Raw genomic sequence first — 51,561 nt, forward strand, 5'->3', positions numbered from 1 at the left:
GAGATTCAGCCTCCACGGATACCGGTGCGATTCAAGAACGACAACAAGCTGCAGACGATGTTTGCGCTGGCCAATTTGTGGATGGTGCGGCGAGCTTTGCCGCAGTTTCAGGCATGAGTGCGTCTGCGATGCGACCCAGCAGGACCAAATGCCGCAAATGCGGCATTTGGAAGAGCCGCATTTGCGCGAAATAGGCTTTACAACAAGCCACATTGATCGTTGCTTTGTTGATTTTTAGGCTTTTGCAGAGTTTCCCTAGGTTTATTCACTCATGTTGCAATCCTACCGCTCAACTTCGGGCATTTGTGCAACAAAGCCCCTCTCATGCAAAATTGCCAATCGCGCTCTTTTTGAGAGAGACTGATGCCGTGCATTCAGTTACTCAGGTTTTGGTTCTATTTGGTATTCTTTTTCCATGCCATATTTTCCTGATTCGCCCCAGCGTCGGTTGTTTGTCATCGGCAGTTTCGTCGAAGCCCATTGCTGGAGCGTGCCCCGGCTGCCGGGACGTGATGAGAGCCAACATGTTACGTGCGCGAATGCGCGGGTAAGGGGCTGGCCGTGGCGTTGGGGGCGCATCGGTTGGGCGCTCCGGTTGACTTGCTCATGGCCGTGGGTAACGACGCGACGGGTGATGCCTTGCTGAAACGACTGACCTGCGAAGGACTGGGCACCGTCCATGTCCCCCGTCTGGGGGCGCATTCCGGCCAGGGTTGTGGGTTGATTGGTGCGCAGGGCAAGACCATTGTCACCGTTCACCCCGGCGCCAATGCCATGTTGGGTGCGCGCGAACTGCGTCTTGCCGCACCCTGCATTAGGCGGGCCACTGCGGTCTATGCGCAGTGCGAAGCTCCCCTGTCGCTAGTAGCCGACCTGCTGCGCATGGCTCAAGTGAGCGGCGCCGCTACAGTGCTCAACCCCTCGCCCTGGCCGGATGGCGACTGCGACGAACTGCTGATGACGGCTAGCATCCTCGTGTTCAACCGCAGCGAGGCTGCAGCGCTGCTGCGCGGCGAAACTATGGTTCAGGCGTTGCGCGCAGCCAATGCTTGTGGCGCGTTGACTGCCAGCCGCAACGGCATTCTGGACGCGCTGCCACACTGCACTGACTTGGATGCGCTGCTGCAATATGGATATTCGACCTGCAATGGCGTGTCAGGGGTGCGATGGGTTGAAAGTAAAACAAGGTTAAGCCATCGCGAATGGATGGTGTTTAACTAAATTTTCAATAATTTTGGGTGATTTTTTAGATTTTTTTGGATTTCAACTTAGAATCCAAAAATCTTTTTGGCATTTTATTGGCATCTAAAAAATTTGGAGTAACCCATGCGCCATCCTGCTTTCAGTGTTTCCTTTGGCTGTGCTGCCCGACGCAGGTTTGCTGCGTTAGCCGTTCTATTTTTTTTCGGTATTTGTCTCCCCTGGGCTGCCCAGGCGCAGGCCACGGCGGCAGACGCTTATCAGGCCGCTCCTATGCCCGGCGGACCTTTCCTCATGGATGAGGCTCGTTGGCTGGATTTTGCTCCACTGGATCTGGCGCAGGTGCAAAGCACGGCGGGGCAGGATTTCGAGTTTGCCGTTACATCTGCCTCTGGTGTGCAGGCGACGTTGTCGCTCAATCTGTTACGCCCTGCGATGCTAGTAGCTCTGCCGGATACAGCAGGAACGCTGCGCACCAGCGCTTTGCCGGTCAACCCGGCTGTCGCGCCTGATTTCCACCGCGGTTCGGCGCTGGGCGAAGTGCTGTATGCCCCCTATGTGAGTACACGCCAGCCTGCCCTAGTTAGCGAGCACGGTACGGCAACTCTCAACCTGAGCGAGCTCGCGCTGCGCAATGCGGCGGGGCATCAACTTCAGTTTCACCTTGTGGCCGCCGATGCAGGCGAGACCGTGCCGCTGTCTTCCACAGAGAGCGAGGGACTGAGCTTCGTGACCAACGGTGAAGCTTGGGATGCATCCGCAGCCGTGCAGATAACACCCGTTTGGGGAAACCAGCCGGCCACGGTGCAGCACAGCATGATGGGTGATACGGTGGGGCTTTCCAGTCGACTCGTTTCTTTTGCAGACCCTAACTTGCCGCTGGCTGAAGCTGACTACCGAGCCAGTGCATGGGTGTTCCCTACGCTCAATCCGACCGAAGTGCACGCATCCCTGTACACGCAGAGCGGTAACAATCAGGCGGTCGCGTTCGCGGTGATCCCGTTGATCCCCGAGGCCTACGTGCAGTGTGCTCCCTGGATACTCGAAGCAGGCGCAAGCGCAACTTGCACCATCAGCGTTACCAACCCGCCGCAGTCGGCCTACACCTTGTCGCTAGTGCTCAATGGTGACGCTGACCGCTTTACCGGATGCACCAGCGTGAGTTTTGCACCTCTGCAGGAAAGCGCCACTTGCACCCTCACCCCCACCCCGGGCCCAGATGCTGGCGTGCAGGTGCAAGTGGGGGTAGATGCCGGCGCACCCGGCTGGTTGACGCCAGGCCCTCTGACCCAAGTCGCCACGCGGGCTTTCAGCGGCAGTACCGCCAGCGTTAAGCCCGTACCCGCCGATGCGCCTTGGGCGCTGGGTCTACTGGTCATAGCGCTGGGTCTGCTGGGTGGGCGACGTGCGTTGCACTCGGATCGTAAAAGATAGTTGCTTGCGCTAGCTAGTCAAGCGCAGGTGGCTGATTGGATGCTTATCGAGTCAGATTGATCCGATAGGCATAGGCATTGCCCCGAAAGGTGCCTTCCACGTATTCGATCAGGCGACCATCTGCGTCTTGGCTTTTGCGCTTGATGAGCAGGCAGGGCATGGGGACATTGAAGCCGAATGGCTCCATCTCCTGCGGGCTGCTCATGACAGCCTCGATGCTTTGCTCGGCTCCGACCATCTGGATGCCGCAACGCTCGCGAAGCCAGGCGTAGATGGAGCCTTCGCCATTCCAGTCTTCAAGCTGGGGAGCAAAGGTGAGGTCGTACCACGCCAGTTCGTGCGACATGGGTACGTCGTTGCCCAGGCGCAGGCGGCGTACGTGCAGCAGCGGTGCATGCGAGGGGCGGGTGAAAATACTGGCAATGGTGCGCTCATGCACTACCTGAAGTCCCTGCAGTTGGGTAGAGGGGTCCATACCTTGCTCCTACATTTCCTCGGTGAAGCCTTTGAGACGTGACATAACTGGGCTGACGTGCGGTGTGCGTTTGACCATGGTGCCACCACGCCCATGGCCACTGGTGATCATGTCTGCCTCGCGCAGCACGTCGTAGGCGCGCTTGACGGTGGTGCGACTGACCTTGAGCGCGTCGACGAGGTCGCTGCCTTCGCTGAGGGCTCCACTGGTGATCAGTGGTCTGCAACTGGTTCTGCAACTGCACGTAGAACGGCTCGCGCTGCTCGTCCGAAAGTTGCATGTCTTGGATATTCGTCGGTAGCAAGAGAGGGGTCGGCATGTCGATCTCCCCCGCTAGAGCATTTCGTCGACTAAGCCTGCTAGAGGCAAGCATTCGACGCGAGCCAATAGGATATGGCCGCTGTGTAACCACCAACCCTTGAACTGATCCACCGTATAGGTAAGGTCTGAGGCGACTTCGGTGAGGTGCGGGGTGTTCATCTGCGCTAGTCTGCTCATGCAGACAATTTTCGTGCTCGGGCACGCAACGGACAGGAAATTAACCACATATAGTTAAGCATGGTAATGGTGCCAGTTTTGTAAACCCAGGTTGGGCGCGCATGCTGATCGGGCTGCGTGTGTATCATCGATAACTATAACGATGATTGTTGACATCCTGACTAATGTTGCCCCTGTTTTGTGGAATTCTTAGCCCCCTGTTTACGCAACCTTTTTTCGCTGTGCCTCGTACCAGCAGCGTTTCTCGTATTGGATCGGACTAAGGTAACTCAAGCTTTAATGCAATCAGCGGTAATTGTTGAAGGCTATCCAGTTCATGATGACTTGCCTTGCTTGCTCCCGAGTAGCGAAGTGCTGCCTGTGTACACAAGCTGTCGTGAGTTGTCCCCACAGCTGCCTTTGCGGCTCATAGACGAACTTACCCCACTTGGCTAACGCGGCTTGGAATTCATGGGCAGTATTGGCTGCCTCTGTCGCTGTGGAAGGTAACTCCTGGTTCGCCTTCGCCACCAAGCCATTGCCAGCGCATTTTTAACTAAGCGGGTTTGCATGTGGGACTTCTGGCGCCAGCCGGCTTTTTTGCATAAATCCAACTTAGCGTGAAGTTCCCCTGACCTCAAACGCAGCTATCCCACAGCCACCGTGTTAGGGCGGCCAAGTTCGGTGAACCGATTGAGAATAGATGCACGCACATTCAACTCCGTGACCTGTCTCTCAAACATGCGTGCCATCACCTTCTCTCCAAGCCTCTTGAAGTAATGCATCTTTGTCACCACCAACGATGTCGGCGACTCTCCAGTTGTGCCAGAGATGCACGAACAGATTCCCATTGATGAGCCAATAGCATCCCTGACAGGCGATGGAGCCTACGACACAAAGACCGTTAATGAGGCCTGCCATAAGCGGGGCATCATGCCAATCATCCCACCACGTAAGCGGGCTCAGATACGCAAAGGAGCCGCCTTTTCAGCACGCAATGACTCCATCGCAGCATGCCGTCGTTTCGGACGTGATACCTGGAAAGAGTGGAGCGGCTACCACCGCAGATCCTTGGTGGAAGCGAAGATGAATTGCTTTTAAAAGCTCGGAGAAAAAGTCAAGGCCAAGACCTTTGAGAGACAGGTCGTGGAGCTCAATGTGCGAGCGGCCATCTTGAATCGATTCACCCAATTGGGCTGCCCCAGAACGGTCGCCGTGGGATAACTGCGTCTGGGCTTTGGGCAAGCTCGACCATCGGTTTATTTATGCAACAAAGCCTTGATGCTCAATACCCAAATCTTTGCATAGCATGTCAAACTCATGATGGCCTGTGGCTTGGCGCTCACGCGTAGCAAACAGCTAGTCTGTGAATTCTTTGCCATTGTCGGTCAGCAGCTTGCTAATTTTCATTGGGAGGACGTCAGTCAAATACAGGGGCAACATCAGTTCTCAGAAACGATGCAAGACACCAGCGCCCAGTTGCCGGCTATGGCTTTGGGTTTGGAAGGTGTACAGGTCACCATCAAAGTAGCTTGCTAAAGCGTAGAAACTTGTCCGTTTGGACAGGTCGTAGGTGTAGCCAAGGCTGAATACATTGACGGATTCTCCGTTGGCGAAGGCCTTTTTGCTAGGGTCAACATATTGGAATGTGCCGAAGATCTTTTGTTTATTGAGGGTGTATTGGGCACCTAATAGCCAAGCATCGACTTTGCCATCAAAGTAACCGCTGGCCCCCAAGCTGTTGGAGCCAGTGGGAGCCCCTTCTGCTTGTTTGACCCAACCATTTTTCTGTGTAGTCCAGGCAGCATAAATGCGTACTGGTTTGAAGTGCAGGTTGCCCCCAATTTGAATGGCAGAGGGCTCGCGGTTTTGGGCGTTGGTGTCACTGTTTGCGGGCAATACGCGGTCATAAGTGGCGGCAATGCTAATCAAATCGCTACGGTAGCGTGCCGCCAGGCTATAGGCGCGGGTGTTGTTGCTGCTCGATGCTTGCTCATCGCCTTTGGCATTGAAGGAGTAACTGGCCCCAAAGTTGAATGATTGCCCTTGAGGTGAAATGTATTTCACAACCCGGTCTTGACGTACGGCATTCGCGGCACGAAACCCTGACTTACCAATGCCTGCTTGCGAGAAGGAGTTGCCAAATGGGCTTGTGGTGGTGTTGCCAAAATAGTCTGAAGTGGTGTTGGGCTGGCGGCCTAAGCGCACTTCCCCCCATGAGCCGGCTAATGCCACCCATGCGCTGCGGCCGAATGCACGGCCGTTGTTGAGGGCGCTGCCATTGGTGATGTTGATGCCGCTTTCAAATTCAAACTTTGCTTTGAGGTTGGGGGAAATGGTTTCAGTGCCACGCAAGCCCCAGCGAGAAGCGGCTTGCCCACCACTGACGAGACCTGTGGTTTTGGTACTGTTGCCGGCGGATTTGATATCGGTGCTGAAGAGGCCTGCATCCAGTACGCCATAAAGCGCGACATCGGACTGGGCTGCGGCGGGCATGCTACTCAAAGCAGCGGCGATGCTGGCTAAGACGGTTAAGGATGCAGAGGAAATGGGTTTTTTATAAAACATACGATCTTTCGTAGGAGTGAGAAAAATGGGGCGCAGGTTGGGCCTGCGCAGCGATTGCACTGCGATGAAATAGCGCAGAGAGCGTGATGAGGTCAGCTGCTTAAATGGCCTAAGCCATGTAAGCGGTGAAGGTCATGGCTTAAGAAAAAGCCACGGTGCTGATGCCGTTTGCGAGATGCCTTTGTTGAAGGGCGAGGCCATCAACATCGGTGCTGCAAAACAGGGGTGTGTTGCAGGTTCATGGGGCAGCGTGCCCTGCCGCTGTGGCATGTCGGTGGTGTTGCCCAGGTGCGGGGCGGCTCAGACCGAGGTGGCCGCGCAGGGTATTGGCTTCATAGGCGGAGCGGAAAAGCCCACGGCGGCGTAACTCGGGGATCACCAGCTCCACAAAATCTGCAAAATCACCGGGCAATGCGGGGGGCAAGATGTTGAACCCATCAGCGGCCTGGCTTTGGTGCCACTCTTCAATATGGTCAGCCACTTCGGCAGGGGTGCCAACGACACTGGCATGCCCACGGCCAGCAGCAATGCGTTCGTACAGCTGGCGAATGCTGAGGCCTTCGCGGCGTGCCATGTCGATGACTAGGTGTTGTCTGCCTTGGCCTGCATTGGTCAAGGGCAACTCAGGCAATGGGCCGTCAATGGGGTAGGAGTGCAAGTCCACGCCACCGGCCATTGCGGAGAGTAAAGAGAGCCCGACTTCCGGCGAGAGATGGGCATTCAGTGCTGCGGCCTTGTCTTCGGCTTGCGCCCGGCTGGGTGCTACGGTGAATGAGAGGCCGGGCATGATGATGAGGCTGTGCGGATCGCGGCCTAGTGCTGCTGCACGGTTTTTCAGGTCGGCATAAAAGGCCTGGGCATTGGCCAATGTGGAGTGGGCGGTAAAGACCACCTCAGAGTGGCGTGCAGCGAGGTGGCGACCGTCGTCGGAGGCGCCTGCTTGCACGAGTACCGGATAGCCCTGTGGCGAGCGCTCTACATTCAAGGGGCCACGCACTTGAAAGTGCTCTCCATCATGGTGAAGGGGATGCACTTTCTGGGGATCAAAGTAGATGCCAGTGTCTCTGTTGCGCAGAACGGCATCGTCATCCCAGCTGTCCCAGAGTCCTTTGAGTACTTCGACAAACTCGCCTGCACGGGCGTATCGCTCGGCGTGGCGAGGATGGTCTTTCAAGCCGAAGTTGGCGGCTTCGGCTTCGTTGTTGGAAGTGACGAGATTCCAACCTACGCGCCCTTGGCTGATGTGGTCAATCGTGGCAAGCCGCCGTGCCAGATGAAAGGGGTGGTTGTATGTGGTCGTCGCGGTGGCCACTAAGCCAATGTGGCTGGTGATGGCCGCCAGCGCAGGCAATACAGACAAGGGCTCTAGCAGGGTCGAGCGTGTGGCGATGCGACTGTCGGCGTCGGCATCCGCGCCAAAGCGCACAGCCAGGCTATCGGCAAAAAAGACCAAGTCAAAGCAAGCACGTTCTGCCAACTGGGTGAGTTGGGCATAGTGCGCAAAGTTGCTGGTCGCGTTGATGTTGGAGCGTGGATCTAACCAGGCGGCAATATGGTGGCCAGACCGGTAGAGAAAAAGTCCCAGCTTAATGGGAGGGCGTACGGTGCTCATGGTGTGGGATGAAGAGTGGCAAGGTTGCTGAATAGGGCGCGAATGCTGGCGCTGGTTTCCAGCGTCGCAATGCGTTGGCGCAGCGCTTGCGTTGCGGCTGGCGAGAGTGCATCAGGTCCGTATCCAAACGCGCTGTCCGCTTTTGCGTCGAGCCAGGCCGGTGCAATAGGGTTGTCGATGGTGCCTGGTTGGGCTGTTGTGTGGGCGCTGTAGGTGTTGCCTGCTGCATCGCGTATATGGACGGTTGCCGGAGCGAAACGGGTGAGCGCATCAGGCAATACAGTGATGACGAGGCGTTGTGCCAAGGCGGTGGTGTCAGGATCGAGAACAGCCTTCGGCTGGAGGTGATGCACACTGAATACGCCAAAGCGCAGTGCGGTGGCAACGGCATACCGCACGTTGAATTGCGCCAAGACTTCGGTATTGCCTTGGGGGACGAATGGTGCTCCAGTCATGCGGTTCATGTAGGGGGTGATGACGATCTCGCCACTGTGAATGTGTGTGAGAGGCAGTGCATGCTGTTGGTACAGCGCAATGGCCGCTTGAATGGCCGCGTGTGAGCAGGCGCAGGTGGGGTACAGCTTGAAACGGGTGTCTGGCAACAAGTAGGTTTCGCCAAGATCATGAAATGCGCGAGACGGGTCGGCTTGGTCGTACAGGGCGAACAAACCAAAATGGCCATCGAACGGATGCGCCGGGCCGGTGAAGCCTTGTTGGGCTAAGCGGGCGGCTGAAATCCCTGCTTGGGCGGCAAAAGCGGCTTGCAAACGCTTGGTCAGGGTTTTTTCTTCACTTGCTTGTTGGGTGCCTGCCGCTAGGGACAAGGCGATACCGAGTGCATTGCTGGTTTGCTCAGGGGTGAGCTGTAATAGGCGGGCAGCCGCTGCCGCTGCACCAAATACCCCATAAATGGAGGTGCGAAACCAACCCGAGGAGGTTTGTGTGGCCCGCCCGAGACGCAAGAGAACTTCCGTCGCAGCGATATGCGCGGTGAGGACTTCTGCGCCGGAGGCGCCGACGCTTTGGCCAATCGCTAAAACGACGGGAGCAATGACGATGTCAGCATGGACGCCGCCAGTTTCGTGCACGGTGTCAAAGTCCAGCGCGGCTGCCCGTGCTGAGTTGTGAAATGCGGCCTCTGCCGCAGGCGCTTGCAGCGCCGTTCCCCAGAGGGATGCATGACCAGGCTGAGGGGCGTGCGCATGCACCCCATCCGTTGGGATGGGGGAAGATTGAATCACACGCTGTAATGCCGGCACGCCTTCGCTGTGGCCTGCCGCCCAGGCGACTGCCAAGACATCCAACAAGCTGGTGCGCGCGTATTGGCGCACGTGGTGGGGGATCTCTGCCAGTTCCAATTGCTGCAACCACTGTGCAATTTGCGTGGTGCTGCGGTCGCTGGAAAGGGGGATTCGGGGCTCAACGATCCGCATGATGGCTTGGGGCTTGAATCAGTGACGGGGCGGATGCAACGGGATCGCTGCTGTTCGCCTGGGCAGGCGTCTGGGCATTTTTTGCGGCGAATAAGCCCCATTGGGGTTTTGAGAAAACCGAATGCAGCAATGGTTCAAAGTACGTCAATGGCAAACTTTTGCGTGCCGGATCGAACGCGGCGCCATCGTATTTCTCCACGAATTCGGCGGTTTTGGCATACCACGGGTGATCAAGAAATTTGTCCCGTGCGTTCTTGTCGCGCCCGCGAAACTCCCAAAAGTAATACCCTTGAAAAATGCCGTGGTGCTGCACCATCCAGTGGTTTTCCGGTGAGACAAAGGGCTTCAAGATGGAAGCTGCGACATCGGCATGGTTGTAGCAACCCAAGGTATCGCCGATGTCGTGCAACAGCGCGCAGATGACATATTCGTCATCGCGCCCATCTTCTACAGCAAGGGTGGCTGTTTGCAATGAATGCTCTAGCCGGTCAATGGGAAAGCCTTCTGTATCGCCAAATCCAGCCAGTAGCTTGAGGTGTTGAAGAAGGCGGTCAGGCAACTGCTCCCGGTACGGTGCGCGGTGTTGCTGAATGATGTCCCAGTCGTGCTGGGTACTGTCTTTCATGTGGCGGAACTGGGCGACAGACATGCGAACAATCCAATCGAGAAGAAACAAAGCGAGTGGTGGTCGGGCAGGGCCGCCACGCTGCATACGGTGTGTGGGTGTTTAAAGGGCGAAATCGGGGTGGTCGCGTGCGACTTTGCGGCGCAGTGCCGCCCATTCGTGCTTGGCGCCTGGGGACCAATGTTGGTCGGTGTAGATGCGTTTGGAGCGTTCGATTTGTTTTTCGACGACGGCTGCCGCAACGGTATGCAGCTGTCCACCGGCTTGTGCGGCCAATTGAATCTGGCAGGCGCGCTCTAACCGGTGCAAGAGGGCAAACGCTTCGCCAATCGTGCGGCCTGCCGTGAGGGTGCCGTGGTTGCGCATGAACAGCACACTGCCATCCCCTAAGGAGTCGACTAGCCGGGCGCGCTCATCCGTATCCAGACCTGCGCCGCCATAGTCGTAGTAGCGCACGCGGTGCAAGATATTGAGCGCGTTTTGAGAGATCGGCAGCAATCCTTCTTGCTGCGCTGACACCCCTGTTCCCGCGACTGAGTGCAGGTGCATGATGGCGTGGATGTCAGGACGGCTTGACAGCACTGCCCCATGAATTTCATCTGCGGCGGGGTTGAACAGGAAGTTCAAACTGCCGCCATGAATGAGTTGACCGTTGAGGTCGATCTTCAGTAGTGAACTGGCGGTGACTTCTTCAAATAACAGCCCATAGGGGTTGATGAGGTAGTGGTGAGGGTTCTGCGGCAGACGCAGCGAGAAATGCGTGCCGAGCATGTCCTGCCAGCCGTTTTGTGCGGCCAGCCGGTAGGCGGCTGCTAAGTCCAGTCGGGCTTCCCATTCCCCAGGTTCGTATGGGGGTGGAGAGGAGGGGGCAGAGGTGGTGGTGGTCATGGTGATCAAAAAGCGTTGGAATAGCAGCGCTATCCCGCGCACAGAAAGCGCGGCCTCCGCAAATGCCGCAGCATCTGCAGGGGCAGTCCCTTCTATGCGGGATGTGCGCCAGTTCCGGCGAGAAAGAGTGCGTTGCGTAAAAAGCCGTGAGGGGCAGAGAGGACCAAGTGCTGGATTACGGCGCAATCCAAACGTTTTTCAATGAAGACAACACGCCATCCGGTGCGGTGCTCAGGCCGTGTACCGTGTCTCGGTAGAAGGAGAAGAACGGGGCCTCCAGCAGGGGTAGAACAGGCAGGTCTTCCACCAAAATAGACTGCAATTGAAGAAATTGCTCTTGGCGCTTCTTCGGATCGTTTTCTTCTTGGTACGCCTCAATCAGCGCATCGGCTTGTGGGCTGGCGTAGCCGGAAGCATTCACGTAAGAAATGCCGGGTTTAGCGGCTTTGGACCACACCACACGGGTGAGGCCGAGCTGGGGGTCTTGGAAAATGGAATACCCCAAAATTTGCAGATCAAAGTCGTAGTTACCAAACACTTTGCTCAGATACGAGGCCTGATCGACTTGGATGATTTTGACGTCGATCCCCACTTTGGAGAGGGACTGACGGATGTATTCCGCTGCCAGTGGATAACGGTCATTGGTGGGGGGTACATCAATGTTGATGGCAAAGCGTGTGCCGTTGGCGCCGCGGGGAAATCCGGCTTCATCCAGCAACGCATTGGCACGGTCAATGTCTAAGTCATAGCGCGGGACATTGGCGTTATGAAATGCTGGAACGCTGGCGGGAATGGGGCTGTAGGCCGGTGTTGCCAAGCCATACCACACCGTGTCGGCCAAGGCTTGGCGGCTGAAGGCCAATGCAATGGCTTGGCGCACGCGTTTGTCACTCAGTTGGGGGCGGCGCAGGTTGTATTCCAAGAAATACACTTGGGAGTGGAAGGAGTAGCCACGGGTCTCAAATTTCAAGTGGGGGTCTTTGCGCAGCCGTTCGACGTCTGAGAACGGAACACCGCTGTAGGGCAAATACTGCACTTCACCGGTTTCCAAGGCGGCAGAACGGGCAGCTGCATCCGCGATGGAGCGGAAGATCACGCGGTCAAGATACGGTTTGCCTTTGTCCCAGTAATCCTCGTTGCGCACCAAGGTGATGGATTGGCCTTTGTCCCATTGTTGGAATTTGAAGGGACCCGTCCCAATCGGTGTGTTGTTTTTGGGACTTTTGCGAATGTCTTCTTCCCCTGCATAGACATGCGCTGGCAACACTTGCGATTCAGCTGAATTCAATGCGCTGAGAATGGCTGGGTTGGGCTTGTCGAGCACGAACACAACGGTGTGGGCATCAGGGGTCAACACGTCTTGCACCGCTGCAAATGTGATGCGCCCACGCGCATGCAGTTTCTTCCACAACTCCAGTACGCTGAATTTCACATCGTTGGATGTGAAGGCTTGACCATCGTGCCAGCGCACGTTTTGGCGCAGCTTGAAGGTGATGGTTTTCCCATCTTCCGACACCGACCATGCTTGCGCTAAACCCGGTTGCGGTTTGAAGTCGGCATCGTAGGTCAGCAAACCTTCAAAAATATTGGAGGAGACGACTGCATTCGCATATTGGTTATCAAACGCGGTATTGAGCTGGCGCGGCTCAGGTTGTAGTGCGGCAATTAAGGTGCCGCCCGATTGGGGTTGAGTCGGGTTGTTATTGGTGGCGGCCGTTGTGCCCGCAGCAGTTCCTGTAAGCCCTAAAGCGAGTAGGCTGTTTAAGGCGATTTTTTTCCAAGTTGTAATTGACTTCATGGCTTTTAAATCCAGTATCAGATAGACGATGCTGGAGTTTAAAAGGCTTGATATTGAGTGCGGAACGATTAAATTCAGATAAGGAAAATTGATTTTTTCTTTATGATTATTAATTGCTAGCTTCTGCCAATTCTCTCAAGTATTTCTTGTGTGCTTATTTGTGGTGCTACGGCCTTAATAAAGGCCACGCCATAATCGCGCAGGTAGACGCCTTCGCGCACAGCCAGCGTGGCTGTGTTGGGGGCAATCAATTGGGTTTGGGTAAAGCAGTGCAGGCCATCGTCTTTGATGGGGTCATAGGCGTGCTCTGCCACCAAGCCAATTCCAATACCCAATTGCACATAGGTTTTGATGGTGTCTGCATCAATGGCCGTCATGATGACCTGTGGCGTTAGTCCTTCTTTGTAGAACGCTTCATCCACACGGTGTCTACCGGTGAAACCTTGTTCATACGTGATGATCGGATATTGGGCCAAATCCGCCAGGGTGGGGTGCTCCAGCTGGGTTAAGGGGTGTCCAAGAGGCGTGATGACGCGGTGCAGCCATGTGTAGGCAGAAAAGTGCACAAAATCGGTTTGCCTGTGCAGCGCCTCAGAAGCAAAACCAATGTCTGCACGGCCCTCACGCAGCGCTTCCACAATCTGCCGGGGCGAGCCTTGTTGTAAGGCCAAGGTCACGTTGGGAAAGCGTTTGCGAAATTCCAGCACGACCTTGGGCAGGGCATAGCGCGCTTGTGTGTGGGTGGTTGCAATGGTCAAGGTGCCACTGTCCCGCGCGGTGTAGTTGTTGGAGGCGGTGGTGATGTTTTGCGCTTCACGCAGAGTGCGTTCCACATACCGCGCCACTTGATGGCCAATGTCGGTCAAACCGATGAGCCGTTTGCCATGCCGTTCAAAAATTTCAACGCCCAGCTCTTCCTCTAATTCGCGAATGTGTCGAGACACGCCTGGCTGAGACGTGTAGAGCGTGTTGGCCACCTCTGTCAGGTTGAAGTTGCAGCGAATGGTTTCGCGTACAGAACGTAATTGCTGAAAGTTCATGATTCAGTGGTCGGGGAGAAGAAGCCAAGGGATCTGGCTGTATAGGCCATCAGGGGAGCATGATGGTATCAACGGGTTTTTTCCTGTGAAATACGAATTTCTCATGAGCATATAAAGAATTCTTTTGTTTTATTGCATATGCAAATAATTCAATATTATTTTATAAAAATAATGACTCATAATTCAATTTATCTTATTTGATTTTTGTTTATAAGTTATATGAATTTTTTAATAAGAAACTAATACTTTGATTTTTTATTTTAGAAATTAATATTCGCCACTCTTAAACATTGTTGCGCGTTCGTCAACGAATGCATGGCGAGGCTATTTGGAGTGGTTATGGATTTAGATTTGCAGGATGCGGTTGTCATCGTTACTGGTGGCAGCAAAGGTCTGGGCAAGGCATGTGCAAAGGCGTTCTTGCAAGAGGGGGCCAAAGTGGCCTTGGTGGCGCGCGGTCAAGCAGGGTTGGATGTGGCAGTACACGAGCTGCAAACATGGGGGAGTGGGCGTGTGTCAGCGATTGCGGCTGATTTGAGTCAACCGCATGTCGCGCAGCAAGTGGTGCAGCAGGTCACGCAGCAATGGGGGCGTGTGGAGGTGCTGGTCAATAGTGCGGGTGCGGCCAAGCGGACCCCGGTGGAGGCTTTGGATTGGGCCAGTTGGAATGCCGGTTTGCAGGCCAAATTCACCCCCTACGTCAATATGCTGGATGCCGTTTTGCCAGGGATGGTCGCTGCGGCCCAATCGGGTCAAGCGGGACGTTTAGGGGCTGTGGTGAATGTGGTTGGCGTGGGGGGGAAAATTCCCAGTGCGTCTCACCTGCCCGGGGGCGCGGCTAATGCCGGCCTGTTGCTGGCGACGGTGGGGCTGGGGCGCCACTATGCCCAATACGGTATTCGTATTAACGCGGTCAACCCTGGGCATATAGCTACAGACCGTTTACCCCAAGCCATTGCGCAAGAGGCGTCACGACAAAGCATCTCCCATGCAGAGGCGCAAGCGGCTTTGCAGGCACAAACACCGATGCAACGGTTCGGCACGCCCGAAGAGGTTGCGCATGCGGTGGTTTTTTTGGCCAGTGCCAGAGCGAGCTACACCACCGGCAGTTTTTTGTCGGTTGATGGTGGCTACAAGGCTGTGGTTTAAGGGGGGCGTGTATGACGATTCATCCGACGGTCTCTTATCTCTTAAAGCGCCTGGCACAAGCGGTACCCACTTGCCTTTTGATTGTGCTGTTGTCGTTTGTGTTGCTGCAGGTGGCCCCTGGCGATATGGCCGATGTGGTGGCTGCTGAGTCGGGCGCCAGTACGCAGGAGTACATGGACGAGTTGCGTCAGTTGTACGGTTTGGATGTACCTGCGCATCAGCAATTTTTCAATTACCTGCGCAATCTTGCGCGTTTGGATTTGGGCTACTCACACCGTGAGAACGAGCCGATTGCGCAACTGATCTTGGATCGGGTGCCTGCCACATTGACATTGGCACTGTTTAGCACGGCATTTGCTGCGGTGTTTGGCGTGTTGTTGGGGGTCCTGGCGGCGAAGTACCGTGGCACTTGGTTGGACACGGCGATCTCGACCATTTCCAGTATTGGATTTGCCACGCCCATGTTTTGGGTGGGGCTGATGCTGATTGTGGTGTTCTCCATCCACTTGCGCTGGTTTTCAGTCGGGGGCATGTCTACCGTGGGGCGTGAGTACGCCGGCTGGTTCGACTACGCCCGCGATGTGGCGCGCCATGTGGTTTTGCCGGGCTTGTCGCTAGGCTTTTTCTACATGTCCATTTACGTGCGCACCACGCGTTCGGCCATGTTGGAAGTGTATGGACACGATTTTGTGCGCACAGCCCGCGCCAAAGGGGTGGGCGAGAGACGTATTTTGTTTCGTCATATTTTGCGCAATGCCTTGCTGCCGATTGTCACGCTCACAGGCGTTGAGATTGGCGGAATTCTTGGCGGCACGGTTGTGATTGAGACCGTATTCAGTTGGCCTGGCATTGGGCGTTTGGCTTATGACGCCGTGCTGGCGCGAGATTTAAACCTGTTGTTGGGAATTTTCCTGTGCAGCTCCGCCTTGGTGGTGATTACCAATTTGGTGGTGGATCTGATTTATGTCCTGATCGATCCGCGCATTGAGGTGGCCAAATGAACCGCTTTCAATTGATTCTCCGGCGCGTGGCCGGTTCGCATGCCTTGCTCGTGGGGGTGACCTTGTTTGGGGTGATTGTGGCGTGTGCAGTTCTGGCGGGGTTTGTCTATCCCGATGATCCGCGCAACATGGTTGGGCGCGCCAATGTATGGCCAGGCAGCGACCCTAGGTTTCCACTCGGCACAGATATGTTGGGGCGTGATTTAACCGCTGCGACGATGCATGCTGCGCGTATCTCTTTGCTGGTGGGTGTCTTGTCCACATTGATCTCTGCCGTGCTGGGCATTTTGATCGGGGCGACTGCGGGCTACTTTGGCGGCTGGGTGGATGACCTGCTCATGCGCTTCACGGAGATTTTCCTCACGATGCCGCGCCTGTTGCTCACCATCGCCATGGTCGTGGTGTTGGGGCCTTCCACCGGTAGTGTGGTGCTGGCCTTGGGGTTGACTTCATGGCCCACGATGGCCCGGCTCGTGCGCGCTGAAGCGTTGCGGGTGCGCCAGCTCGACTTTGTTCATGCCGCGACGACGTTTGGCATGGGGCACCTGCGCATCATCTTGCGCTACGTCTTACCGCACACGATGTCGCCGGCAGTGATTGCCTGCTCCGTCTTGATTGCACAAGCCATCCTGGCCGAAGCCTCCTTGTCGTTCTTGGGCTTGGGCGATCCCAGCGTGATGTCCTGGGGTGGCATGGTCGGCGCAGGGCGTTCGGTCTTGCGCACGGCTTGGTATATGACCTTGATTCCAGGCCTGGCCATTGTTGCCAGTGTGATGGCTTTCATGCTGTTGGGCAATGGCCTCAACGATGTGTTGAACCCCAAAAGTGAGGTGCGGTGATGGCGCTATTGGATGTATCGAATCTTCGGGTGCGCTTTCGCGCTGGACGTGGCTTTGTCACTGCAGTCGATGGTGTGTCATTTCAACTGCAAGAGCGTGAGACCTTGGCGATCGTGGGTGAGTCAGGGTGCGGCAAGTCCGTGGCGGCAATGGCGCTGACACGCTTGTTGCCTGCCAGTACCACACAGGTCGAGGGGCAGGTCCACTTGCAGTCTCGGGAGTTGTTGGGTTTGCCTGAACGCCAGATGCGTCACGTCCGTGGGCGCCAAATTGCGACCGTGTTTCAAGACCCTAGTGCATCGTTCAATCCCGTCTTGACGGTGGGCGAGCAAATCGTGGAGGCCATCCGCATGCATGAATCGGTCAGCCATCGGGTGGCTTGGCAGCGTGCAACGGAGTTGTTGGAGTTGGTCAGCATTCCCGAGCCCGGACACCGCATGGCTGAGTATCCGCACCGGTTTTCTGGCGGAATGCGCCAACGTGCCGCTATTGCAATGGCCTTGGCCGCGCAGCCCAAAATCTTGATTGCAGATGAACCGACCACGGCATTGGATGTGACCATTCAAGCGCAAATCCTCGCGTTGCTCAAGCGCTTGCAGCGCGAGTTGGGCATGGGGCTTCTTCTGATTACACACGACTTGGGCGTGGTGGCTGAAACTGCCGATCGCGTCATGATCATGTACGCCGGGCGCAAGGTGGAAGAGCAGCCGGTGCGGCATCTGTTTGACCAGCCCCAGCACCCCTATACCCGTAAGCTCATGGGGGCGCGGCCCCGTATGGACTTGGATTGGCCTAGACCGCGGCCGCTGTTGCCAGAAATCCCCGGCATGGTGCCGCCATTGCATGCAATCGCGGCCCAAGGCTGTACGTTTGCCACACGTTGCCACTTGGCGACGGACCATTGCCGGGCCCAAAGCCCCCCGTTGACTTTTGTACCTTCTGATGCGCGCGGCGCTGGTGCTTTGGTGGCGTGCTGGGATGCCATGCAGCCTGCTGCAGCAGTTGCGCATGAGAAAGCGCCACACCACTATTTGCAGGAGTTGGCCGCATGAGCAAACTCCTTGAAGTGCGCGATTTGCGTGTGCGTTATCGCACCCGGCGTGGCTTGCTGCATGCTGTGGATGGGGTGAATCTGGACTTGGCTGTGGGGGAGACTCTCGGGCTGGTGGGGGAGTCGGGCTGTGGAAAATCGTCCTTGGCCAAAGCCATTATGCGATTGGTCGAGCCTGAGGCGGGGCACATTCGTTTGAATGGCCATGACATTACCCACCTCAAACCTGCTCGGCTGCGGCCATATCGCAAGCAGTTCCAGATGGTGTTTCAAAACCCGTCTGATTCGCTTGATGGCCGTCAACGGGTTGGCGATTTGATTGCCGAGCCGTTGGCTTTGCATCGCGTGGGCCATCGCTCTGAGCGCAAGCAGGCGGTATTGGCACTGATGGAGCAAGTGGGGCTGCACGCCAGTGCGTACGACCGCTTCCCTCATGAATTTTCTGGTGGCCAGCGCCAACGCATTGCGATTGCCCGTGCACTGGCGCTGGAGCCTGCGTTGATTGTTTGCGATGAACCCGTGTCCGCATTGGATGTGTCATTGCAAGCGCAGATTTTGAATCTGCTTTCGCGCTTGCAGCAAGAGCGGGGCGTGTCCTATCTGTTTGTCAGCCATGACCTTTCGGTGGTCAAGTATCTGGCCGATCGAATTGCCGTGATGTACCTGGGGCAGATTGTGGAATACGCCATCGCTGCAGCGCTGTGGAATGCACCGGCCCACCCTTACACACAGGCCTTGATTGCGGCTGTCCCTCAAACCGATCCGCACAACCACCGGATTGAAAACAAACCCATTTTGTCAGGCGAATTGCCTGACCCCTATGCACCGCCAGAAGGCTGTCGCTTTCATGGCCGTTGCCCGAAAGCGCAAGCCGTGTGCAGCACGCAAGCGCCCAAGCTTGAGCGCATTGCGCCAGGGCACCAAGTGGCTTGCCATTTCCCCACGGCTGTAGAACAACCGCAGCCTGTTTTCTTGAACCTAGAACGTCCATTGACGACGCATTGAGAACCTCAAAATGAACTTTAACTTCACACCTGAGCAGCAACGCATCTATGACCTTGTGGGGGAGCTGGGACGCAGTGTGTTTGCCCCCCGTGCGGCGCAAACAGCCCAAGAAGCCCGTACCCCGGTAGAGAACCTCAAAGCGTTGCAAGACGCCAAGGTCACCCCCGCAACCGTGAGTGTGGAACGAGGGGGCCTGGGCGGCGGTGCCGCAGGCACGGACCCATTGATTTCATTGCTGGCCGTGGAGCAAACGGCACGCTATTGCCTGTCGACTGCGCAATGCCTGCACATTCACTTCAATGCCACGCACCGAATGGAGATTCTGGCGAACGAGGACCAGCTCGAACGCATCATCAAACCCGTGGTGGAGGAAGCCGCCTTGCTCAACTCCACAGGCAGTGAACCAGGGCGCACGGCACGCGGCTTGTACAACCTACAAACCTCGGCCCGTCGTGTGGATGGGGGCTATGTTCTCAATGGGGTGAAGAACTACGCCACCATCGCCGATGTGGTGAGCTTCAATATTCTGTACGCCATTATTGAAGGCCAAGAAGGGAACCCCGAGGGGCATTTGGGGGTGGCCATTCCACAAGGGGCCGAAGGGCTGGAGATTGTGGAAGGTTCGTGGGACCCATTGGGAATGCGTGGCGCCTTCAGCCCGCACGTCAAACTGACGGAATGCTTTGTGCCCGATCACAACGTGGTGGGCGCACCAGGCACGGTGCCAAAAGGCAAGTGGCAGGCCAAATCGCATTTGAGCTTTGCCGCGCAGTATGTAGGTGCATCGGAAGGGATTTTTGAGTTCTTGGTCGATTATTTGCCCAAGCGTGGCACCGCTGGGGACAGCTATGCCCAGCTGCGTTTAGGCCAAATCCGCATTGCGATTGATGCTGCCCGTTTGATGCTCTACAAAGGTGCATGGTTGTGGCGCAATGCCCCAGTCGAAGTGGCTGAGCGTTTTGCCATGAATGCCAAATACCAAGCTTTAGAGGTGGCCGAGCAAGTGGCAACCAAAGGGGCGCAAATTGCTGGCTCCACCGCTTTTGCGACGGACACCCCGATCTCCCGCATCGTGCGCGATTTGCGTGTGCAAACCCTGCATGAAAACATCGACAAGACCGCTGCAACGATTGGCAAGTTCCACCTGGGACAAGCCTACGATGTGACTGCTCGTCTTTGATGGTTTAACCCCTCGCACAGGTGAACAACATGGTTGTGAATGAGCCACTGAACAGGGATTGGCCGTTTGCCACACTGCAAGATGCGGTGCGGCAAGCGCATGCACGTTTGCCTGCGACTACGTGGGCGCATTTGAGTGGAGGGGCAGAAACAGAGAGCACTTTGCGTCGCAACCGCCAAGCGCTGGATGCGTTGGGATTGGTGCCCCGTGTACTGCAGGACATGACAGATGTGGATGTGTCGGGTCGTTGGATGGGGCATGCCACTGCATTGCCGGTTTTTTTAGCCGGTATTGGGTCATTGCGGCGCTTGCACCCGGAAGGCGTGACTGCCATGGCTTTGGCAGCAGCACAGCACGGTGTGGCATTTGGGGTCAGCTCAAGCGAGCCTGAGGAGCTTGAGACGGTCGCTGCGGCTGCGCCTGACGCGGTGCGCTATTACCAGCTGTATGTTGATGGTGACGATACATGGCTTGACGAGGTGTTGGGGCGCGTAGTTGCTAACGGGTATACGGGGTTGGCGGTGACGGTGGACTCCGCCGTATATGGCCATCGGGAGCGTGAGATTGTGTTGCGCGGCAGTGACTCGCGCCGACGTGATGCCACCACCCGTCCGCACCGGGCAGGGCTGACTTGGCAGCGCATTGAATGGTTGCGTGCGCGTTGTAACTTGCCCTTGATTCTTAAGGGCATTGGGTCCCCGCATGACGCACAGCATGCCTGCGCACTAGGGGTGGATGCGGTCTACCTTTCTAACCACGGAGGGCGACAGCTCGACCATGCGTTGGGGACGGCTGAGTTGTTGCCAGAGATTGTGGAGGTTGTGGGTGGGCGCGCTGAGGTTCTGGTCGATGGGGGCTTTTATCGCGGCACCGATGTACTGAAAGCGCTGGCGCTGGGCGCGAGTGCCGTGGGGCTCGGTCGCTTGTATGCCTGGGGCTTGGCGGCAGCGGGCGCTGCTGGAGTCGCACGCGTTTTGGCGCTGTTGGAGCGGGAGATTCACATCTCACTGTCCTTGCTGGGGTGTCGAACTTTTAGCGATTTGACCCCTGACCATGTGCGGCGCCTAGCGCCACTGCAAGGGCTGCCAGTTGGTTTTGGCCATGTCCCCAGCGGATGGAACAGTGCCTTTCCTTTACTGGCCGATGCGAGCCGCAGCGGCCATGGCTTTCCCCATTTCGAGCTCTAAATTGAAACCATAGGACACGTTATGACATTGAATTATTTGTACCGTTTGGCGGCTGCGTTGGCGCTGGCTGCATTCAGCCATGCGGTGGTGGCACAGGAGCCGCAACGTGGCGGCACGCTGTATGTGGCCTTGCATCCTGAACCGACGGTTCTCAATGTCAGCTACCACGCCCAATATGCCAACTCGACGGTGTCGTCGAACGTCTTCGAATCGCTGTTTGTGTATGGCGATGACCAGCAGCCCAAACCGGTATTGGCCGAATCGTGGGAGCTGGCTCCAGACGGTTTGAGTTTGACCTTCCATTTGCGCAAAGATGTGAAGTGGCACGATGGCCAGCCTTTCACATCCGAGGATGTGAAATACAGCGCTTTGAACATTTGGAAGAAACTGCATTCACGTGGGCGTGTGACGTTTGCGCCTTTGCTGGATGTTGAAACGCCCGATGCACATACCGCCATCTTTCGGTTGGAGCGTCCAGCATTGGTGATTTTGAGCGCGTTGAATGCGGCGGAATCGCAAATTTTCCCCGCGCATTTGTATGCCGGAACGGATGTGCGCACCAACCCCTACAACAGCAAACCCGTGGGCACAGGGCCCTTTCGGTTCAAGAAGTGGGAGAAGGGCCAATACATTGAGCTCGAACGCAACCCCGATTATTGGGAGACTGGCAAGCCGTATCTGGATCGGGTGATTTTCCGCACGATTCCGGATGCCGCTGCGCGTGAGGCGGCATTGGAGACGGGGGAGGTGCATGTCGTGCCATTCTCGGGAATCCCCTTCTCGGATGTGGAGCGCATCAAGCAGAACAAGTCGCTTCGCGTCACCACCAATGGTTACGCCTACAACGCGCAGATTTACTATTTTGAAATCAACACCCGAAAAGGGCCATTGGCCCATTTGAAAGTACGGCAGGCCTTTGCCCATGCGTTTGATAAGCAAGCCTTGGTCGATACGGTTTTTTACGGGCTGAGCCAAACGGCCGACAGCATCATCCCGCAAGACGCCACGCGCTATTACCTCAAGGATGGACTGCCACGTTACGACTTTGACCCAGCGAAAGCCGAGCGGTTGCTGGACGAGGCTGGCTTCCCACGCAAAGAGAATGGGGTGCGCTTCAGTCTCACCATCAACCTTTCGCCATCGTCTGATCGCTTTCCTTTTGCGGCTGAGTTGTTGCGCCAGAATTTGAAGCGGGTTGGTGTGGATCTGCAGCCCATCACATCGGATGTCGCCACTTATTTGCGCACCGTGTATACCGACTACCAATTCGATAGCCTGTTCCAGCCCTACGCGACGATGTTGGACCCAGAGATGGGGCTGACCCGCCTGTTTTGGACGCCCGCCGCCCAGCCTGGTGTGCCGTATTCCGGTGCCTCTGGCTATTCCGACCCCGCCACCGATAGGTTGGTTGAGCAATACCAAAAAGAAGTCGATCCAGACAAGCGAGCAGGCTATTTCCATGATTTGCAGCGCAATGTGTTGTCGCAATTGCCGGTGATTCCTTTGATGGAGGCGCCCTTCTTTACGGTCTACAACACCCGCTTGCACGGTTTGGATGAGCGGCCTGATGGATCACGCTCTGCTTACACCAATGCTTGGTTAGCGCCGTGATGGCATAGGCAATTACCGCCGCCCAACGCATTCTCTCGACTATCTATTTTTCTTGCTTCACGCCCCTTGGTGGGCTGAGGTTTCCCTGTTCACGCCCATTCAACCATGACCATGAAGAACTCTTCTCTACGCCAATGGATTCCTGCCATCGCGTTGGCACTTGTTGCCAACGCAGGCCTTGCTGCAGAACCGCAAAAAGGCGGCACTCTTTTTGTCGCCCTGAACCCTGAGCCCACCGTGCTCAATATCAGCTACCACAATCAATACGCGAATGCGGTTGTCTCCTCCAACATTTACGAAGGTTTGGTGGTGTATGACGAAAACCAGCAGCCGCAACCTGCACTGGCCACCGCGTGGGAGGTGGCGCCTGATGGCCTGAGCATCACTTTTCGGTTACGCCAAGGCGTGAAGTGGCATGACGGCACGTCCTTTACTTCTGCCGATGTGAAGTTCAGTGCGTTGGAGATTTGGAAGAAGCTGCACCCGCGTGGCCGTGTGACTTTTGCGCCGCTCAAAGACGTAGAAACGCCTGATGCGCACACCGTCGTTTTTCGACTAGAACATCCGGCTTTGGTGATCCTGAGTGCGTTGAATACGGCAGAAGCCCAGGTGCTGCCAGCGCACCTGTATGAAGGCACCGATGTGCGCACCAACCCGTACAACAACAAGCCGGTGGGGACGGGGCCATTTCGCTTCAAGAAGTGGGAAAAAGGCCAGTTTGTGGAGTTGGAGCGCAATCCCGATTATTGGGATGCCGGTAAGCCGCATTTGGATCGCCTGATCTTCCGCACGATTCCTGATGCAGCGGCGCGGGGTGCCGCATTGGAAACGGGTGAGGTGCAAGTAGTGCCGTTTGCGGGGGTGCCATTCTCCGATGTGCAACGCTTGCGGGACAACAAAGAGCTGGCATTCACGAAGAAGGGGTACGAGTACAACTCTCAAATCTACTATTTGGAATTCAACATCCGCAATGCACCGCTGAGCAATGTGAAGGTGCGCCAAGCACTGGCCCATGCGATCAATAAGCAAGGCTTGGCTGAGACGATTTTCTATGGCGTCACGGAGGCGGCAGACAGCCCCATTCCAAAGTCGTTGACGCGTTTTTACGCGCAAGACATTCCACGGTATGACTACGACTTGAAAAAGGCCGAAGCCCTGCTTGATGAGGCGGGTTACCCACGCCAGGCCAATGGCAAGCGCTTTGCCATCAGCATCAATTTATCGCCATCGTCTGAGCGCTTTCCTTTTGCGGGCGAGTCGTTACGGCAAGACTTCAGCCGTATCGGGGTGGAACTAAACCCCATTGCACTGGATGTGGCCTCGTACCTCAAAGCGGTCTATACGGATTACAAGTTTGACAGCCTGATTCAGGGCTACTCCACGCTGATGGATCCGCAAATGGGCTTGACGCGTTTGTTCTGGTCCAAAGCGGCCAAGCCTGGGGTCTCGTATGCGAATGCCACTGGCTACGCCAATGCAGAAACCGACCAAATCATTGAGGCGTACCAGCGTGAGGCGGACCCTGCAAAACGGGTGGAGCAATTCCATGCGTTGCAACGCCAGATCTTGACTGACTTGCCGGCGATTCCGTTGGTCGATGCGCCGTTCTTCACCATCTACAACAAGAAGCTGCATGGGCTTGATGAGCGCCCTGATGCGTCGCGCTCCAGCTATGCCGACGCTTGGTTGGCGAAGTAAGACGATGGCCCACGACTGACCCCACACAACATACCAATCACAAAGGAAACGACACCATGTCTGATACAGCAGGCGCACAATTTTCCCCTCAGGAATGGGAAACCCGCACCGAATTGGCAGCGGCCTACCGCTTGGTAGACAACTTAGGCTGGACCGACTTGCTCGCCAGCCACCTTTCGGCAGTGGTGCCTGGGGATGAAGACCACTTCCTCATCAATCGTTATGGGTTAGCGTTTGATGAGATCACCGCCTCAAACCTGGTACGTGTGGCGTTGGATGGCTCGACGATTGACCCCAAAAACCGCATCATTGGGACGGGAGCGTTTGCTATTCATAGTGCGGTGCATGCAGCGCACCCGCATCTCAAAGCGGCCTTCCATTTGCACACCCGTGAAACGGTGGCCATTGCCAGTCAAAAAGGCGGTTTGCTGCCACTGACGCAAATGGCGTTGTCGGTCTTCCCCTTTGTTCGTTATCACGAGTTCACTGGCTTTTCTGACGTGGAAGAGCGCGAAGAAATTGTGCAAAGCCTTGGGGATGGGCGCGTGCTCATTATGCGCAACCACGGCGTGTTGGTGGCAGGGGAAACGGTGGGTGAGGCCTTTGGTTTTGCATGGCGCATTCAACGGGCATGCGTGATGCAGTTGGCTGCGCAAATTGGCACCCACAGTGCGGAGCTCAACACGCTTTCCGATGAGGTGCGTGACCGCGCGATTTCGCAGGTTGCAAAAATCGTCTCTAAAGATGGTTGGAACCGCATTGGCAAGCACGACTGGGCCGCTTTGGTGCGCCGCATTGACCGTGCCGCACCGGAATACCGCACATGAGCGAGGCGCCTCTGTCGACCCGACGCCAAATGCGTTTAGGCGCATTTGTGCAGGAACTCGGTCACCACATCGCGGCATGGCGGCGCGACGATGCCACCCACCACGGCTATGACCTGCAGCACTACGTAGAAATTGCGCGCATTGCCGAGCGTGGTCGCTTCGATATGCTGTTTTTTGGCGATAGTCTCGGGTTTCAATACCCAGAAGATGAAGCCTTGGGCCGCACCTCGCGCGTGCTGCGCCCCGACCCTTTAACCGTGCTGGCTGCCTTGGTGCCGGTAACGCAGCACATTGGTTTGGTCGCTACCGCCTCAACCAGCTTTATCCCGCCTTACCTGTTGGCAAGGCAGTTTGCTACGTTGGATCACCTCAGTGGGGGCCGTGCGGGCTGGAATATCGTGACCTCCACCTCTGATACGGAGGCGTGGAACATGGGCTTGGCTGGTTTGCCAGAGCATGATGAACGCTACCGCATTGCAGAAGAGTTCATGCAAGTGGCCAAAGGCCTGTGGGACAGCTGGGAAGACGATGCATTTGTGGCTGACAAGGCCACTGGCCGTTATTTTGACCCTGCAAAGCTGCATGTGCTGGGCCACGAAGGCCATTATTTCCGCTCGCGTGGGCCACTCAATGCACCCCGACCTGTGCAAGGCTATCCCGTGTTGATTCAAGCGGGCTCCTCTTCCGCAGGTGGGCAGTTTGCTGCGCGCCACGCAGAGGTGATTTTTGCAGCCCAACAATCCATAGAGCATGCGCGTCAATTTCTGGCGGAAACCCGCGTGCGGGTGGCTGCAGTCGGGCGTGATCCTGCACAAGTGCTGGTGATGCCTGGGGTCATGCCCGTGGTTGGCCAAAGCCGCGCTCACGCACAAGAGCGGGTGGAGCAACAGCAGGCTCTGATTCAGGACGACATTGGCTGGGCTTTGCTCAAGCGGCACATTGGTGGGTTTGATTTGTCGCATCTGCCTGCCGATGCGCCTGTGCCAGAGTTACCGCCCACACAAGGCAATTTGAGCCGTCAGCGCTTGTTGCTGGAAGCCGCACGGGCTGAAGGCTTGACGGTGGGGCAGTTGTTCCGCCGCGTGGCTGGCACGCGGGGCCATTGGTTGGTGGCGGGGACGGCACAGGACGTGGCTGATGAATTGCAAGCGCACTTTGAGGCTGAGGCCGCTGATGGCTTCAACATCATGGCGCCGTGGCTGCCAGGCAGTTTGAGCGATTTTGTGGAAGGGGTCGTACCGGTGCTGCAGCAGCGCGGCTTATTCAGAACGCAATACACCCACACCAGTTTACGAGGACACCTGGGCTTGTCGCGGCCAGCACACCCATCGCCTCGTCCCTTCTCCCAACGCAGCGCACAAGCGGCTGCATGACTGATGAAATGATTGATATGTCCGAAGACAACTCCTTTGATGACACGACGGGTGCCGCGTTGGTGTCCGCCCAAGACTTGCACGCCTGGTTGCAAGATGGTGCGGAGCTGGCGCTGGTCGATGTGAGTGAGGCGGGGCAGTATGGCGAAGGCCATTTGTTGTTGGCCGCCAATATTCCCTTTAGTGAGCTGGAGCCTCAGATCATTCAACGTGTGCCACGGCGCTCCACCAGAGTGGTATTGGTTGGTGCCGTGGCAGTTGTGCACCGGGCTGCCCAGCGCCTGCGCAGTTTGGGCTACACCCATTTGCATGTATTGGATGGGGGCCTTGCAGCTTGGGCTGCAGCGGGCTACCCCGTCTTCAAAGGGATTTATGTGCCCAGCAAAGCATTTGCTGAGTGCGTAGAACTTACCCGGCATACACCCACGCTGGAGCCGCAGGCACTGCAGCAATTGCTGCAGCAAGGCGACGATGTGGTGGTGTTAGACAGCCGCACCGCTAAAGAATACGCACGCTTTCATGTGCCGGGTGCCATCAGTTGCCCAGGCTCAGAACTCTTGTACCGTTTGGCCACCTTGGTGCCCTCGCGCAATACCCACGTGGTCATCAGCTGTGCAGGGCGCACGCGCGGCATCATGGGGGGGCAGACGTTGATTGACGCGCAAGTGCCTTATCGCGTTTCTGTCTTATCAGGGGGTACGCAAGGATGGAAGCTGGCAGGATTTGGGGTTGAGCAATCTGCCGCAGAACCACTGCCTCAGCCTGAGGCAGTGGAGGCTGAGACGGCCTTGAGCCGCGCGCAGGTGTTGACACAGTCGCTTGCCATTCCTGTGGTGGGCCGCCACGATTTGGCGCAATGGCAGGCCGATGACCACCGTACCACCTTTCTGGTGGATGTGCGTGACCCGCAAGAGGCCAAAGCCCGCCCTGTACCCGGCGCCATTGCTGTTGCCGGTGTGCAGTTGTTGCAAACCACAGATACCCACGTGAGTGTGCATGGCGCGCGCATTGTGCTGGCCGATGACCAAGGCGTGCGTGCCCATACCACAGCGTATTGGTTGCACCAACAAGGCTGGAGTGTTGCAGTGCTGGCTGCCGGAGATACGTTTGTGGCGTCACCGGCGCCCTTGGCGACTGACAAGGACAGCGTGCAGGCGCAGCGGCAAGCGCTGTTGCGTGGCACACCCGTGCTCACGCTGGAGGAGGTCGCACAGGCGATACGTGCAGGCGCGGCCGTTGTTTCGGTGCAGCCCAGCGAGGTATTTGTGCAAGGGGCTGTAGCAGGGGCCGTGTGGTCACACCGGGCCGCTATTGCGGAGGGTGCGGTGGATGCGGTGGAGCCGAAAGACAACGGCGTGCGTTTGGTCATTGCCTCTGATGCGGTGGTCGGCGCGTTGGCGGCGCAAGAGTGGCAAGCGCGCGTTGCATCAGCCCAGCCTGTGGCTGTTGGGGTATTGAATCTAGGCGATTGGGAGACTTTGGCGCAATGGGGTTTGGTGGTGGATCCCAACGCACCGACCTTGCAGCCAGAGCAACGGGTGGACTTTTTGTATTGGTTGCATGATCGCCATACTGGAAATGCGCAGGCATCGCGCCAGTACCTGCAATGGGAAGCGCAATTGCCTGCACAAATCGGGCATTGGCCCGATGCGCACTTCCGTATTGCGCAGGTTCAGGGGGGATGAGATGCCTCATGTTCTGAGCCAACCGCAGAGGTTATGGGAGGCATCACGATGCAAGTGATTGCCCCCCGCACGGTACCGAAGATGCCGGGCTTCGATGCCCTGATTGACACCATGGTTGCGCTGCAATGCGATGACCTGCCTGCCGGTGCAGTTACTAGCGCCAAATACTCTCTGCTCGATACCTTGGCTGTGGCATTGGCGGGCAGAGCGGCTGCCGGAATGCACGGTGTGCGCGCTTTGGCGTTGGAGGAGGGCGGTGCGGCTCAGGCCAGTCTATGGGGCGAAGGCACCGCAGTCCCTGTATCGAATGCGGCGTTTTATAACGCGGCCATTGCTTCTGCGCTCGACTTCGATTCGCTCAGTCCCCACGTTGGGCATATGGATGCGACGATTATTCCCGCTGCCTTGGCGGCAGCGCAATGGCGCAATTGCAGTGGTGCAGAGTTTCTTGCCGCGTTTGTTGCGGGGGCGGAGCTAGGTTACCGGTTGGGGCGCGCCACATTGAATACCCGTGGGTGGTATCGCGTGTCACTTTACGGTGTGTTTGGGGCGACAGTGGCTGCAGGCAAGCTGGCCGGGTTGACGTCGGAGCAACTCAAGTCCGCACTGGGTCTGGCATTGCTGCAAGCGGCAGGCACGCTGCAAAACCATACAGAGCGAACCTTAGGAAAGCGGTTGATGGCTGCATTCGCCGCTAAAGCAGGGGTACAAGCTGTGCGGTTGGCAATGCAAGGCATTACCGGGCCGGCCCAATCGCTGGACGGCAAGTACGGCCTGTTTGCCATGTACGAGGAGGCGGACTTGAGCCATGTGGCCGCTGACTATGGGCAGGTCTTTCTCAATCAAGACACCACATATAAAAAATTCCCCACCTGTGGCTGCACGCATGCGGCTTTGGAGGCAGCGCTGACCGTCGTGCACCGGCACGACATTGCGGTTGACCAAGTGGCTGCGATCGATGTCGTGCTCACCCCCTATATGCACCAGCTGGTGGGCTACCCCTTTGAGGCCGGTGGTGATGTGGAGGTGATTGGGCAGTTTTGTGCGCAATATGCCGTCGCCAGTGCGCTTGTCCATCGCCGCTATACCCCGGCGGAATTGACGCGCGATGTAGTGCTTTCAGAGCGCGTTGCCGAGATTGTCGCCAAAACACAGGTGCGGGTCGATCCCACCTTGACCAGCATGCATGCACCGGCTGAGGTGCGGGTTGTCTTGCATACAGGCCAGCAGTACGCCGTGCGTATTGAGCAGTTACCCGATTTGGCTGCCGGGGAGAGTGGCTACCTTGCCTTAAAGGACAAGGCCAGAGGCTGCATGAGTGCGGGACCTCAAGCACTGTCACACAGTGCCCAAGAGGCGTTGATTGACCGCATTGAGACGATTGAGACGAGGCCAGAAATGGCAGATTTTTTAATGCATTTGTGGTGACAACTTGAGGCCTTGATGGCGTCGAGGTCGCATTCATTTTGAAAGGTGGATTTGATGTTTGGGATGAACAATACAGAGAAGGCCAGTCGCCCGCGCCCGGCTATGGCGCGTGCAGTAAAAGGGGGCGGTGTGCGGGCTGCGTGGTGTGCGGCTTTGGCAGTGGGCCTCTTTGCTTGCAGCCATGCGTTTGCACAAACGGTTGCGCAAACAGCGGTTGAAAAACCGGTGTATGGCGGCACGCTGTATGCCGCTATCAGCCCGGACCCGGCGCAGTTGAACTCCGCCTTTCACAACCAGTATGCCAACGCAGCAGTCTCTACCAATGTGCTGGAAGGCTTAGTCAGTTATGACCAGAACTTGCAGCCTATTGCTTCTTTGGCGACGGCGTGGACTGTTTCTGACGATGGCCTCACGCTGACCTTCAAATTGCGTGAGGGGGTGACGTGGCACGATGGCGAGCCCTTTACGGCAGCCGATGTGAAGTTCAATGTTTTGGAGATTTGGAAGAAGCTGCATCCCCGCGGGCGTACAACGTTTGCGGCAGTGCAAGAGGTGCGAACGCCAGATGCCCATACGGTGGTGCTTCAACTCAGCAGGCCTAGTCCGGCCATCTTGAGTGCATTGCACGCGGGGGAGTCGCAAGTGCTGCCCAAGCATTTGTATGAGGGCACGGACATTCGCAACAATCCCTATAACGCCAAGCCCGTTGGCACAGGCCCTTTTGTCTTCAAACAATGGGTGAAAGGGGAGTTTGTCGAGCTGGTGAAAAACCCGAATTACTGGGACAGTGGCAAGCCGTACCTGGATCGGTTGATTTTTCGCAGCCTACCCGATCCCGCTTCACGCGCAGCGGCGCTGGAGACAGGAGAGATTCAGTACTTGCCTTATTCGGGCGTGCCGTTCTCTGATGTAGAACGCTTGCGCAAAAACAAAGAGATTGCATTGGATGAGCGTGGCTATTCAGGCAATTCGCAGATCTATTATTTGAAGTTGAATGTGCGCAATCCGATATTGGCTGATTTGCGTGTGCGCCAAGCCATTTCTTTTGCGATTGATAGAAAAGGGCTGCTCGATTCCGTCTGGCATGGCATTGGCAGCGTAGCGGATGGCCCGATCCCCCCCGTTTTGGCGAAGTTCTACACCGCAGACAAACCCACGTACCCACTGGACTTGGCCAAAGCCGAGCAGTTGTTGGATGCGGCAGGCTACCCTAGAGGCAGTGATGGGAGTCGCTTCTCCGTCGATATTGATCTCTCTCCCAGTGCCGATTCATTTGGTTTGGCTGGCGAATACATTCGCCAGAATTTGGCGCGTGTCGGCATCAAAGCCACCACGCACAACTATGCCCAAGCGGTGTACATCAAGAAAATCTGGACGGACTACAACTTCGACATCATCTTGAATGGCTTCTCTACGCTGATGGACCCGTCAATGGGCCTGTCTGCTCTGTATTGGTCGAAGTCCGCCTCGCCTGGCGTGCCGTATATCACTGCGTCTGGCTATGTGAATCCAGAGCTGGACGCCATCATTGAGAACTTTCAGAAGGAACACAACGAGCCCAAACGCATTGCCTATTTCCATGAGTTTCAGCGCATTGCGATGCGTGATTTGCCGATGATTCCGATCGTGAACTCACCGTACTTCACGTTGTACAGCACCAAAGTGCATGGGTTGGATTTCAACCCTAATGGGGCCCGCTCGTCGCTGGGGAATGTGTGGCTGTCGCCATAAATGACGGGGTGCGCATGTGCGCAAGGCCGCTCTTCCTCTTCCTTTAAAGAAAGCATGACTGATGACTGAACAATCGCAAACACTGCCGACTCTTTCGCGTATTCGACTGGCACCGAATGGCCCTGTTTTTGACCTCCCCATCTTGGTCGCGCTAGAGCATGGCCTCTTTGCGCGCGAAGGTTTAGATGTGCAGTTCGTTGAACACTACGACCCGAGCATCTCCTCTGCACAGGTGTTTGAACGACAGAAAGAATCCTTGTTTGAGCAAGGCAAAGCCGATGCGTACAACCTGTGCGAATGGGCTGGTTTGGACCGGTCTGAACACAGCCAACGTGGTAGCAAAGTGCAGGCCTTGCGGCCAGCAGTGGCTGCGCAGGCGATTCTGTCGTTTGACCGTGCATTGCAAGAACCGCGTGATTTGGCTGGCGTTCCCGTTGGGGTCAATAACCGCACCGGCTCGCACTACACCGCGTTGCAATTATTGGGCGGTGCACTTGCAAAAGAAGAGGTTAATTTGGTGCATGCAGGTTCACCGCTTGGGCGTTATGAAGCGTTGAAATCGGGCCAGTTGCGTGCAGCTGCGCTGATGGAGCCTTACATCAGCTTGGCCTTGAAGGAAGGTGCGCACATCATTGCGGTGAACTTCTATCGCGGTGCCGAGGTGATTTCACCCGATTTATCCGAGGCAGCAAGGCAAGCGTATCTGCGCGTACTGAATGAGGCGGCAGACCTGATTACGGCTGATTTCTCCAAGTACAAGCATTACATTGTGGCACCCGTGAAAGAGTGGCTGTCTGCGGACGAGCTGCACAATCATTTTGTGCACTATGCCCATGCCAAACCGCTGGAGGCTGAGCGGTTTGATGGAACCTACGCTTTCATGCGCAACTGGAGCTTGACGGCTGGCGCGCATACGTACAAGGATTTGGTCGCACAGTGAATGAAGACCCACTCACAAAAGCAAGGAAAAGGCGTAGTGTGATATGAGAATTTTGGTTTTTGGCGCCGGTGCGATTGGTTGCCATTTAACTGCCCGACTCATTAAAGCGGGAGCGGACGTGCATTTGATTGCACGGGGGCAGCAATTGGATGCCATTACAGATCGTGGCCTGCGTTTGATCGGGCCACAAGAAGACTTCACCGTGCCGGTGCGTGCGTACCCGAGTACGGCAGGGCTTGGCCAGTTCGATCTTGTGATTACCGCAGTCAAGGCATACAGCTTGCCTCATATCGTCAACGACTTACTGCCAGTGTTGGGGGCGCATACACAAGTGGCCAGCGCAGTGAATGGGGTGCCGTGGTGGTACTTCGCTGGGCAGAAAGGGGTCTTCGGCAATCAACCGGTGAAGAGGGTCGATCCTGGTGGGGGCCTTTTCCACCGTGTGGGTGCAGACAGGGCTTTGGGGTGCGTGGTCTTGTCGGCCAATGAGCTGGTGGCACCTGGCGTCGTGCAAAACCGCTCCAGTAGCAATTCATTTGTGTTGGGGCCCGCGCTAGAAGGCTTGGCGGTGCCTGCACAGGCTTCCCAATTGGCCCATTGGTTGCCCTCTGTCACTGTCAGTGAGCATATTCGAGCAGCGGTTTGGCATAAGCTGTTGCTGAATATGGGCTCCTCACTATTGGGGTGCTTGACGCATTCGACGGGCAGTCAGGTGGCACAGTCCCCGGCTTTACTCGGCGTTTTTGAGGCAGTCATGTCAGAAGGGTCTCGTGTCGCGGCTGCGGTGGGGGTTCAAGTTCCCCCAGACCTTGAGAGCCGATTGGCCCGCATGCGCAGCAATCACCATCGATGCTCAATGCTGCAAGACCTTGAGGCTGGTCGCCCATTGGAATTGGACAGCCAACTCTTAGCAGTACAGGACATTGCGAGAGCATATGGTGTGTCTACCACCACGATCGATACCTTAGTGGCGCTTTTGCAGTTCAAAGCTGCTGCGGAAACAAACTAACGTCCCTTTTGCGCGGGCATGCGAACTGTGCTTCATCTTTGGGCATGGTCTATCAGCAGGCTTGCCTGGCTATTGGGGGCCGCAGGCCGAAATGTGATGTGGCAAAACATTTGCAAAAACCTCTTGAATCTGTTTTGAGTGACGAGAGGCTTTGTTTCACAAATGCTCGCAGCTAAGCGATGGAATTGCAGCGTGAGTGAATCGACTTGGGGCAAGAAAGCCTACCGTACCGCGAACAGGAAAGAATACAACGCATCGCATAAGATCCGAGGGAGTCTGAATCACCCCGGGTTTTGAGGAGGCTCAACACTCTGAGAGGATTGAGCCATGAAGAAATCAAACAAGTTTTCACCCGAGGTGCGTGAGCGCGCAGTGAGGATGGTGCAAGAACATCGCGGGGAATACCCGTCGTTGTGGACGGCTATCGAGTCCATTACTCCCAAGATTGGCTGTGTGCTGCAGCACCTTAAATGAATGGGTCAAGCGTTCCGAGGTCAATACGGGTGTGCGCGAAGGCATCACATCCAGTGAACTCCAGCGGATGAAGGAACTTGAGCGTGAGGTCAAGGAACTGCGCCGCGCCAATGAGATATTGAAGCTGGCCAGTGCGTTTTTCGCCCAGGCGGAGCAGGGCCGCCGATTGAAGTCATGAGGGACTTCATCAACCAGCATCGCGATGCCTATGGGGTCGAGCCGCTCTGCAAAGTCCTGCAGATCGCCCCTTCGGCATATCGCAGGCATGCGGCGCTGCAACGCGAACCCCACAAACGCTGTGCTCGGGCTGTGCGTGATGATGTGCTGTGCCCGGAGATTAAACGGGTCTGGCAAGCAAATATGCAGGTCTACGGTGCAGACAAGGTGTGGCGGCAGTTCGCTCGTGAGGACGTGACAGTGGCTCGTTGCACAGTCGAGCGGCTGATGCGCAAGCTGGGGCTGCTTGGGGCCATACGCGGCAAGGTAGTACAGCACAACTGTCAGTGACGGCAAAGCGCCATGTCCGCTGGACCGAGTCAACCGCCAGTTCCGAGCCGAACGACCGAACCAGTTGTGGGTCAGCGACTTCACCTACGTTTCAACCTGGCAAGGCCGGTTGTACGTGGCCTTTGTTATTGACGTGTTTGCCAGGCGCATCGTGGGCTGGCGGGTGAGTAGCTCAATGCGCACAGACTTCGTGCTCGATGCCTTGGAGCAAGCTCTGTACGCAAGGCAGCCTAAACGCGATGGAAGTCTGATATGCCACAGCGACCGTGGGTCGCAATACGTCAGCATTCGGTATTCTGAGCGACTAGCTGAAGCGGGCATTGAGTCTTCCGTGGGCAGCAAAGGAGACAGCTACGACAACGCCCTGGCCGAAACCATTAACGGTCTCTACAAGGCCGAGTTAATCCATCGCCGTGCGCCATGGAAAATAAAGGACGCTGTGGAGCTTGCAACGCTCGAATGGGTGTCATGGTTTAATCACCATCGCCTGTTTGAACCCATCGGGTACATTCCGCCAGCAGAAGCTGAGGAAAACTACTACCGCCAACTCGCTAACCAGGCCGCTGCTGTGGTGACCTGACTTAAACCAACATGCCTCCTCGAAACCCGGGGCGATTCAATTCCATGAGGCTCAATAATGTCTTGGAAATTCTGGTCGATTCATACAAATCAACACGCGTAGGCTTAGTGCGGTAGCGAACACCGCGCAACTCGTCTTCAATCACTGCGAACTTCTCTGGGCTTATGTCGCTGTCGTATTTCTTTCTCATCACCCATGAATTCTCGCCTCAAAACAGCATGAGCATACGCTTACAAAGATCGTAAACACGTTCTTAGGAGGGGCTCCAAGGTCTGGCGATAAGGTCTACTAAGCAGCTCGCCAACAACTAGCAAAACTGCGGTAGAGCCAGGTCAAGGCAATTGAAATGCCAACCAACCAGTACGACCATCGCATGCTCACATCAGGTTGCTTGAGATGGTTTAGCAGCGTTCAAGCATGGCTTTATGCCAGCTGGAGGCCCCAAACACTTCACCAGAATTTCCACCAACTAGCGCGTTTTGCGGAATTGGTACCCTCAGTACCCTCTGGGAACGAGGCTTGAATCACGCGGCGTGTATCGTCGCGCAAATCCGTCATGCCCAACTGGTCGTAGGAACGCTCAAGAATTTGCAAGGCTTCTGCCAGAGCCGGGGCCTCTTTGTAGTCCTGAATGGCAATTTGCGCGCGATTGATAGCGGCCACGTAGGCTCCGCGCGAATAGTAATAGCGCGCCACATGCACTTCGTATGCAGCAAGCGCATTGACAATGTAGATCATGCGCTGGTGTGCATCCGCTGCATACCGTGATTCAGGAAACCGCTCCACCAATTCTTTGAATGACTCAAACGATTCCTTGGCTGCACGCTGGTCTCGCTCAGACAAGTCTTGGCGTTGCAGCCACGAGAAGAGCCCTAGGTTGTCATTGAAATTAATGATGCCTTTGAGGTACAGCGCGTAATCAACGGCGGAACTGGCTGGATGCAGCATGATGAAGCGATCCAGCGTGGCAATGGCTTTGGCCGGTTCACCATCTTTATATTGTGCATAGGCTTTTTCCAGCTGCGCTTGTTGGGCAAGTGGGGTGCCTGCTGCACGGCCTTCAAGACGCTCAAAAAGTGGCACAGCCTTCTCATAGTTGGCCGAACTGGCTTCACTACGGGCTTCGTTATAGAGCTGATCAGGTGTCCAGTTGGCGGTGCGGTCTTCTTGCGTACTAGAGCAAGCAGCCAGAAAAGCTGCGGAGGCCATGACAGCCCAGAGGTGGCGTTTTGAAGAGTTCATGCGTGCACTATTGAAGGCGCTGAGCCTATCCAGTAAAACAACTGAGAGGCATTGTAATGGGGCGCGGTGCAACTGGATGCAGACACAGCATTTTGTAGGCAGGGGAATGCGTAGGTTTTTGTCAATTTGCACACCCTCTTACTTACAGGGAATGGGCAGGGCGCCTAGAATCGCCCCCTATGTTTGTACATTTGCGCCTGCACACTGAATTTTCCGTTGTTGACGGAACCACCCGCATCGGGGATGTGGTCTCTAAAGCTGCCAAAGACGGTCAGCCCGCCTTAGCTGTGACCGATTTGAACAACATGTTCGGGGCCCTCAAGCTCTATACAAAAGCACGGGGCAAAGGGGTTAAACCAATCTTGGGCGCGGAAGTCAGTGTGGCGGGCGCAGCAGGGGAAGCCAGCTCTCGCATACTGCTTTTGGTGCAAAACTGGGAGGGCTACCTTAGCCTGAATGCCTTGCTTGCTCTGGCTTGGACTGATAACAGCCGCGAATGGGGTGAAGCCAAAGTGAGCCTTGCGCAACTGGAGCAGTACAACGAAGGCTTAATCGCGCTTTCAGGCGCCCATCAAGGCGCTATTGGGCAAAGCTTGCTGCGCGGGGATTTTCCTCAGGCGTTTGAGCGGGCAATGGAATTGGCTCGCATTTTTCCGCAGCGTTTTTATATTGAAGTGCAACGAGCGGGGCGCAAAGAGGACGAGGCGCATGTCGCACAAGCGGTACAGCTGGCCAGCAAAGCAGGGTTACCGATCGTTGCGACGCACCCTGTGCAGTTTTTAACGCCAGATGATTTTGATTCGCACGAAGCACGCGTGTGTATTTCTGAAGGGGAAATTCTCGCTGACCAGAAGCGGCCGCGCCGTTTTACACGCGAGCAGTACTTCAAAAGCACGGCGCAAATGCAGGCTTTGTTTGCCGACATACCTGCTGCTTTGGACAATACCGTTGAGATTGCCAAACGCTGCAACATCAGTTTAGTGCTGGGCAAACCGCAATTGCCGAACTTTCCTATCCCAGACGGGCTGACCATCGAAGAGTATTTCCGCAAGGTGTCGTTCGAAGGGCTGGAAGACCGGTTGCACTTGCTGTTTCCTGATGAAAGTAAGCGCGATGCGGAGCGCCCGCGCTATGTGGAGCGTTTGGAGTTTGAGCTTTCCACGATTTTGAAGATGGGCTTTCCAGGCTACTTCCTGATCGTGTCGGACTTTATTCAGTGGGCCAAAGAAAATGGTTGTCCAGTAGGGCCAGGCCGTGGTTCTGGCGCTGGCTCATTGGTGGCATATGTATTGTTGATTACGGATTTGGACCCGCTGCAGTACAACTTGCTGTTTGAGCGTTTTTTGAATCCTGAGCGGGTCTCCATGCCCGACTTTGATATTGATTTTTGCCAATCCAACCGCGATCGGGTGATTGAGTACGTCAAACAAAAGTATGGCCGCGACGCGGTCAGCCAGATTGCCACTTTCGGATCGATGGCTGCGCGCGCTGCGATTCGTGACGTTGGCCGCGTGATGGACATGGGTTACGGATTTTGCGACGGCATCAGTAAATTGATTCCGAACAAGCCGGGCAAACCAGTCACCATCCAGTATCCGCCGCCAGACCTGTCTGAAGCAGACAAAGAAAAATACGCCATTGCGGCCGAACCCTTGCTCGCAGCGCGGATTGAAAATGAAGAAGAAGTCAAAGCGCTGGTGGAAATGGCGCAAAAACTCGAAGGCTTGACCCGCAACATCGGTATGCACGCTGGGGGCGTTTTGATTGCGCCTGGCAAGCTGACAGATTTTTGCCCTTTGTACCAACAACCCGGTAGTGAGTCTGCCGTTAGCCAATTCGACAAAGACGATGTGGAAGCTATCGGCCTAGTGAAATTCGACTTCTTGGGTTTGGCCACATTGACGATTCTGGAGTTGGCCCGGCAATTCATTGTGGCGCGCCACCCGGGGCAAAAACACTTCGCATTTGAAAAACTGCCGCTCGACGACTGGCCCACATACAAACTGTTCCAAGACGGTAAAACTGAGGCTGTGTTCCAGTTTGAAAGTCGCGGCATGCAAGGCATGTTGAAAGAGGCCAAACCCAGTCGCCTAGAAGACTTGATCGCCTTGAACGCGCTGTACCGCCCTGGGCCTATGGATCTGATCCCTTCCTTCGTGAACCGCAAGCACGGCAAAGAAGATGTGGAGTATCCTCACCCATTGGTGGAGCCTGTTTTGTCTGAAACCTACGGCATCATGGTGTACCAAGAGCAGGTGATGCAGACCGCGCAGATTCTCGGCGGCTATTCACTCGGTGGCGCTGACTTGCTGCGGCGGGCCATGGGAAAGAAAAAAGCCGAGGAGATGGCCAAACACCGCCTGATCTTCCGCGAGGGGGCAGCTAAAAACAATATTGAAGAAGCCAAAGCAGACGAAATTTTTGATCTGATGGAGAAGTTCGCGGGCTATGGCTTCAACAAGTCCCATGCGGCCGCATACTCTTTGCTGGCCTACCACACCGCGTGGTTGAAGGTGCATTACACGGCGGAGTTTTTCTGCGCCAACATGACCATCGAAATGGATGACACTGACAAGCTCAAGGTGCTCCTGGAAGATGCGCAGAAATTCGGCATTCGGTTTGACCCGCCTGACGTCAACCACGGCGCCTACCGCTTTGAGCCTATTGGTGACAAACAAATTCGCTATGGACTTGGTGCGGTCAAAGGCACAGGGCAAGCTGCCATTGAGGCCATTGTTGCGGCACGTGAGGGCAAAGGCGAGGGTGATAAAGGCAAGGAAGTTGGCCCGTTCAAGAGTTTGTTTGATTTTTGTTTGCGTGTGGATAAGCACAAAATCAACAAACGCACGGTGGATGCCTTGATCAGGGCAGGGGCGTTTGACACTATTGACCCCAATCGGGCGGCATTGTCTGCCACTTTGGATACCGCATTTGAATGGGCCGCAACCCAACTGGCCAACGCAAACCAGGGCGGTTTGTTTGACATGCTCGGTGACGATGCTGTTGGTGCCAGTACACAAGAGCCGGAGATGGCAGCGGTAATGCCGTGGGGCATTCGCGAACAATTGCTCAATGAAAAAGCGGCACTGGGTTTCTTCCTGTCAGGTCATTTGTTCGATGAGTACGAAGCTGAAGTGCGCCAGTTTGCGAAAGTCCCCATTGCTGATTTGGAAGATACTCGCGATACACAGCGCGTGACAGGCATTATCAGTGGTGTGCGCTCTGTCAATGGCCAGCGTGGCAAGATCCATATCTTCACGCTTGATGACAAGAGTGGCAGTATTGAGGCGACCTTGGATGATGCCATGATGACCGCTTGCGCTGACCGCATCAAAGACGATGAACTGGTCGTGCTGAATGTGCGTTACCAGCCTGGGCGCAATGGTTTTGAGCCGCGTCTGAATGTGCAAGAAGTACTGAATCTGCCCGCAGCGCGCTGCGCGTTTGGCCGTTGGCTGATGCTGGACTGGAGCGCTTTGGATGCCTCGCACAATGCCCAGCACAGCTTGCAGCAACTCCAGCAGTGGCTAGACGGCAATCGCCCTCCAGCGCCCCCTGAGCCTGCTGACAATGCGTACGAAGACGAGGGGGCGCCGATAAAAAAAACGGGCGTCCGTTTACGCATACGAATGAGTTGCCAAGCCGCCCCAGGGAGCGCCTCTGTCGACATGCTCATGCCCCAAAACCAAGCCATTTTCCCCAGCGATGAGGCACTGCACGCACTGCGCGTTGTGAATGGCGGTGGTGGCGTCAAAATGGTGTATTCCTGAGTAGTTTCACTGCATTTTTATTTATTTAAGTACGGCGGTAACCAATAGACAGGCCAAGTGCCCTCAACAGCTGCGAAAAAACATAATCACGATGACTTCTAAATCTCCGACTCACAACGAAACCGCCGAAACATCAACCATGGGCGAGCAGGGCGCTTGCGCACATGAGCTTGAAATGATTCATGCCACGCGCCATTGGGTAGATACCGCTGTGATTGGCCTAAATTTGTGCCCCTTTGCAAAAGCCGTTCAAAGTAAAGGGCTGGTGCATTACGCCATCAGCCAAGCACGAGATACCCGCAGCCTGCTGAAAGACTTGGCCAAAGAGCTCATGACTTTGGCCGATTTGCCGGCACAAGAGCGCGACACAACCTTGCTGATCGTGCCTTACATGCTTGATGATTTTCTCGATTTCAATGATTTTTTAGATGATGCAGATGCATTATTGGAGCGCTTGAATCTGTCAGGTCAATTGCAAGTGGCAGACTTTCATCCACGCTACCAATTTGCCGGCACTGACATAGATGATGTAAGTAACTATACAAACCGCGCCCCATATCCAACCTTGCATTTGCTGCGTGAAGAGAGTATCGATCAAGCCGTCCAAGCCTTCCCTGATGCGAGTGATATCTTTGAGCGCAATATCGACAAACTTCAGGCGTTGGGCATCAAAGGTCTACGGGAGCTAGGATTGGCCTATGAGGAGCGTAAGTAATGGCCAAATTACGTAAGCAAGGCGCACACGCTGCATCTATACAGTCTCAGCAGGAGGCTGGAAAACATGCAGCACACAGCGCATTGGCTGATTTAGGCCTAGCAGAAGATGTTTCCACTGAGTTATTGCAAGCCTTGCACATCTTGACAAGAGAAGGGCGTATCAATCAGGACTCGCGCCGCAAGCTCAAGCAAGTGCTGCATTTGGTGCGCTTTATTGAACCATTAATTGAAGATTTGGCCCGCGACGGGCATGCCCCAACATTGGTTGACCACGGTGCAGGCAAGTCCTATTTGGGATTCATCTTGTATGACTTGGTCTTGCGCCCCTTAGGGCGCGGACGCGTTGTGGGGGTGGAATTTCGGCAAGAATTGGTGGCGCAGTCTCAAGCCCTTGCGCAGCGGCAGGGTTTTGATCGGATGGACTTTCTGCCTTTTGCCGTTGCTGACACCTTGAATCACCCTTTGCTGCCTGAACAGATTGACATTGTCACGGCATTGCATGCCTGTGACACAGCCACCGACGATGCCATTGCATTTGGCTTGGCAAAAAATGCACAAGCCATGGTTCTGGTGCCTTGTTGCCAAGCAGAGCTGGCATCACATATGCGTTCAAACAAAGCGCTCCAATTGGCCAAAACACCATTGGCAGAACTTTGGCGCCATCCTTTGCATACGCGTGAAATGGGCAGTCACACCACCAATGTCTTGCGGTGCTTGTACCTTGAAGCCTGTGGTTACCAAGTTACGGTCACGGAACTGATTGGTTGGGAGCACAGCATGAAGAATGAACTCATCATTGCGCGAAAAACAGGGCAAAAGAAACGAAGTGCTCGTGATCGCATGCTTGAAATCGCATCGCAACTGGGCTTGCAAGATCTCTTGCCAGTCCGATTTAAAGAAATTTTATAATTCTCATTCACGTTTTGTCTCTATTGAGGCTTTGGTTGGTTTCCTCTTTACGTACTAGAAACTATGGCTCGACTGCCTCGCTTATTGATTCCACATCTGCCACACCACGTTATTCTTCGCAGTATCAATAAACAGTCGATTTTTCTTGATGCGCAGGACTACGCCTATTTTTTAGATACGGTGGCGCAGCAGCTCAAGGGACAGCCGATTAGTTTGCATGCCTATGTTCTTTTAGATCATCGCATTCATCTTCTTTTAACCCCAGAGAATGACGTGGTGCTCAGTAAGCTCATGCAAGGCATAGGTAGGCACTATGTACGGTACTTTAATCAGCGCTATCAACGCTTCGGGACTTTGTGGGAAGGGCGTTTTCGTGCAGGCCCTATGCAGCCCGCACCATACGTTTTAGCAGCCATGACATTGTTTGATTGGCTTCCTGTCACAGAAGCCTATTCAACACAACCTAAAGACTACGCCTGGTCAAGTCATCGCCACTGGAGCGGTTTTGAGCATCAAAAAATGCTCACACCACATCCGTTGTATTGGAGCCTGGCTGACACGCCATTCGGCCGCGAGGCAGCGTACCAAACGCTTGTAGGAGCAGGCATTGGCAGCACCTTGCGAGACAGTATCGAACACAGTGCCATGGGGGGGTGGTTATTAGGCAGCAATAGCTTCATTCAAGAAACAGCGCAACACGTTCCGCGCCGTGTTGGTCCTGGTAAGCCGGGGCGACCTCGAAAGAATGCAACCAGTTAACCCAATTGGCTAGAGCATAAAAATCTTGCAATTTGGTTTTGTATTTTTTATATTTAACATAATATACAGTCTGTAACTCTTTTTCGCAATTCTTCGAGTAGGGGGCTGTCTGGCTCTGCTTCAAGTGCTGCGATTGCAGTCCAGCGGACTGGGTCTTCTTTTAGAGCTATTGCGAATTGTCCAGCAAGCGTAGGGCTTAAACGGCCACGCTTTTTGGCTGTGTAGATCGCACTATTGCTTAAATTTAAATCATGCTGCCATTTGGCAGCATTTTTTATTTCTAGTGCTTTATTAAGTAAATCAATGGTTTGCGGCATTGCTAGTCTCTTTCAGGCTGTTAGAGACAATATTCTGACAGGTTGATAGAAAAAATGTCTAGCACCCTGTTAGAGATTGTGCTACATTTCACCTCATCTACTAACACGGTGTTAGTTTTCGAATGAGGTTTTTCCAGTGGCTAGCTTCACTTTTTGCTCTAAGAGCTTAATGCGTTCGGCTCTGAAATCTTCATGCACTTTTGCAATGTCGGGGATGTTCGCATACCTGATGACGCGCAAGCCAGCAGAAGTTATTACGGCATCGCGCTTTGCGTCCTTTTCCTTCTTTCGTCTGTGGCTTGCGTCGTCTAGCTCTATTACCGCAAGCACATTGAATGCTTTATCGCAGACAACGAAGTCAGTCACTTTTTGTGAAAACGTTCTGAAAACAGCAATGTCGCTGCTTTTGAGAAATGCACTTTGGCTTACTTGTGCGAGGACAACTAAATCAGGTAGGGCACCTGTGAGCCGCCAATACATCGACTGTTCGCGCTCAGTTAGTGGGATTTTGTAAGTAGGAGGTTTTCTCTCTTTGCCTTTACTTTTTGTAGATGCAGCGATGAAGAGAAGGATTCCGATAACGGCGATTGCAATAAGTAGGTATTTCATTTCTTTCACTTTAGATACGTTCGTCCAAATGTATCAAGTTTTACAGGTCAGAAGTATGCAGCTATCAACACCAAAATTTTTAGCCCGAAGCGCACATGCAGCAGACAAAGCCGCAAAGGCAGCGGCAAAGCGTGGTGATAGCGAAGGCGCAAGCTACTGGACAAGCCAAGCCCGCGAACGCGGCCACGAAGCAATGCAATTTATGCGCAACTTCTGAGGGGCGAAAATGCAATACGACGGCACAAACGACCTTCACGACTACAGCAAGCCAATGGCATGTTTCGCATGCGGTTGGGCTGGTGAACTATCGCAATGCTCGGGCGTTGATTTTGAGGATGGCGAGGGAGGTGCCGTTACGCATGCATCGTGCCCTGTGTGTGATGACATTGTTGAACCCGCATAAGGGGTGCAGCATGAAACACATCGCGCAGGTACTTGAAAACACATTTGCCAACTGGCAAGCGCCGCGCCCGGTTAAACACCTGACACCGGCGCATGCGAAGTTTTTGCAACGTCCTTTGTTTCGTATTCCGCAGCCTGCCGCCGTCGGGCAAGCTTGCGCCGCACGTACGGCGGCAGGCAAGGGGGGCGCAGTATGAACATGACACCAACTTCCCCCCGTCCGGTAACACGGGGGGAAAGTACCCCAACACAGCAAGCCAAGGTCGATTGGCTCAATTGCACTTTCAAACCCGATGAATTAACGGTTGAAGAAGTCATTTTCAAGCTGTCTGAAATTATGGCTCGGCCAGTATCAGGAATCGACGAAGGCAAGGGAATTCGCGGTTATTCAAAGAGCGTTGCATTGTTCGCCCATGTTGGCTCTCGTAAGCAGGCTATTGGATTTTTGGGCTTTGGCGGTGAGGCGCAAATGGGTACATGGATGCTATCAATCCCCGGCTCTGGCTGCTCTCTTATTGACAACTGGCAGGCCATGCGCGATTGGCTGGAACAACTTAATGCAAAGGTCACCCGTCTTGATCTTGCTGTTGATTTTCTCAATGGTGAATACACGGTGGACGATGCCGTGACGTTCTACCGCGCAGGCAGATTTACAAGTAGCGGTCGCCCGCCTGCAACATCCCAAGCAGGCGATTGGCTCAACGAAAAGGAGCGCACTTTGTATATCGGAAAAGCCAAGAACGGCAAGGTATTGCGGGCATACGAAAAAGGCCAGCAACTAGGCCAAGCCAACAGCCCATGGACGCGCTATGAAGTCCAGTTTGGTAACCGTGATCGTGTCATTCCGCTTGAAGCCCTCACAGAGCGCGACAAGTATTTTGCAGGTGCATACCCAGTGCTTAAAGACCTGCTCGACAACGAATGTGGAGCCGAAAAAATCCCAACAAAACAAACAGAAGGCGAAGTGACTCTCTCGCATCTGCTTGTTCATTTGCGTCGTACTTACGGCAAAGCAATTGACGTAATGCATGCAAGCGAAGGTTTTGAAATCGCGAGTCTCGTCGATGAAGTCCGAGTGATCGGAGTCCCTCGACGTGTCAATTTATCCAGTGTCGCGGCTGGCCCTACATGGTCAGGGGTTTGTGATCTTGCACGAAAGGCAGCGTAAAAAAATGGCAGTTGAACAAAAGCAAATCGTCGGCATTGAAATCAGTGAAGGCGTATCAAAAAAAACCGGCAACGCGTACAGCATCGGAACTATTCACACGATGACAAAGCTCGCTCCACCCATGGGAGCAGACAACGTATCGAAGGGCTACATGGGCGACAAATATCAGTGCGATGTAGAAATTCTTCGCAAGATTAAACACCTGCCGTTCCCCATTGTTGCTGACGTTTCTACAGAGGACGTTATGCGCTTTAACAAGCGCGAAACCATCGTCACGGATGTGCGCCCCGTCGAGACCGTAAAAAAAGCAGCTTAACGGCTGTTGCAAGGAATGCCGAAGGCACCCCGTTAGGGGCGGGGCAGTCAACTTGTTGACTGGGCAAGTTCCGCGCAGGGCTCGGCATGCCCTGACCTTAAAAAATCCGCAATGGCGACTGATGCACCGCAATTGCATTTTCAACTCGCATCGAAAAGGAAAACACTATGTTCGCTCAAAAAGTACGCGGTTTTGCCGCATCTGCAAAAGCCAAAGTTCTGGCCGTAGCAGCCATCGCAACAGCAGCCGCTTCTAGCGCGCAAGCTGCATTGCCCCCGGAAGTCTCTACAGCAGTTACCGAATACAAAGATGATGCGATCTCCGCAATCGTCATGGTGATTGCTGCTGGCGTGGCTATTTGGGGTCTGCGCAAGCTCGGCACAAAAATGGGCTGGTTCTAAGCGTTCGCGCTTGAAGGGTGGGGCATGGCTGAAAACAAACAAACGCATCAAGTGCAATCTGAAAACGGCGTTGTAACTATTCAGATTGCCCCACCACCCGATAACCCGCAACAGCGAGAGCAGCTATTTGAAGCGGGCTCTCTTTTTTATGTCGCTGCACTCCTTGTTTTCTTGGTTAAGCAGATTAACAACTTGTTCAGCGTTTCACCCAATGACTAATCATGTCCGACCCCCTCAACTTCCTGATAGCTGGCGGCATCTTGTTAATTATTTACGTCTCTTTCCGCTAGTCGTTTTGTTTGCGCTGTTTTCTGCGCCTGCATCTGCGCAGACCTATGAATACACAAATGACAGGACGTGTCAGCCTAACTCCTGTAAGTGGTATTCAACGGGGCTTGAAGCTGCATCGAAAGTATGTCCCACTACTGCGACACAGCGAGTTAAACAGGGTGGACGGCATGACGTATTTATCTGTGAGATTTTTTATGACGAAAATTGCGGCCCATCTGAACAAGAGGCATGGGGTTGTACTCCAAAACCGAAATGGATTGACGGCAATCAAATTTATCTGAGATACCAAGAAAAGCAAAGCGAACAAGAGCCCCCGGAAGAGCCAGAGCCAGAACCCGGAACGGGCGCATGTAAGTACGGCAATCAATACAACATGCGCTTTGTGATCGAGTGGGTAAAACCCGGTGAATCACGCACATCTACAGGCCCAAACAGTATTTGCATTGATGGCTGTCGAGCTACGTTTTCCTCAACGCCCGACTATTACAGCGGCTCTCAACAAAATGGCATGGTGCCAATTGTTTATCAAGGTCAATACACCACTTCGGATTCCGAATGCACGGCATCAGACAAACCGCCTACAGACGCACCTCACCCCGGCCCACCTGATGATGGCGAGGGCGATGGAGGGGAGGGCGACGGCAATGGAGATGGAAACGGCGACGGCCCTTTAGTCTGCGAAAACGGACAGCAACCCGGCAATGTTAACGGCCAAGAAGTTTGTGTTGACGGTGGCGACACTGGCGGTGGAAACACTGGCGGTTATGGCCCGTATGTACGCACAAATAATGCTGTCTGTTTTGAAGTTGACGCAGATGTATCACTGCATTGCGCCCTCTGCGGTTTACCCGGTTTGCCCGATTGCTCAACCGCAATTAAGAATTTCTCTGAAATTAAAAAACCGCTTGAAGATATAAAAACCGGGCTTGGCGAAAACAACAAAGTACTCAAAGACATTGAAAAAGCCATCAAAGAAGCGACGGCAAAAATCCCCACTCAGAGCGGCTCACAGACTGGCGGAACTGACACAGAAGTGAAGGGCGCAGTCGATAACGTTAAGGGCGCTGTCGATGGTGTCAAAGATGCAGTCAATAGCGGTAATACAAAGCTTGAGAAAAGCCTCAAAGACATTGAGACCGCAATTAAGAATCAGAAGCCCGGTGTCGGCGGTGGAGGAGGTGGCGATGGTGGAGAAGGTGACGGTGAAGGCGAAAACGATTTAGAAGAGTACTGCAAGAAAAACAAAGAGGCTTTGCCTTGTCAGAAGGTCGGCGAATTTGAATCAAGTGAAGGCCCATCAGAACCGCAAAACATACAAATTACGTACCAGTCAGAAAACCTTTTTGGCGGTGGTGGCACATGTCCTGCGGACGTTATTTCTCAGGTCGGTGGGCAAAGCATGACGATCTGGAACTGGACGCAAGCATGCGGAATTATTAGCGGCTACGTCAAACCCGTTGTCATCGTTCTTGCTTTCATGTCGGCGCTCATGATCTTGATTCCACGGAGCTAAATCTATGCCAGCACTTGCACTCTTCTTTCTGTCATTAGTTAAGCCGCTGGTCGGTCGAATACTTGTTGCACTCGGTATTGCAGCAGTCTCAGTCGTGGGCATCAATACAGCCATTGACGGCGTTAAAAACGCGCTCGTTAACAACATCGGCGGCTTACCTGCTGACATGTTCAACCTGTTTTTACTCTCTGGCATGGGCCAAGCAATCGGCATCATCACGGGCGCTATTACGACAAAAATCATGATCGTACAAGCGACAAAAGCCTTTAGTTTCGCAAGCAAAAATCAGGCATAACATGATCACAGTAATTACCGGCACGCCAGGTGCGGGCAAGACGCTTTACACAGTACAAAACTTGCTGCAAAAGCTTGTTGGCTCAACAGTCACAAAGACAAACGACGATGGCACGACAGAAGAAATCACGCGCAAGGTTTTTACGAATATCAACGGCTTAACACTCGATCATGAACTGATCGACGGAAGCGACACGGGCGGCTTGTGTAACTGGCAAGAATGGGCAAAACCCGGTGATGTGATCGTATTCGATGAAGTGCAAAAGTACTGGAAGCCGCGCCCCAACGGCTCCGCAGTACCGCCCTATATTGAAGCGTTAGAAACCCATCGGCATATGGGCGTAGATTTCATTCTGATCACTCAGGGCTTGATGCTCACTGATCGCAATATGATCTCGCTCGTCGGGCAGCATTTGCATGTGCGCAGAATCGGCAACACACGTACTTGCATCGTCTATGAATGGGATCATGCCAGCCGGTCTCTGATGTACTCAAAGAGCATTGCAAAGAAGATTTGGCGCTATGACAAAAGCGTTTTTAAGCTCTATAAAAGCGCGGAATTGCACACGAAGCAAAAGCGAAAATTGCCCGGTTTGCTTTGGTTTTTGCTTGCTGCGCTGGTCTTTGCGCTGTGGAAAATGCCAACTTTTTTGGGCATCTTCGATACTGAGAAATATAACGTACCGATTGAAGCCATAGCACATGCAGCACAAGAGCAGGAAGCCGGTGATTTTGCAGAATCTCAAGAAGTAGGGCGCAACTACCAGCAGCCAAAAATCAGCACAGCGGACTACTATGAAAGCTACGTGCCGCGAGTCCCTGACGTGCCATTTACCGCGCCCGTCTACGACCATCTAACAGTCCCCCAAGCAGTCCCAAAACCAGCAGCATGCATCAAAATGCGCAACCGTTGCGACTGCTACACGCAACGCGGCACACCGTATGGCACCTCAAAACAGAATTGCCTCTATTACGTGAAAAATGGCGTGTTCCTTGACTTTGAACCCGACAACAACGGCATGCAACAAATGCCCAAAATTGCAGCCGCACTCAACTGAGGAAATGCCGGGTATGGGGCGGCTGAGCCCCATGTAGACATTGCCCGACTTTATTTTGCTGCGTGATCGTTTTGTCTGTATGCATCGTGTCAGCGCCCGTAAACAGTCACTTCTGATTCCTCCCGCAGCGCGCCCCCCAAACCGTCACAAGCTTTTCACGGGACTGCAAAACAACGGTATTCAAAAACCTGTCAAAGCCGCTATGTGTATTTGCTGAGCAAGGAATGCCGAAGGCACCCGAAGGGCGGGGCAGTGGACGTAGTCCGCTGGGCAAGTTCCGCGCAGGGCTCGGCATGCCCTGAACGTCAAGATTCAACCGACTTTAAAAATTGGCGTATTTGCTGCAACGTCTTGCCGCATTGATTCCAATAACTTGATTTGGTCGCGTAATACGTCAATTTGTCGTTCAAGGGCTTTTGCGTATTGTCTCCATCTGTCAGCTTCGTTTTGTGCGTGCGTGTGTATTGCTGATCGCCCGTAGCGTGTCTCCCAAAACAAAGCGCGATAGATTGCTGTGGGAGCTTTATTGGTTTTTCTGTATCGCTGTATGCTGCGTAACGTCACTCCCAGATATCGCGCTATCTGCTTATCGTCGTGTGGAATGTCTGCAAGCATCCATGTTAAAGGTGGCGTCTGTGTTGGAGCCAACATTTGTATATCCCTCTGTATTTATGAAAAAGCCCGCTGTATGCGGGCTTGTAATTTACTTAGGAATGGTTTTTTATGTCTCTTGTCTATTAAACATAATATACATCGTATCAATTAGCGAAACCTAAAAAATAACGGGCTCGTTCCCGCTGGTTCCTTACCTTAAATACGCCTAACTCAACACTTCTTGCTAAAACTCTAGGTCACCGCACAACAACCGAATCAATTCGATGAAAAAATCACCTCCGCTGACACACACAATCAATATACCACCTAAATCACATAGTCTGTCAACTCAAAAAGATATATTGTGGCCCCAACTTTGCGACTCGCGCTGCAATCGTGGCCATCCCACATCACATCAACTGCAGCACCGGATTGCTGGGCGGCACTGGCTGCACCCAGCGGCCTGCATTGACAAACACCACGACCGACAAGGTGCTTACTTGCTCTTGGCCACGAATGACCGCATAGCGCACGATGTTGCTCTTATTGGGGCCTGGCAGATGCCAGTCTGCCTTGATGACATCGCGCTGCACTTGTTTGGCCATCTCGGGCACTTTGCTTAAATCAGTGGTCAAGGTGCCTGCGTACTGTTTGAAGATCAATGGCGAGACCACGGCCATGCCTTCGGGCACAAAGTGCACGGCTGCGCCTGTCTCGTTGAACTTTAATGAGCGATCCACCAATGATTGCTGCACCCAGCGCATGAAGTCGGTGGCCAGCTCGCTGGGCTCGGCCTGGCGTTCATTTTGCTGGCCACTCAGGCGTGGCAAGTCCTGTTTAAGCAGCACCGGGTCTAGGCTTTTAGCGTGGACTTCTGGCTGACCTGTTCCCAGCACAATCTTAGGCAATGGCGTCATGGGCTTGAGGCCAGAGAGCGTCTTGATTGTAGAAATGGGCGCTAATGCAGGCAGATTTGATGCAGTTTGACTTGGATTGACGGGTGTTGCTGCAACGTGCTGTTGAGCTGGAGGCTTCGCTGTAGGGCTTTGCTCAGTTGCCTGCTTGGCTTGTGCAACCTTGGGCGCTGCTGTAGGGGTCGCAGTTGATGCAGTTTGAGGACGTTTGCCTGTGGTTGCTTCAGTTTTACGTTCATTGCTGTACTGAGACGCTGCAGCCCGCAAGGCGTCCATGCCTGATGGGCCACCGCGCACATCGCTCAGAATGGAGGACTCCAGCAGGTACGCTGCATCGACGGCATCGAGCTCGTCGTTCTGCTCAGCATGATGGATTGAAGACGTTGAAGCAGTTTGAGGTGGACTACTTGGCTGCTTGGGCGTAGTAGCTTGTTGAGGCGCTTTAGTGGCTGGTTTAGCCGTTTTGACGGTCCCGCTGGGTTTACTGAACGCAGGAGCCTTCAGTGCAGGCGATTTAACGACAGGTTTTGCATCAGCTTTACGCGGTTTGACCTTGTGCTCTGTATCCACTAGCGTGTCATCGCCCTGCTTCAGCTTCATATCAGAGCTTGCTTGGACTGCATCAGATTGAACTGGATTGCCCGCATGCCTTGTTGCATCATGATCATGAGAAGCTGCATCAATGATTGCATCAGTTTCAATGTCGTGGATTGCCTCAGTTTCTCCATCCCGGCTGGCCCGCACCACGATGCGGCCGGTCATGGCTTCTGGATACTGGCTTTCGTCTGCGAAGAGCTTGGCCAAAGGAAACCGCAGCATGGTCAGCGAATGGCTGTAAGTGCCCTGCTCTGATTGGCTATGTCCTTCGACATGCACGTACCAAACGGCCTGGCCGGTGTGTGGGTTGCGCTCGATGACGCCATAGTCTTGCCAGGTGTCAAAGAGCCGGTCATTCTTGGTGTCTCCTGGAACGACTTGGTCTGGCTCATTCTTATGAATCCACTCGCGCACGGCATCGGCCAAGCGTTTGGCCACAAACCACACCGAGCCGTCATACACCCAACCAGCTGCGCCGCTGCGGTTCAGGGGCAGACTGGTGCCGCTGCGCAGCATGGCCCCTATGGCCTGCATCAGCAAATCATACAAAGGCACGGCCTTGGCCGTGGCAAACCGTGCTTGTGAGCCGTGGCTGAGTGCACGTTGCGCGGATCTGGCATCGGCCTTCTTGACGATCTTGGCCACCAGGCTGTCTTTGTCTGCTCCAGTCAAGTAACGCTCCAAGGCCTCTAAGGCTTTGGGCATCATGCTTAAAAACGACATGGCAGACGGAGGCGCGATGCGCGGCAGTAGCAATTGAGCCAATCTCGCATGCGCTGAATAGTCCCGTGCCGCTTTAGGCGTGAACTCCACCAGGTACTCGGACTCAGGATGAATCACACCGGATTTGATGGAGGCTAGTTAG

At 54.8% G+C, this 51,561-nt stretch carries 44 protein-coding genes, 5 pseudogenes and 1 other annotated feature; of the genes and pseudogenes, 32 read left to right on the forward strand and 17 right to left on the reverse strand.

Annotated elements, in window-relative coordinates:
* Window positions 1-531: 531 nt before the first annotated feature.
* Together E9531_RS14870 and E9531_RS14875 are read left to right on the forward strand one after the other, a co-directional pair.
* Window positions 532-1,221, forward strand: a complete 690-nt coding sequence (locus tag E9531_RS14870) for a PfkB family carbohydrate kinase (protein WP_136574562.1) — start codon at window positions 532-534, stop codon at window positions 1,219-1,221.
* 105 nt (window positions 1,222-1,326) lie between these two features.
* Entirely contained in the window at window positions 1,327-2,634 is a 1,308-nt protein-coding gene (locus tag E9531_RS14875; RefSeq protein ID WP_136574563.1) for a CshA/CshB family fibrillar adhesin-related protein, read from the forward strand.
* 43 nt (window positions 2,635-2,677) lie between these two features.
* Here E9531_RS14875 and E9531_RS17670 read toward each other — a convergent pair whose 3' ends face one another.
* The 4 genes and pseudogenes from E9531_RS17670 to E9531_RS14885 all read right to left on the reverse strand — a co-directional run.
* Complete coding sequence (locus E9531_RS17670; RefSeq protein WP_211343456.1) at window positions 2,678-3,109, reverse strand: GntR family transcriptional regulator; 432 nt, start codon at window positions 3,107-3,109, stop codon at window positions 2,678-2,680.
* 333 nt (window positions 3,110-3,442) lie between these two features.
* On the reverse strand, window positions 3,443-3,607 hold the full coding sequence (locus tag E9531_RS17530) for a hypothetical protein (RefSeq protein WP_158291805.1): 165 nt from the start codon (window positions 3,605-3,607) through the stop codon (window positions 3,443-3,445).
* A 201-nt stretch (window positions 3,608-3,808) separates the two neighbouring features.
* Window positions 3,809-4,212, reverse strand: a pseudogene (locus E9531_RS17845) (IS3 family transposase); the annotation flags it as partial.
* Between the two features lie 21 nt (window positions 4,213-4,233).
* Window positions 4,234-4,395 (reverse strand): annotated as a pseudogene (locus tag E9531_RS14885) (IS5/IS1182 family transposase); the annotation flags it as partial.
* Between E9531_RS14885 and E9531_RS17850 the strand changes: the two are divergent.
* Window positions 4,370-4,810 (forward strand): annotated as a pseudogene (locus tag E9531_RS17850) (IS5 family transposase); the annotation flags it as partial. The pseudogenes E9531_RS14885 and E9531_RS17850 overlap by 26 nt on opposite strands.
* A gap of 54 nt (window positions 4,811-4,864) precedes the next feature.
* Here the strand turns inward: E9531_RS17850 and E9531_RS14895 are convergent.
* The 8 genes and pseudogenes from E9531_RS14895 to E9531_RS14930 all read right to left on the reverse strand — a co-directional run.
* Window positions 4,865-4,999, reverse strand: a pseudogene (locus tag E9531_RS14895) (IS481 family transposase); the annotation flags it as partial.
* A 36-nt stretch (window positions 5,000-5,035) separates the two neighbouring features.
* Window positions 5,036-6,154, reverse strand: coding sequence for a porin (locus tag E9531_RS14900; protein WP_136574565.1), 1,119 nt, complete (start codon window positions 6,152-6,154; stop codon window positions 5,036-5,038).
* A 238-nt stretch (window positions 6,155-6,392) separates the two neighbouring features.
* Window positions 6,393-7,766 carry an LLM class flavin-dependent oxidoreductase gene (locus tag E9531_RS14905; protein ID WP_136574566.1) on the reverse strand — a complete coding sequence of 458 codons (1,374 nt, stop codon included), beginning with the start codon at window positions 7,764-7,766 and terminating at the stop codon, window positions 6,393-6,395.
* Window positions 7,763-9,199: an MmgE/PrpD family protein gene (locus tag E9531_RS14910; RefSeq protein ID WP_136574567.1), complete on the reverse strand. Its 1,437-nt coding sequence runs from the start codon at window positions 9,197-9,199 to the stop codon at window positions 7,763-7,765. Before E9531_RS14910 ends, E9531_RS14905 begins: the two co-directional genes overlap by 4 nt.
* Window positions 9,186-9,848, reverse strand: coding sequence for an HD domain-containing protein (locus E9531_RS14915; protein ID WP_136574568.1), 663 nt, complete (start codon window positions 9,846-9,848; stop codon window positions 9,186-9,188). The genes E9531_RS14910 and E9531_RS14915 overlap by 14 nt, the downstream gene beginning before the upstream one ends.
* Before the next feature lie 78 nt (window positions 9,849-9,926).
* Complete coding sequence (locus E9531_RS14920; RefSeq protein WP_136574569.1) at window positions 9,927-10,712, reverse strand: class II aldolase/adducin family protein; 786 nt, start codon at window positions 10,710-10,712, stop codon at window positions 9,927-9,929.
* Window positions 10,713-10,887: 175 nt separating this feature from the next.
* A complete protein-coding gene (locus E9531_RS14925; RefSeq protein ID WP_136574570.1) occupies window positions 10,888-12,510 on the reverse strand; it encodes an ABC transporter substrate-binding protein in 1,623 nt (540 codons plus the stop codon).
* A 116-nt stretch (window positions 12,511-12,626) separates the two neighbouring features.
* On the reverse strand, window positions 12,627-13,550 hold the full coding sequence (locus E9531_RS14930) for a LysR substrate-binding domain-containing protein (protein ID WP_136574571.1): 924 nt from the start codon (window positions 13,548-13,550) through the stop codon (window positions 12,627-12,629).
* A gap of 339 nt (window positions 13,551-13,889) precedes the next feature.
* Between E9531_RS14930 and E9531_RS14935 the strand changes: the two genes are divergently transcribed.
* The 17 genes and pseudogenes from E9531_RS14935 to E9531_RS15015 all read left to right on the forward strand — a co-directional run bounded on the left by E9531_RS14935 (window position 13,890) and on the right by E9531_RS15015 (window position 34,825).
* A complete protein-coding gene (locus E9531_RS14935; RefSeq protein ID WP_136574572.1) occupies window positions 13,890-14,699 on the forward strand; it encodes an SDR family oxidoreductase in 810 nt (269 codons plus the stop codon).
* A gap of 11 nt (window positions 14,700-14,710) precedes the next feature.
* Window positions 14,711-15,700, forward strand: a complete 990-nt coding sequence (locus tag E9531_RS14940; protein ID WP_136574573.1) for an ABC transporter permease — start codon at window positions 14,711-14,713, stop codon at window positions 15,698-15,700.
* Window positions 15,697-16,539 carry an ABC transporter permease gene (locus tag E9531_RS14945; protein WP_136574574.1) on the forward strand — a complete coding sequence of 281 codons (843 nt, stop codon included), beginning with the start codon at window positions 15,697-15,699 and terminating at the stop codon, window positions 16,537-16,539. Before E9531_RS14940 ends, E9531_RS14945 begins: the two co-directional genes overlap by 4 nt.
* Window positions 16,539-17,591, forward strand: coding sequence for an ABC transporter ATP-binding protein (locus E9531_RS14950; RefSeq protein ID WP_136574575.1), 1,053 nt, complete (start codon window positions 16,539-16,541; stop codon window positions 17,589-17,591). Before E9531_RS14945 ends, E9531_RS14950 begins: the two co-directional genes overlap by 1 nt.
* The gene (locus E9531_RS14955; protein ID WP_136574576.1) at window positions 17,588-18,595 is read left to right on the forward strand and encodes an ABC transporter ATP-binding protein; all 1,008 of its coding nucleotides are present in this window, start codon (window positions 17,588-17,590) and stop codon (window positions 18,593-18,595) included. Before E9531_RS14950 ends, E9531_RS14955 begins: the two co-directional genes overlap by 4 nt.
* Window positions 18,596-18,605: 10 nt before the next feature.
* Window positions 18,606-19,775, forward strand: coding sequence for an acyl-CoA dehydrogenase family protein (locus E9531_RS14960; protein ID WP_136574577.1), 1,170 nt, complete (start codon window positions 18,606-18,608; stop codon window positions 19,773-19,775).
* A gap of 29 nt (window positions 19,776-19,804) precedes the next feature.
* Window positions 19,805-20,962, forward strand: coding sequence for an alpha-hydroxy acid oxidase (locus E9531_RS14965; protein ID WP_136574578.1), 1,158 nt, complete (start codon window positions 19,805-19,807; stop codon window positions 20,960-20,962).
* A 21-nt stretch (window positions 20,963-20,983) separates the two neighbouring features.
* Window positions 20,984-22,573 carry an ABC transporter substrate-binding protein gene (locus E9531_RS14970; protein ID WP_136574579.1) on the forward strand — a complete coding sequence of 530 codons (1,590 nt, stop codon included), beginning with the start codon at window positions 20,984-20,986 and terminating at the stop codon, window positions 22,571-22,573.
* Between the two features lie 111 nt (window positions 22,574-22,684).
* Window positions 22,685-24,271 carry an ABC transporter substrate-binding protein gene (locus E9531_RS14975; RefSeq protein ID WP_136574580.1) on the forward strand — a complete coding sequence of 529 codons (1,587 nt, stop codon included), beginning with the start codon at window positions 22,685-22,687 and terminating at the stop codon, window positions 24,269-24,271.
* Between the two features lie 56 nt (window positions 24,272-24,327).
* On the forward strand, window positions 24,328-25,098 hold the full coding sequence (locus tag E9531_RS14980) for a class II aldolase/adducin family protein (RefSeq protein WP_136574581.1): 771 nt from the start codon (window positions 24,328-24,330) through the stop codon (window positions 25,096-25,098).
* A complete protein-coding gene (locus E9531_RS14985) occupies window positions 25,095-26,471 on the forward strand; it encodes an LLM class flavin-dependent oxidoreductase (RefSeq protein WP_136574582.1) in 1,377 nt (458 codons plus the stop codon). The genes E9531_RS14980 and E9531_RS14985 overlap by 4 nt, the downstream gene beginning before the upstream one ends.
* Window positions 26,468-28,156, forward strand: a complete 1,689-nt coding sequence (locus E9531_RS14990) for a rhodanese-like domain-containing protein (RefSeq protein WP_136574583.1) — start codon at window positions 26,468-26,470, stop codon at window positions 28,154-28,156. Before E9531_RS14985 ends, E9531_RS14990 begins: the two co-directional genes overlap by 4 nt.
* Window positions 28,157-28,204: 48 nt before the next feature.
* Window positions 28,205-29,584, forward strand: a complete 1,380-nt coding sequence (locus tag E9531_RS14995; RefSeq protein WP_158291808.1) for an MmgE/PrpD family protein — start codon at window positions 28,205-28,207, stop codon at window positions 29,582-29,584.
* A gap of 54 nt (window positions 29,585-29,638) precedes the next feature.
* Entirely contained in the window at window positions 29,639-31,315 is a 1,677-nt protein-coding gene (locus E9531_RS15000) for an ABC transporter substrate-binding protein (protein WP_136574585.1), read from the forward strand.
* Between the two features lie 61 nt (window positions 31,316-31,376).
* Window positions 31,377-32,255 carry an ABC transporter substrate-binding protein gene (locus E9531_RS15005; protein ID WP_136574586.1) on the forward strand — a complete coding sequence of 293 codons (879 nt, stop codon included), beginning with the start codon at window positions 31,377-31,379 and terminating at the stop codon, window positions 32,253-32,255.
* 43 nt (window positions 32,256-32,298) lie between these two features.
* The gene (locus tag E9531_RS15010; protein ID WP_136574587.1) at window positions 32,299-33,264 is read left to right on the forward strand and encodes a ketopantoate reductase family protein; all 966 of its coding nucleotides are present in this window, start codon (window positions 32,299-32,301) and stop codon (window positions 33,262-33,264) included.
* 327 nt (window positions 33,265-33,591) lie between these two features.
* Window positions 33,592-34,825 (forward strand): annotated as a pseudogene (locus E9531_RS15015) (IS3 family transposase).
* Window positions 33,871-33,987, forward strand: a sequence feature (AL1L pseudoknot). (Overlaps the previous pseudogene by 117 nt.)
* 1 nt (window position 34,826) lies before the next feature.
* Here E9531_RS15015 and E9531_RS17995 read toward each other — a convergent pair.
* Window positions 34,827-35,015 (reverse strand): hypothetical protein, encoded by a 189-nt coding sequence (locus E9531_RS17995; protein WP_136574588.1) that lies wholly within the window; start codon window positions 35,013-35,015, stop codon window positions 34,827-34,829.
* 260 nt (window positions 35,016-35,275) lie between these two features.
* Complete coding sequence (locus E9531_RS15025) at window positions 35,276-36,067, reverse strand: outer membrane protein assembly factor BamD (protein ID WP_136574589.1); 792 nt, start codon at window positions 36,065-36,067, stop codon at window positions 35,276-35,278.
* 179 nt (window positions 36,068-36,246) lie between these two features.
* Here E9531_RS15025 and dnaE point away from each other — a divergent pair, with 179 nt between their 5' ends.
* The 4 genes from dnaE (at window position 36,247) to E9531_RS15045 (ending at window position 42,222) form a co-directional block, all read left to right on the forward strand.
* Window positions 36,247-39,837 carry a DNA polymerase III subunit alpha gene (gene dnaE, locus E9531_RS15030; protein ID WP_136574590.1) on the forward strand — a complete coding sequence of 1,197 codons (3,591 nt, stop codon included), beginning with the start codon at window positions 36,247-36,249 and terminating at the stop codon, window positions 39,835-39,837.
* 139 nt (window positions 39,838-39,976) lie between these two features.
* Window positions 39,977-40,552, forward strand: coding sequence for a DUF1415 domain-containing protein (locus E9531_RS15035; RefSeq protein WP_136574604.1), 576 nt, complete (start codon window positions 39,977-39,979; stop codon window positions 40,550-40,552).
* The gene (locus E9531_RS15040; protein ID WP_136574591.1) at window positions 40,552-41,463 is read left to right on the forward strand and encodes a class I SAM-dependent methyltransferase; all 912 of its coding nucleotides are present in this window, start codon (window positions 40,552-40,554) and stop codon (window positions 41,461-41,463) included. Before E9531_RS15035 ends, E9531_RS15040 begins: the two co-directional genes overlap by 1 nt.
* Window positions 41,464-41,526: 63 nt before the next feature.
* Window positions 41,527-42,222, forward strand: coding sequence for a transposase (locus E9531_RS15045; RefSeq protein ID WP_136574592.1), 696 nt, complete (start codon window positions 41,527-41,529; stop codon window positions 42,220-42,222).
* A 53-nt stretch (window positions 42,223-42,275) separates the two neighbouring features.
* Here the strand turns inward: E9531_RS15045 and E9531_RS15050 are convergent, their stop codons facing one another.
* A complete protein-coding gene (locus E9531_RS15050) occupies window positions 42,276-42,539 on the reverse strand; it encodes a hypothetical protein (protein WP_136574593.1) in 264 nt (87 codons plus the stop codon).
* A gap of 111 nt (window positions 42,540-42,650) precedes the next feature.
* Complete coding sequence (locus tag E9531_RS15055) at window positions 42,651-43,148, reverse strand: DUF2726 domain-containing protein (RefSeq protein ID WP_136574594.1); 498 nt, start codon at window positions 43,146-43,148, stop codon at window positions 42,651-42,653.
* Window positions 43,149-43,561: 413 nt separating this feature from the next.
* On the opposite strand from E9531_RS15055, the gene E9531_RS15060 reads away from it, so the two are divergent.
* From E9531_RS15060 to E9531_RS15095, 8 genes are all read left to right on the forward strand, one after another.
* Complete coding sequence (locus E9531_RS15060; RefSeq protein ID WP_136574595.1) at window positions 43,562-43,747, forward strand: hypothetical protein; 186 nt, start codon at window positions 43,562-43,564, stop codon at window positions 43,745-43,747.
* Between the two features lie 2 nt (window positions 43,748-43,749).
* The gene (locus E9531_RS15065) at window positions 43,750-44,718 is read left to right on the forward strand and encodes a replication initiation factor domain-containing protein (protein ID WP_158291810.1); all 969 of its coding nucleotides are present in this window, start codon (window positions 43,750-43,752) and stop codon (window positions 44,716-44,718) included.
* Window positions 44,719-44,722: 4 nt separating this feature from the next.
* Entirely contained in the window at window positions 44,723-45,034 is a 312-nt protein-coding gene (locus E9531_RS15070) for a hypothetical protein (RefSeq protein ID WP_136574597.1), read from the forward strand.
* Window positions 45,035-45,201: 167 nt separating this feature from the next.
* The gene (locus E9531_RS15075) at window positions 45,202-45,435 is read left to right on the forward strand and encodes a major capsid protein (RefSeq protein WP_136574598.1); all 234 of its coding nucleotides are present in this window, start codon (window positions 45,202-45,204) and stop codon (window positions 45,433-45,435) included.
* Window positions 45,436-45,459: 24 nt separating this feature from the next.
* Window positions 45,460-45,654, forward strand: coding sequence for a hypothetical protein (locus E9531_RS15080; protein WP_136574599.1), 195 nt, complete (start codon window positions 45,460-45,462; stop codon window positions 45,652-45,654).
* Window positions 45,647-47,239, forward strand: a complete 1,593-nt coding sequence (locus E9531_RS17540) for a hypothetical protein (protein WP_158291811.1) — start codon at window positions 45,647-45,649, stop codon at window positions 47,237-47,239. Before E9531_RS15080 ends, E9531_RS17540 begins: the two co-directional genes overlap by 8 nt.
* Window positions 47,240-47,243: 4 nt before the next feature.
* Window positions 47,244-47,534, forward strand: coding sequence for a DUF2523 domain-containing protein (locus E9531_RS15090; RefSeq protein ID WP_136574601.1), 291 nt, complete (start codon window positions 47,244-47,246; stop codon window positions 47,532-47,534).
* A 1-nt stretch (window position 47,535) separates the two neighbouring features.
* Entirely contained in the window at window positions 47,536-48,591 is a 1,056-nt protein-coding gene (locus tag E9531_RS15095) for a zonular occludens toxin domain-containing protein (RefSeq protein ID WP_136574602.1), read from the forward strand.
* A gap of 1,004 nt (window positions 48,592-49,595) precedes the next feature.
* On the opposite strand, the gene E9531_RS15100 is transcribed toward E9531_RS15095, so the two are convergent.
* Window positions 49,596-51,536: a conjugal transfer nickase/helicase domain-containing protein gene (locus E9531_RS15100; protein WP_136574603.1), complete on the reverse strand. Its 1,941-nt coding sequence runs from the start codon at window positions 51,534-51,536 to the stop codon at window positions 49,596-49,598.
* Between the last annotated feature and the right edge of the window lie 25 nt (window positions 51,537-51,561).

Origin of the sequence: Lampropedia puyangensis, from assembly GCF_004833285.1 — a bacterium.
In the GTDB taxonomy this organism is placed as follows: domain Bacteria; phylum Pseudomonadota; class Gammaproteobacteria; order Burkholderiales; family Burkholderiaceae_C; genus Lampropedia; species Lampropedia puyangensis.

Excerpts from the sequence above, each read along its gene's own strand:
- E9531_RS15010 (WP_136574587.1), top strand. The coding sequence starts at position 32,299 with ATGAGAATTTTGGTTTTTGGCGCCGGTGCGATTGGTTGCCATTTAACT.
- E9531_RS14925 (WP_136574570.1), bottom strand. The coding sequence starts at position 12,510 with ATGAAGTCAATTACAACTTGGAAAAAAATCGCCTTAAACAGCCTACTC.
- E9531_RS15050 (WP_136574593.1), bottom strand. The coding sequence starts at position 42,539 with ATGCCGCAAACCATTGATTTACTTAATAAAGCACTAGAAATAAAAAAT.
- E9531_RS17995 (WP_136574588.1), bottom strand. The coding sequence starts at position 35,015 with ATGAGAAAGAAATACGACAGCGACATAAGCCCAGAGAAGTTCGCAGTG.
- E9531_RS14905 (WP_136574566.1), bottom strand. The coding sequence starts at position 7,766 with ATGAGCACCGTACGCCCTCCCATTAAGCTGGGACTTTTTCTCTACCGG.
- E9531_RS15075 (WP_136574598.1), top strand. The coding sequence starts at position 45,202 with ATGTTCGCTCAAAAAGTACGCGGTTTTGCCGCATCTGCAAAAGCCAAA.
- E9531_RS17530 (WP_158291805.1), bottom strand. The coding sequence starts at position 3,607 with ATGAGCAGACTAGCGCAGATGAACACCCCGCACCTCACCGAAGTCGCC.
- E9531_RS17670 (WP_211343456.1), bottom strand. The coding sequence starts at position 3,109 with ATGGACCCCTCTACCCAACTGCAGGGACTTCAGGTAGTGCATGAGCGC.
- E9531_RS15095 (WP_136574602.1), top strand. The coding sequence starts at position 47,536 with ATGATCACAGTAATTACCGGCACGCCAGGTGCGGGCAAGACGCTTTAC.
- E9531_RS15040 (WP_136574591.1), top strand. The coding sequence starts at position 40,552 with ATGGCCAAATTACGTAAGCAAGGCGCACACGCTGCATCTATACAGTCT.
- E9531_RS14875 (WP_136574563.1), top strand. The coding sequence starts at position 1,327 with ATGCGCCATCCTGCTTTCAGTGTTTCCTTTGGCTGTGCTGCCCGACGC.
- E9531_RS15000 (WP_136574585.1), top strand. The coding sequence starts at position 29,639 with ATGTTTGGGATGAACAATACAGAGAAGGCCAGTCGCCCGCGCCCGGCT.
- E9531_RS14915 (WP_136574568.1), bottom strand. The coding sequence starts at position 9,848 with ATGTCTGTCGCCCAGTTCCGCCACATGAAAGACAGTACCCAGCACGAC.
- E9531_RS14980 (WP_136574581.1), top strand. The coding sequence starts at position 24,328 with ATGTCTGATACAGCAGGCGCACAATTTTCCCCTCAGGAATGGGAAACC.
- E9531_RS14990 (WP_136574583.1), top strand. The coding sequence starts at position 26,468 with ATGACTGATGAAATGATTGATATGTCCGAAGACAACTCCTTTGATGAC.
- E9531_RS14930 (WP_136574571.1), bottom strand. The coding sequence starts at position 13,550 with ATGAACTTTCAGCAATTACGTTCTGTACGCGAAACCATTCGCTGCAAC.
- E9531_RS14975 (WP_136574580.1), top strand. The coding sequence starts at position 22,685 with ATGAAGAACTCTTCTCTACGCCAATGGATTCCTGCCATCGCGTTGGCA.
- E9531_RS14965 (WP_136574578.1), top strand. The coding sequence starts at position 19,805 with ATGGTTGTGAATGAGCCACTGAACAGGGATTGGCCGTTTGCCACACTG.
- E9531_RS15060 (WP_136574595.1), top strand. The coding sequence starts at position 43,562 with ATGAAACACATCGCGCAGGTACTTGAAAACACATTTGCCAACTGGCAA.
- E9531_RS14960 (WP_136574577.1), top strand. The coding sequence starts at position 18,606 with ATGAACTTTAACTTCACACCTGAGCAGCAACGCATCTATGACCTTGTG.
- E9531_RS15090 (WP_136574601.1), top strand. The coding sequence starts at position 47,244 with ATGCCAGCACTTGCACTCTTCTTTCTGTCATTAGTTAAGCCGCTGGTC.
- E9531_RS17540 (WP_158291811.1), top strand. The coding sequence starts at position 45,647 with ATGACTAATCATGTCCGACCCCCTCAACTTCCTGATAGCTGGCGGCAT.
- E9531_RS14955 (WP_136574576.1), top strand. The coding sequence starts at position 17,588 with ATGAGCAAACTCCTTGAAGTGCGCGATTTGCGTGTGCGTTATCGCACC.
- E9531_RS14940 (WP_136574573.1), top strand. The coding sequence starts at position 14,711 with ATGACGATTCATCCGACGGTCTCTTATCTCTTAAAGCGCCTGGCACAA.
- E9531_RS14985 (WP_136574582.1), top strand. The coding sequence starts at position 25,095 with ATGAGCGAGGCGCCTCTGTCGACCCGACGCCAAATGCGTTTAGGCGCA.
- E9531_RS15035 (WP_136574604.1), top strand. The coding sequence starts at position 39,977 with ATGGGCGAGCAGGGCGCTTGCGCACATGAGCTTGAAATGATTCATGCC.
- E9531_RS15055 (WP_136574594.1), bottom strand. The coding sequence starts at position 43,148 with ATGAAATACCTACTTATTGCAATCGCCGTTATCGGAATCCTTCTCTTC.
- E9531_RS14945 (WP_136574574.1), top strand. The coding sequence starts at position 15,697 with ATGAACCGCTTTCAATTGATTCTCCGGCGCGTGGCCGGTTCGCATGCC.
- E9531_RS15065 (WP_158291810.1), top strand. The coding sequence starts at position 43,750 with ATGACACCAACTTCCCCCCGTCCGGTAACACGGGGGGAAAGTACCCCA.
- E9531_RS15025 (WP_136574589.1), bottom strand. The coding sequence starts at position 36,067 with ATGAACTCTTCAAAACGCCACCTCTGGGCTGTCATGGCCTCCGCAGCT.
- E9531_RS14995 (WP_158291808.1), top strand. The coding sequence starts at position 28,205 with ATGCAAGTGATTGCCCCCCGCACGGTACCGAAGATGCCGGGCTTCGAT.
- E9531_RS15070 (WP_136574597.1), top strand. The coding sequence starts at position 44,723 with ATGGCAGTTGAACAAAAGCAAATCGTCGGCATTGAAATCAGTGAAGGC.
- E9531_RS15080 (WP_136574599.1), top strand. The coding sequence starts at position 45,460 with ATGGCTGAAAACAAACAAACGCATCAAGTGCAATCTGAAAACGGCGTT.
- E9531_RS15005 (WP_136574586.1), top strand. The coding sequence starts at position 31,377 with ATGACTGAACAATCGCAAACACTGCCGACTCTTTCGCGTATTCGACTG.
- E9531_RS14935 (WP_136574572.1), top strand. The coding sequence starts at position 13,890 with ATGGATTTAGATTTGCAGGATGCGGTTGTCATCGTTACTGGTGGCAGC.
- E9531_RS15045 (WP_136574592.1), top strand. The coding sequence starts at position 41,527 with ATGGCTCGACTGCCTCGCTTATTGATTCCACATCTGCCACACCACGTT.
- E9531_RS14920 (WP_136574569.1), bottom strand. The coding sequence starts at position 10,712 with ATGACCACCACCACCTCTGCCCCCTCCTCTCCACCCCCATACGAACCT.
- E9531_RS14900 (WP_136574565.1), bottom strand. The coding sequence starts at position 6,154 with ATGTTTTATAAAAAACCCATTTCCTCTGCATCCTTAACCGTCTTAGCC.
- E9531_RS14950 (WP_136574575.1), top strand. The coding sequence starts at position 16,539 with ATGGCGCTATTGGATGTATCGAATCTTCGGGTGCGCTTTCGCGCTGGA.
- dnaE (WP_136574590.1), top strand. The coding sequence starts at position 36,247 with ATGTTTGTACATTTGCGCCTGCACACTGAATTTTCCGTTGTTGACGGA.
- E9531_RS14970 (WP_136574579.1), top strand. The coding sequence starts at position 20,984 with ATGACATTGAATTATTTGTACCGTTTGGCGGCTGCGTTGGCGCTGGCT.
- E9531_RS14910 (WP_136574567.1), bottom strand. The coding sequence starts at position 9,199 with ATGCGGATCGTTGAGCCCCGAATCCCCCTTTCCAGCGACCGCAGCACC.